The organism is Streptomyces sp. NPDC048461 (genome assembly GCF_055587105.1).
The window spans coordinates 1-56,261 of record NZ_JBVJGW010000017.1; the positions used below are offsets into that span (position 1 = coordinate 1).

At 74.5% G+C, this 56,261-nt stretch carries 50 protein-coding genes (1 of these 50 running past the window's edge); 27 read left to right on the top strand and 23 right to left on the bottom strand.

Annotation, left to right across the window (positions count from 1 at the left end):
- Positions 1-191 precede the first annotated feature (191 nt).
- The 8 genes from ACZ6S8_RS26315 (at position 192) to ACZ6S8_RS26350 (ending at position 6,130) form a co-directional block, all read left to right on the top strand.
- Positions 192-551, top strand: a complete 360-nt coding sequence (locus tag ACZ6S8_RS26315) for an ATP-binding protein (RefSeq protein ID WP_469459737.1) — start codon at positions 192-194, stop codon at positions 549-551.
- Between the two features lie 144 nt (positions 552-695).
- The gene (locus ACZ6S8_RS26320) at positions 696-1,040 is read left to right on the top strand and encodes an STAS domain-containing protein (RefSeq protein WP_469459739.1); all 345 of its coding nucleotides are present in this window, start codon (positions 696-698) and stop codon (positions 1,038-1,040) included.
- Positions 1,041-1,205: 165 nt separating this feature from the next.
- Positions 1,206-2,060, top strand: coding sequence for an STAS domain-containing protein (locus ACZ6S8_RS26325; protein ID WP_469459741.1), 855 nt, complete (start codon positions 1,206-1,208; stop codon positions 2,058-2,060).
- The gene (locus ACZ6S8_RS26330) at positions 2,057-2,485 is read left to right on the top strand and encodes an STAS domain-containing protein (protein ID WP_469459743.1); all 429 of its coding nucleotides are present in this window, start codon (positions 2,057-2,059) and stop codon (positions 2,483-2,485) included. The genes ACZ6S8_RS26325 and ACZ6S8_RS26330 overlap by 4 nt, the downstream gene beginning before the upstream one ends.
- A complete protein-coding gene (locus ACZ6S8_RS26335; protein WP_469459745.1) occupies positions 2,482-2,883 on the top strand; it encodes an anti-sigma regulatory factor in 402 nt (133 codons plus the stop codon). Before ACZ6S8_RS26330 ends, ACZ6S8_RS26335 begins: the two co-directional genes overlap by 4 nt.
- Entirely contained in the window at positions 2,871-4,103 is a 1,233-nt protein-coding gene (locus tag ACZ6S8_RS26340; protein WP_469459747.1) for an ATP-binding protein, read from the top strand. Before ACZ6S8_RS26335 ends, ACZ6S8_RS26340 begins: the two co-directional genes overlap by 13 nt.
- Positions 4,100-5,461 (top strand): PP2C family protein-serine/threonine phosphatase, encoded by a 1,362-nt coding sequence (locus ACZ6S8_RS26345; RefSeq protein WP_469459749.1) that lies wholly within the window; start codon positions 4,100-4,102, stop codon positions 5,459-5,461. The genes ACZ6S8_RS26340 and ACZ6S8_RS26345 overlap by 4 nt, the downstream gene beginning before the upstream one ends.
- A gap of 126 nt (positions 5,462-5,587) precedes the next feature.
- On the top strand, positions 5,588-6,130 hold the full coding sequence (locus ACZ6S8_RS26350; protein WP_469459751.1) for an ATP-binding protein: 543 nt from the start codon (positions 5,588-5,590) through the stop codon (positions 6,128-6,130).
- Here the strand turns inward: ACZ6S8_RS26350 and ACZ6S8_RS26355 are convergent.
- Positions 6,038-6,676, bottom strand: a complete 639-nt coding sequence (locus tag ACZ6S8_RS26355) for a LysE family translocator (RefSeq protein ID WP_469459754.1) — start codon at positions 6,674-6,676, stop codon at positions 6,038-6,040. The two genes, ACZ6S8_RS26350 and ACZ6S8_RS26355, sit on opposite strands and share 93 nt — an antisense overlap.
- A 135-nt stretch (positions 6,677-6,811) precedes the next feature.
- On the opposite strand from ACZ6S8_RS26355, the gene ACZ6S8_RS26360 reads away from it, so the two are divergent.
- The 4 genes from ACZ6S8_RS26360 to ACZ6S8_RS26375 all read left to right on the top strand — a co-directional run bounded on the left by ACZ6S8_RS26360 (position 6,812) and on the right by ACZ6S8_RS26375 (position 13,769).
- Positions 6,812-7,321 carry a hypothetical protein gene (locus ACZ6S8_RS26360; protein WP_469459756.1) on the top strand — a complete coding sequence of 170 codons (510 nt, stop codon included), beginning with the start codon at positions 6,812-6,814 and terminating at the stop codon, positions 7,319-7,321.
- A gap of 54 nt (positions 7,322-7,375) precedes the next feature.
- Positions 7,376-8,863, top strand: a complete 1,488-nt coding sequence (locus tag ACZ6S8_RS26365) for a hypothetical protein (protein WP_469459758.1) — start codon at positions 7,376-7,378, stop codon at positions 8,861-8,863.
- Between the two features lie 137 nt (positions 8,864-9,000).
- Entirely contained in the window at positions 9,001-10,869 is a 1,869-nt protein-coding gene (locus ACZ6S8_RS26370) for an RNA ligase family protein (protein WP_469459759.1), read from the top strand.
- Positions 10,869-13,769: a poly(A) polymerase gene (locus tag ACZ6S8_RS26375; protein ID WP_469459761.1), complete on the top strand. Its 2,901-nt coding sequence runs from the start codon at positions 10,869-10,871 to the stop codon at positions 13,767-13,769. The genes ACZ6S8_RS26370 and ACZ6S8_RS26375 overlap by 1 nt, the downstream gene beginning before the upstream one ends.
- Before the next feature lie 34 nt (positions 13,770-13,803).
- On the opposite strand, the gene ACZ6S8_RS26380 is transcribed toward ACZ6S8_RS26375, so the two are convergent.
- A complete protein-coding gene (locus ACZ6S8_RS26380; RefSeq protein ID WP_469460004.1) occupies positions 13,804-14,202 on the bottom strand; it encodes a hypothetical protein in 399 nt (132 codons plus the stop codon).
- Positions 14,203-14,651: 449 nt separating this feature from the next.
- Between ACZ6S8_RS26380 and ACZ6S8_RS26385 the strand changes: the two genes are divergently transcribed.
- Positions 14,652-16,808 carry a discoidin domain-containing protein gene (locus ACZ6S8_RS26385; RefSeq protein ID WP_469459763.1) on the top strand — a complete coding sequence of 719 codons (2,157 nt, stop codon included), beginning with the start codon at positions 14,652-14,654 and terminating at the stop codon, positions 16,806-16,808.
- A 77-nt stretch (positions 16,809-16,885) separates the two neighbouring features.
- On the opposite strand, the gene ACZ6S8_RS26390 is transcribed toward ACZ6S8_RS26385, so the two are convergent.
- Positions 16,886-17,803 carry an NADP-dependent oxidoreductase gene (locus tag ACZ6S8_RS26390; RefSeq protein ID WP_469460005.1) on the bottom strand — a complete coding sequence of 306 codons (918 nt, stop codon included), beginning with the start codon at positions 17,801-17,803 and terminating at the stop codon, positions 16,886-16,888.
- A gap of 300 nt (positions 17,804-18,103) precedes the next feature.
- On the opposite strand from ACZ6S8_RS26390, the gene ACZ6S8_RS26395 reads away from it, so the two are divergent.
- Positions 18,104-19,417 carry an ROK family transcriptional regulator gene (locus ACZ6S8_RS26395; protein ID WP_469459765.1) on the top strand — a complete coding sequence of 438 codons (1,314 nt, stop codon included), beginning with the start codon at positions 18,104-18,106 and terminating at the stop codon, positions 19,415-19,417.
- A 63-nt stretch (positions 19,418-19,480) separates the two neighbouring features.
- On the opposite strand, the gene ACZ6S8_RS26400 is transcribed toward ACZ6S8_RS26395, so the two are convergent.
- Positions 19,481-20,098, bottom strand: coding sequence for an HD domain-containing protein (locus tag ACZ6S8_RS26400; protein ID WP_469460006.1), 618 nt, complete (start codon positions 20,096-20,098; stop codon positions 19,481-19,483).
- Positions 20,099-20,244: 146 nt separating this feature from the next.
- On the bottom strand, positions 20,245-21,321 hold the full coding sequence (locus tag ACZ6S8_RS26405; RefSeq protein WP_469459767.1) for an RNA ligase (ATP): 1,077 nt from the start codon (positions 21,319-21,321) through the stop codon (positions 20,245-20,247).
- A gap of 193 nt (positions 21,322-21,514) precedes the next feature.
- Here ACZ6S8_RS26405 and ACZ6S8_RS26410 point away from each other — a divergent pair, with 193 nt between their 5' ends.
- Positions 21,515-22,258 carry an SDR family oxidoreductase gene (locus ACZ6S8_RS26410; protein WP_469459769.1) on the top strand — a complete coding sequence of 248 codons (744 nt, stop codon included), beginning with the start codon at positions 21,515-21,517 and terminating at the stop codon, positions 22,256-22,258.
- Between the two features lie 266 nt (positions 22,259-22,524).
- Here the strand turns inward: ACZ6S8_RS26410 and ACZ6S8_RS26415 are convergent, their stop codons facing one another.
- From ACZ6S8_RS26415 to ACZ6S8_RS26425, 3 genes are all read right to left on the bottom strand, one after another.
- Positions 22,525-23,430 carry a peptidoglycan-binding domain-containing protein gene (locus tag ACZ6S8_RS26415; protein ID WP_469459771.1) on the bottom strand — a complete coding sequence of 302 codons (906 nt, stop codon included), beginning with the start codon at positions 23,428-23,430 and terminating at the stop codon, positions 22,525-22,527.
- A 65-nt stretch (positions 23,431-23,495) separates the two neighbouring features.
- A complete protein-coding gene (locus ACZ6S8_RS26420; RefSeq protein ID WP_469459773.1) occupies positions 23,496-24,911 on the bottom strand; it encodes a choice-of-anchor A family protein in 1,416 nt (471 codons plus the stop codon).
- Between the two features lie 146 nt (positions 24,912-25,057).
- The gene (locus ACZ6S8_RS26425) at positions 25,058-26,422 is read right to left on the bottom strand and encodes an MFS transporter (protein WP_469459774.1); all 1,365 of its coding nucleotides are present in this window, start codon (positions 26,420-26,422) and stop codon (positions 25,058-25,060) included.
- Positions 26,423-26,704: 282 nt separating this feature from the next.
- On the opposite strand from ACZ6S8_RS26425, the gene ACZ6S8_RS26430 reads away from it, so the two are divergent.
- Together ACZ6S8_RS26430 and ACZ6S8_RS26435 are read left to right on the top strand one after the other, a co-directional pair.
- Entirely contained in the window at positions 26,705-27,127 is a 423-nt protein-coding gene (locus ACZ6S8_RS26430; protein ID WP_469459776.1) for a hypothetical protein, read from the top strand.
- A 359-nt stretch (positions 27,128-27,486) separates the two neighbouring features.
- Entirely contained in the window at positions 27,487-28,017 is a 531-nt protein-coding gene (locus ACZ6S8_RS26435) for a P-loop NTPase family protein (RefSeq protein ID WP_469459778.1), read from the top strand.
- Between the two features lie 59 nt (positions 28,018-28,076).
- Here the strand turns inward: ACZ6S8_RS26435 and ACZ6S8_RS26440 are convergent, their stop codons facing one another.
- Complete coding sequence (locus ACZ6S8_RS26440; RefSeq protein ID WP_469459780.1) at positions 28,077-28,373, bottom strand: hypothetical protein; 297 nt, start codon at positions 28,371-28,373, stop codon at positions 28,077-28,079.
- A gap of 94 nt (positions 28,374-28,467) precedes the next feature.
- Between ACZ6S8_RS26440 and ACZ6S8_RS26445 the strand changes: the two genes are divergently transcribed.
- Complete coding sequence (locus ACZ6S8_RS26445; protein WP_469460007.1) at positions 28,468-28,926, top strand: hypothetical protein; 459 nt, start codon at positions 28,468-28,470, stop codon at positions 28,924-28,926.
- Between the two features lie 460 nt (positions 28,927-29,386).
- On the opposite strand, the gene ACZ6S8_RS26450 is transcribed toward ACZ6S8_RS26445, so the two are convergent.
- Complete coding sequence (locus ACZ6S8_RS26450) at positions 29,387-30,349, bottom strand: helix-turn-helix transcriptional regulator (RefSeq protein ID WP_469459782.1); 963 nt, start codon at positions 30,347-30,349, stop codon at positions 29,387-29,389.
- A 330-nt stretch (positions 30,350-30,679) separates the two neighbouring features.
- On the opposite strand from ACZ6S8_RS26450, the gene ACZ6S8_RS26455 reads away from it, so the two are divergent.
- On the top strand, positions 30,680-31,132 hold the full coding sequence (locus ACZ6S8_RS26455) for a DUF3224 domain-containing protein (RefSeq protein WP_469459784.1): 453 nt from the start codon (positions 30,680-30,682) through the stop codon (positions 31,130-31,132).
- On the opposite strand, the gene ACZ6S8_RS26460 is transcribed toward ACZ6S8_RS26455, so the two are convergent.
- Entirely contained in the window at positions 31,074-33,113 is a 2,040-nt protein-coding gene (locus ACZ6S8_RS26460) for a heavy metal translocating P-type ATPase (RefSeq protein WP_469459786.1), read from the bottom strand. The genes ACZ6S8_RS26455 and ACZ6S8_RS26460 overlap by 59 nt on opposite strands.
- Positions 33,114-33,186: 73 nt before the next feature.
- Between ACZ6S8_RS26460 and ACZ6S8_RS26465 the strand changes: the two genes are divergently transcribed.
- Entirely contained in the window at positions 33,187-33,510 is a 324-nt protein-coding gene (locus tag ACZ6S8_RS26465) for an ArsR/SmtB family transcription factor (protein WP_469459787.1), read from the top strand.
- 111 nt (positions 33,511-33,621) lie between these two features.
- Here the strand turns inward: ACZ6S8_RS26465 and ACZ6S8_RS26470 are convergent, their stop codons facing one another.
- The 5 genes from ACZ6S8_RS26470 to ACZ6S8_RS26490 all read right to left on the bottom strand — a co-directional run bounded on the left by ACZ6S8_RS26470 (position 33,622) and on the right by ACZ6S8_RS26490 (position 41,373).
- Positions 33,622-34,374, bottom strand: a complete 753-nt coding sequence (locus tag ACZ6S8_RS26470; protein ID WP_469459789.1) for a class F sortase — start codon at positions 34,372-34,374, stop codon at positions 33,622-33,624.
- On the bottom strand, positions 34,371-35,195 hold the full coding sequence (locus ACZ6S8_RS26475; protein ID WP_469459790.1) for a hypothetical protein: 825 nt from the start codon (positions 35,193-35,195) through the stop codon (positions 34,371-34,373). The genes ACZ6S8_RS26470 and ACZ6S8_RS26475 overlap by 4 nt, the downstream gene beginning before the upstream one ends.
- A gap of 383 nt (positions 35,196-35,578) precedes the next feature.
- A complete protein-coding gene (locus ACZ6S8_RS26480) occupies positions 35,579-36,190 on the bottom strand; it encodes a ribosome-inactivating family protein (protein WP_469459792.1) in 612 nt (203 codons plus the stop codon).
- Between the two features lie 307 nt (positions 36,191-36,497).
- Positions 36,498-39,230 (bottom strand): DNRLRE domain-containing protein, encoded by a 2,733-nt coding sequence (locus ACZ6S8_RS26485; RefSeq protein ID WP_469459793.1) that lies wholly within the window; start codon positions 39,228-39,230, stop codon positions 36,498-36,500.
- A 241-nt stretch (positions 39,231-39,471) separates the two neighbouring features.
- Positions 39,472-41,373 carry a glycoside hydrolase family 5 protein gene (locus tag ACZ6S8_RS26490; RefSeq protein ID WP_469459795.1) on the bottom strand — a complete coding sequence of 634 codons (1,902 nt, stop codon included), beginning with the start codon at positions 41,371-41,373 and terminating at the stop codon, positions 39,472-39,474.
- Positions 41,374-41,728: 355 nt separating this feature from the next.
- Between ACZ6S8_RS26490 and ACZ6S8_RS26495 the strand changes: the two genes are divergently transcribed.
- The 3 genes from ACZ6S8_RS26495 (at position 41,729) to ACZ6S8_RS26505 (ending at position 43,482) form a co-directional block, all read left to right on the top strand.
- A complete protein-coding gene (locus ACZ6S8_RS26495) occupies positions 41,729-42,031 on the top strand; it encodes a hypothetical protein (RefSeq protein ID WP_383925254.1) in 303 nt (100 codons plus the stop codon).
- 254 nt (positions 42,032-42,285) lie between these two features.
- Complete coding sequence (locus tag ACZ6S8_RS26500; RefSeq protein ID WP_469459797.1) at positions 42,286-42,744, top strand: Crp/Fnr family transcriptional regulator; 459 nt, start codon at positions 42,286-42,288, stop codon at positions 42,742-42,744.
- A gap of 294 nt (positions 42,745-43,038) precedes the next feature.
- Positions 43,039-43,482, top strand: a complete 444-nt coding sequence (locus ACZ6S8_RS26505) for a subtilase-type protease inhibitor (protein ID WP_469459798.1) — start codon at positions 43,039-43,041, stop codon at positions 43,480-43,482.
- Between the two features lie 112 nt (positions 43,483-43,594).
- On the opposite strand, the gene ACZ6S8_RS26510 is transcribed toward ACZ6S8_RS26505, so the two are convergent.
- From ACZ6S8_RS26510 to ACZ6S8_RS26535, 6 genes are all read right to left on the bottom strand, one after another.
- Complete coding sequence (locus ACZ6S8_RS26510) at positions 43,595-44,044, bottom strand: sel1 repeat family protein (RefSeq protein ID WP_469459800.1); 450 nt, start codon at positions 44,042-44,044, stop codon at positions 43,595-43,597.
- 62 nt (positions 44,045-44,106) lie between these two features.
- Positions 44,107-45,039 carry a GNAT family N-acetyltransferase gene (locus ACZ6S8_RS26515; protein WP_469459801.1) on the bottom strand — a complete coding sequence of 311 codons (933 nt, stop codon included), beginning with the start codon at positions 45,037-45,039 and terminating at the stop codon, positions 44,107-44,109.
- A gap of 183 nt (positions 45,040-45,222) precedes the next feature.
- Complete coding sequence (locus ACZ6S8_RS26520) at positions 45,223-46,005, bottom strand: lysophospholipid acyltransferase family protein (protein WP_469459803.1); 783 nt, start codon at positions 46,003-46,005, stop codon at positions 45,223-45,225.
- A 159-nt stretch (positions 46,006-46,164) separates the two neighbouring features.
- Positions 46,165-47,598, bottom strand: a complete 1,434-nt coding sequence (locus ACZ6S8_RS26525) for a hypothetical protein (protein ID WP_469459805.1) — start codon at positions 47,596-47,598, stop codon at positions 46,165-46,167.
- Positions 47,599-47,625: 27 nt separating this feature from the next.
- Positions 47,626-49,080, bottom strand: a complete 1,455-nt coding sequence (locus ACZ6S8_RS26530) for a lipase family protein (protein WP_469459807.1) — start codon at positions 49,078-49,080, stop codon at positions 47,626-47,628.
- 330 nt (positions 49,081-49,410) lie between these two features.
- Positions 49,411-51,453, bottom strand: a complete 2,043-nt coding sequence (locus ACZ6S8_RS26535; protein WP_469459809.1) for a WD40 repeat domain-containing serine/threonine protein kinase — start codon at positions 51,451-51,453, stop codon at positions 49,411-49,413.
- A gap of 305 nt (positions 51,454-51,758) precedes the next feature.
- Between ACZ6S8_RS26535 and ACZ6S8_RS26540 the strand changes: the two genes are divergently transcribed.
- Positions 51,759-52,967 (top strand): hypothetical protein, encoded by a 1,209-nt coding sequence (locus ACZ6S8_RS26540; protein WP_469459811.1) that lies wholly within the window; start codon positions 51,759-51,761, stop codon positions 52,965-52,967.
- A 47-nt stretch (positions 52,968-53,014) separates the two neighbouring features.
- Positions 53,015-53,572 carry a hypothetical protein gene (locus ACZ6S8_RS26545; protein WP_469459813.1) on the top strand — a complete coding sequence of 186 codons (558 nt, stop codon included), beginning with the start codon at positions 53,015-53,017 and terminating at the stop codon, positions 53,570-53,572.
- Positions 53,573-53,597: 25 nt separating this feature from the next.
- Here ACZ6S8_RS26545 and ACZ6S8_RS26550 read toward each other — a convergent pair whose 3' ends face one another.
- Positions 53,598-54,182, bottom strand: a complete 585-nt coding sequence (locus ACZ6S8_RS26550) for a tetratricopeptide repeat protein (protein ID WP_469459814.1) — start codon at positions 54,180-54,182, stop codon at positions 53,598-53,600.
- Positions 54,183-54,332: 150 nt separating this feature from the next.
- Here ACZ6S8_RS26550 and ACZ6S8_RS26555 point away from each other — a divergent pair, with 150 nt between their 5' ends.
- Both ACZ6S8_RS26555 and ACZ6S8_RS26560 read left to right on the top strand, forming a co-directional pair.
- A complete protein-coding gene (locus tag ACZ6S8_RS26555) occupies positions 54,333-54,776 on the top strand; it encodes a hypothetical protein (protein ID WP_469459816.1) in 444 nt (147 codons plus the stop codon).
- Positions 54,773-56,261, top strand: partial view of a hypothetical protein gene (locus tag ACZ6S8_RS26560; RefSeq protein WP_469459817.1) — the beginning only. Its footprint extends 2,342 nt past the window's final position; 1,489 of the gene's 3,831 nt are visible here — the first part of the coding sequence; it begins with the start codon at positions 54,773-54,775; its stop codon lies off the right edge, out of view. The genes ACZ6S8_RS26555 and ACZ6S8_RS26560 overlap by 4 nt, the downstream gene beginning before the upstream one ends.

A 56,261-nucleotide genomic window follows, 5' to 3' on the forward strand; every position in this document is an offset into this window, starting at 1 on the left:
GCAAACGAGAAAACCCCCCGCTGGGCGGGGCCAAAAACCGCGGGCCCCCCCCGCGGGGGGGGCCCCCCCCCGGGGCCCGGGGGGGGGGGGGGCGCCCCCGGGCCCCCCCCCCCCGCCCGCTGTCATATCCTGCTCCGGCCGGGTGAACGGCGCGGAACAGCGGGGGAAGGCGGCCTGTGGAGGGAGAGGCGATGAGCCGGAGGACGGTCGAGGCCGCTGCTCTGCGATGCGAGGACGCCCGGTGGATCGCCCGGGAGGTCCTGGCGGCGGAGCGCCCCGAGGTGGTGGACGACGTCCTGATGATCGTGTCGGAACTGGTCTCCAACGCGGTGCGCCATGCGGGCGGCGTGACCGGGTTCTCGGTGCGCCGCGAAGGAGAAACGGTGGTCGTCGAGGTCGCCGACGCCTCCCCCGCACACCCCCGCAGCCCGGGCACGGCGCCCGACGTCCCCGGCGGCTTCGGCTGGATGCTGGTCAACCGCCTCGCCGACCGCGTGGACGTCGCCTTCGGCCCCGGTGGCAAGACCATCACCGTGTGCGTCACGGTCTGACCCCTCACGGGGATCGGACCTGCGGCGTCGGGGGTGATCCTCCGCACGGTGGGCCGGGCGCGTAACCGGACTCCGGCCCGCTCGGGCGGTCCCGGTGGGCACCTTCCTGTCATCGTCCGTCCGCAGGCCTCGTAAGCTGGGCAGGTGGCAGATGAGGAGGGGGCGGGGTTCGCCCCGGTGGAGAGCGCGGAGCTGGCCGTCGTCCGTGTCGGCGGCGAGATCGACATCGATCGGGCACCGCTGCTGGGTGACGTCCTGCACAACGTGATCACCCAGGCCGACGGTCCCGACGAGATCGTCGTGGACCTGGACGGCCTCACCTTCTGCGATTCCGCCGGCCTGAACGCGTTCGTCCGTGCCCATCACCTCGCCCGGCAGCACGGGCGTCTGCTGCGCCTGCACGCGCCCCGGCCCCAGGTCGTGCACCTGCTGGAGATGTCCGGCGTGGACCAGCTGTTCCAGATCACCCCGCCCCGGCCGGCCCCCTAGCACCGCGCCCCCCGGCACCAGAGCCGGGACCTGGGACCCGGCATGCCCGCCGGCGAACCGGGGCAGGGCCTGTCTGCGGACTACGCCGTGGGAAGAACCTACGGCGCCCCGCAGCCGAGGGCCATGCCATAGGGTTCCCGGAGACGAATAAAAAGGATGCGCATAGTGACTGATGAAAACGTTTCGGACCGCCTGATCAGCCTTTTGTCGGTCCGGGGTGAAGACCTGGGCGCCGACTGGGCGGACAAGGTGACCGGTTCGCTGGGCGGACGGGTGAGCCGGGCGGAGGTCCAGCGTGAGCTCCAGGAGCTGTACGACGCCCTGGTGGCCGCGCTGGACAGCGGCAGCCTGGACGGGCGGGCAGAGGCGTTCGGTGAGGTTCGTGCGCTGCTGACCGAGCTGTCCCGCACCAGGGCCCGCCAGGGCTTCAGCCCCACCGAGACCGCCGCGAGCGTGTTCGCCCTCAAGGAGGTCCTGGAACCGGCGCTGGACGGCGGGAACAGCGATGTCCAGGCGTACCTGAAGTTCGCCTCCCTGCTGGACTCCCTGGGCCTGTTCACCATCGAGGTCTACACCCGCACCCGCGAGGAGCTGATCTCGGCGCAGGCGGAACAGCTGATGGAGCTGTCCACGCCCGTGGTGAAGCTGTGGGACGGGGTGATCGGCGTACCGCTGGTCGGCACCCTGGACTCGGCGCGCACCATGGTCGTGATGGAGAAGATGCTCCAGGCGCTGATCGACACCGGCTCCGAGCAGGCCATCATCGACATCACCGGCGTGCCGGCCGTGGACACCGAGGTGGCCCAGCACCTGCTCAAGACGGTGGTGGCGGCCCGTCTCATGGGTGCGGAATGCACCATCTCCGGCATCCGGCCGCAGATCGCGCAGACGATCGTGGCCCTCGGCATCGACTTCGGCGACATCGTGACCAAGGCCACCCTGGCCGACGCGCTGCGCCACGCGCTGCGCCGCTCCGGTGTGACCCTCTCCCGTACCGCTCCCCAGGCCGGTGGCCGGTGAGCGAGCAGGTTCCGGTCCTCCGGATCGGACAAGTGCTGCTGGTGTCGATCCAGACCGACCTGGACGACCACTCCGTCATGCAGCTGCAGGACGACCTCGCCGCCGCGGTGGTGGACTCGGGCGCCCACGGCGTGGTGATCGACATCACCGCCGTGGAGATCGTCGACTCCTTCGTCGGGCGGATGCTCTCCACCATCGCCTCCATCTCCCGGCTGCTGGACGCGCAGACCGTCGTGGTCGGCATGCGGCCGGCCGTGGCCATCACCCTGGTCGAGCTCGGCCTGTCGCTCGGCGGGGTCAGGACCGCGCTGACCCTGGACAAGGGACTCCAGGTTCTGGAGCAGGCCCGCGTGCACCGGATGGGGGGAAACAGGTCTGAGTCCTCGATCGGATTCGGTGCCGTGACATCAGATGAGGGTCTGTGACCGCCGCGGTCGTGTTGGAGATCGCTGCCAACGCCGGAGTGGTACAGGCCCGTCAGCTGGTCCGCTCCCTGGCACAGGAGTGCCGGCTCTCCCTGGTCGAGCAGACCAAGCTGATCACCGCGGCCAGTGAGCTGGCCCGCAACACCCTCATCTACGGGGGCGGAGGCACCATGACCGCCGCCCTGATCGAGGAACGGGGCCGGCGCGGGGTGCGCCTGGCGTTCGAGGACCAGGGCCCCGGCATCCCCGACGTGGACCTGGCCCTGACCGACGGCTGGACCTCGGGCAACGGCATGGGCCTCGGCCTCTCCGGTTCCAGGCGCCTCGTCGACGACTTCGTCCTGGACACCGCGCCGGGACAGGGCACCACGGTCACCATCACCAAGTGGGCCCGGTGATCGCCGTGGACGGGCCGCTGCTGCTCGACTGCGAGGACTCCGCCTGGTTCCGCGACCAGCCCGAAGCCGCCCGGGGTGCGGCCGCCGCACTGGGCCGTCGCATCGGGCTCGGAGAGCACCGCACCGCCCAGCTGGTCCTGGCGGTCGCCGAGCTGGCCACGAACGCCAGCAAGCACGCCACCGACGGGTCCGTGGTGCTGCGCGTGCTGCGCAACCGGGACGTCGCCGGCGTCGAAGTGCTGGTCGTCGACAGCGGTCCCGGAATGGCGGACGTGGCGGCGGCCCTGCGCGACGGGGTCTCCACCGCCGGAACCCTGGGCATCGGCCTGGGCGCGATCCAGCGCCTGGCGGACCGCTTCGACATCCACTCGGTACCCGGACTCGGCACCGTACAACTGGCCCGCTTCTGGCCGCACCCCCTGCCCGCCTCGGTGACCGGCGAAGCGGTCGTGGGCGGCATCACGCGGCCCATAGGCGGCGAGGAGGTGTGCGGGGACGCGTGGGCCGCGCGCACCGACACCGGCGAGCGGGCTGAGCGGACGACCGCGGAACACACCGACCGGCCGGGCCGCTCCGGTACGGCGTTCGGCGGCTTCCCGCGCAGCTCGGCCGGGTGGGCCGGCGGACCGGTGCTCGGCGCACCGGCCGGTCACCCCCGGTCGGCGGGTGCACCGGGCAAGGTCCGCTCCGAACTCGTTCACGGGGCCGTCGCGGGACCGGGGCGGGGCGTACTGGTGATGTCCTGCGACGGCCTCGGCCACGGCCCGTTGGCGGCGGCCGCCTCCCAGGCAGCCGTCAAGGCGTTCCACCAGGGGTCCGCGCGCCTGCCCGACCAGGTCGTGCAGGAGGTGCACCGGGCCCTGCGCGGAACCCGCGGCGCCGCGGTCGCCGTGGCCCGGCTGGAGCCGGACGGCCGGGTGCTGTTCTGCGGCATCGGCAACATCTCGGCCTCCGTCGTCACCCCCGATTTCCGCTCGAACCTGCTGTCCCATCCGGGGATCGTCGGCCATCAGATGCGCCAGTTGCGCACCTACGAACAGCAACTGCCCTCCGGCGGAGCCCTGGTGATGCATTCCGACGGGCTCAGCGAGCGGTGGAAGCCCGGTGAACTGGGTTCCCTCCTGCACCACACGCCTGCCCTCATCGCCACAGGGCTGCTGCGTCACGCCGGGACGCGGCGTGACGACGCCAGCGTGGTGATCGCCAAGGGGGGCTGGTGAACGCGCCGGGGTCCCGCACCCACGACCAGACTCCCGTCCTGGTCACGGCGGTCGGCACCGAGAAGGACGTCTTCGCCCTGCGCCGCCGCGCCAAAGCGGTGGCGCAGGCGGTCGGCCTCGACAACCGCGACCAGGTCCGTCTCGCCACCGCCCTGAGCGAACTGGGGCGCGACCTCCTGCGCCCCGCCCCGATGACCGCCGCCTTCGACGTCCTGCGGGAGCCGGCGGCGCTCAAGGCCTCGCTGCGCTGGCGCGACGACCGCGTCCCCAGCAGCGAGTCCCTGGCCGCCGTCACCCGGCTGCTGCCGCAGACGCACTACGCACCGGCCCCGGACGGCGGGACGGCCACGCCCGCCGCCCGCCCGCCCGGCGGCCGCATCGACATCATCTGCCCCCTTCCCGCCGCCTCCGCCCGCCCGGAGGTGCCGGAGATCCTCCGCGTCCTGGCGGCGGACGCCCCCGCCAGTGCGATCGACGACCTCCAGGCGCAGACCCGCGACCTCATCGCCGCGCTGGAGGAGGCGCACGCCCAGCGCGACGAGCTCGAACGCCTCAACGAGGAACTGACCGAGACCAATGCCGGCGTGATGGCCCTGTACGCGGAGCTGACGGTCGAGCACAAGGACGTCGTCGAGCGGTTCAGCCAGGAGCACGAGGTCGCGCTGACCCTCCAGCGGGCCTTCCTGCCCGCCGCCCTGCCCCGGTCCCGGGGGGTAGAGGTCGCCGTGCGCTATCTCGCCTCGGCCACCACCGCCGAGATCGGCGGCGACTTCTACGAAGCCGTCGACACCCCCCACGGACTGCTGCTGGCCGTCGGCGACGTCGTCGGCCATTCGCTCCAGGCGGCCGTCGTCATGGGCCAACTGCGGTTCGCCCTGCGCGCGTACGCCGCCCAGGGTCATCCCCCGCACGTCCTGCTGGAGCACCTCGACCACCTGCTGGGACTGCACGAGCCGGGATGGACCACCAGCCTGTGCATCGTGCTCGTCGAACCCGGCAACACCCGCATCCAGGTCGCGAACGCCGGCCACCTGCCCCCGCTGCTGCTGTCCCCCGGCGGACCTCCGCGCCTCCTGCGCGAGCACGGCCCGCTGCTGGGCATCGGCGTGCCCCATCCGCCCGCCACCAGCCACCCGGTCGAGCCGGGCAGCCGTCTCCTCATGGTCACCGACGGCCTCATCGAAACCCGCGACGGCGACCTCTACGAACGCCTGGACCTGCTCAGCACCACCGCCGCGGCCGGTCCGGACGACCCCGAGGCGCTGTGCACACAGCTCGTGGAGAGGTTCGCCGCCGACCCCGAGGACGACATCGTCGTCCTCGTCGCCCGCCTGCAGCCCGTACCCGCACCGGCCTGACCCGTCCCGCACCCGGCCCGGACCGACTGCGACGGTAATCGCCCCGTACCGCGTGCGGGCCCCGTACAGTCCGGGGACGGGCCCGTCCGCCGGAGGCGCGGCTCCCGGACGCTGGAGTGGGCCCGCATGGACAAGTTGGCAGAGGGAGCCGTACCGCACGCCCCGTCACCCCCTTCCCCCTCCGCGACCGTCGCGTTCGACGGCACCGAACCCGTCTCCGCAGCACGGGACTTCGCCCGCTCGTTCTTGCTGGAGGTGCGGGACGGGCACCGGATCCCGGTGTCCGGCCACGCGATGGGTGCGGTCGAGCTGGTCGTCAGCGAGCTGATCACCAACACCCGCAAGTACGCACCCGGACCCGGTCGGCTGACCCTCCGCGTCCGGAACGGCTGTGCGGAGGTGACCGTCCGCGACGGCAACCCCGAAGCGCCCCGGGTCCTCCCGCCCGACCCCCGCCGAGTGGGCCGGCACGGCCTGGAGATCGTCGCGGCCGTCTCCAGGACCTTCGAGGTCCACCGCGAACCCACCGGGAAGCGGATCACCGCGGCCATCGGCCTGACTGACGCCCCCGGGGGCCTACTCCTTGCGGCCCGTCACGGCGACGGTGACGCCCAGGCCGATCATCGTGAGGCCGCCGATGCCGCCGACGGCGGCGAGCCTGCGCGGTGAGCGGGCGAACCAGCTCCGGCCGGTGGCCGCGACCACGCCCCAGATGCTGTCCGACACCACCGCGATGACGTTGAAGACCAGCCCGAGCAGCAGCATCTGCCCCGCGACGTTCCCTTGGTCCCGGTCGACGAACTGGGGCAGCACCGCCGCGAAGAACACGATGGTCTTGGGGTTGGCCACGCCCACGACGAATCCCTCCCCCAGCGTGCGCAGGCTGCCGTGGGCGGGGCCGCCGCCGCCCTGCGCCGCCATCAGCGAGCCGCGCTCCCGCACCGCCTTGACGCCGAGGTACACGAGGTACGCGGCGCCGACGAGCTTCAGTGCGGTGAAGACCAGGACCGAGCGTTCCACGACGGCTCCGACCCCGAGCGCCACGGCCACGACGAGCACGTAGGCGCCCAGGGTGTTGCCGACCACGGTGGTGAGGGCCGCCCGCCGCCCCTGTGCGAGGGCGCGGCCGATCACGAACAGCACGCTGGGGCCGGGGACGACGATCAGCAGGAAGGACACGGCGGCGAAGGCCGCCAGTCGGTCGGTGGACACCATGCGCGCATGAAAGCACGGGGCGGGGGCGGCCCGCCCGGGAATTCCGGGCGGTCCGGCCACGGCCTCCCGCCGCGCACATCACCCGTCCGCGTGACGGGCACCCTTGCGGGCCCGCGGGTACGGCAGGGTGGGCGCATGCAGCTGCGCCGGGCCCTGCCCCTGACCCTTGCCGCGCTCGTCCTGGCCACGGGGTGCGTGACCGTACGTCCCGCCGTGCCGCCCGGGGAGCCGCGGCCGCTCCCCGGCCCGGCCCGCCCGGAGCCCGCCCGACCGGAGCCCGTCGCCCTGCCGTTGGGCCGGCTCCCGAGCCCCGCGGAGTCCGCGCCCGCGGCTCCGGCCGCCGCTCCCCCGGCCCCGGGCGCGCGGACGGTTCCCGGGTCGGCGGCGGACACGCCCGGTTCCCGGCCCGCGGCCCGGCCCTCCGCCCGGCCCGGTGCCGCCGCGGCCGAGCCGCGTTGGCCCCGCCGGGCCAAGGCCGGGAAACCCGCCCGCCGGACCCCGGCGGCGGCTCCCGCCCGAGCCCGCAAGCAGGCGCCGGCGAAGGCCCGTTCGCGGCCCGCGCCGCGGCGGACGTACGACATGGCGCCGCTGTGCGAGGCCGCCCGGGGGACGGTATCTCCGTCGATCGTGGCCCTGTGCCGGTAGCGGGCGGCGGATATGGTTCGGAAGCGTGAGGCGGACGACTCGGGAGCGGTGGACATGAACGACGCGGGAGTGCGGGCGGCGTCGGCGGCCGTGCGGGCGCTGAAGGAACTGGCGCAGCAGCGGGCGGACGAGGTCGAGCTGTTCGACGGATTCACGGACGCGGAGCTCGACGGCTGGACGGTCCCCGTGCCGGACGACGTGCGGATCGTGCTCCGGGAGATCGGCGGACTGGAGACCGAGGAGCACGAGTACCGCTTCGGGCCGCGCGGACGCGCGGTGTTCGGTGACGGCTACTGGACCCTCGGCGAGACCGACTTCGGCGAGGGCTCGCTGATCGTCGGGGTCGGAGCCGAAGGCTGGGGCCCCGTCGTGGGCGTCAACGCGTCGGGGTACGACCCGGACGTCACCGTCCGGGCGGCGGATTTCGTGGGCTGGCTCGCCGGTGTCACCGACCGGCTGGCCGCCGGGGTGGAGGACCAGCCGCGGGCCGAGCACTCCGCGGCGGCGGTCTCCAGCGTCGAGGTGGCCGAGGGAACCGACGCCGAACTCGCCGCGCTCGTCGGGCGCGGTGATCCGCTGACCGATCTGGTGGACCTGCGCGCCCTGCCCGGGTACCCCTGCTCCGTGGTCTGGGAGCCGTACTTCTCCACGGCGCACAACACCGCCGACACCGGCAGCAGCGAGGTCCAGTTCCGGATCGCGGGCGGCGGGCGCGCGCTCCTGCTGCGCAGCGTGGTGAGCGGGGACTTCCTCGGCCGGGCCGTACGGCGGCACACCGTCCCCGCGGACGCCGCCGGGCGGGCCGTGGCCGAACTGCGGGAGCTGGCCGTACGGCTCCCGGGATTCGTCGGGCTCGAACCGGGCTGCGCCGACGCCGACATGGACGGCTGGGCGGTCCCGGTGCCCGAGGACGTCCGCGGCGTGCTCCGCGAGGTCGGCGGGGTGACCGTGACGGGGCTGCCCGCACTGCGGCTGCTCCCCGGGGGCCCCGGGCACGATGTGGACGCGGAGCTGCACCGGATGCTGGGCGGTGACGGAACGTACTGGCCCGTGGCCCGGATGGACTCCGGCCGCAAGGGCGTCCTCGTCCAGATCCGCCTCGACCGGGAGAGCGGGCGGTGGGGGTACGCCGTCTCGGTGTCGACCAGCCCCAAGGAGCTGCGGGAGTACCCCGAGGTGACGCTGGTCGCCGAGTCGCTGGCGGACCTGCTGCTGACGTACGCCCGGCTGGCCCGGCAGGCCGCGGAGCGCGCCGACCTCGCGGGCCGCGTCGCCTGCGACTCCCGGTGGATGCAGCCCAACACCGGCGAGCCCTGGCCGCGGCCCGCACCCGTGCGCGAGTGGGCCGGCGCGGCCGACCCGCTGCTCGCGTCGGCCGCCGAGCTGCCGGAGGGCACGCACGCCGCCGACCTGAGGGAGGTCCCGATCCCGAGCGACCTCTGCTTCTACCGGGCGGCGGGCTGGCCGTACGCGGCCCGGCTGGACCGGCTGCACTTCGCCGAGGGCGGCCGGCTGGCCGCGGCGGTGCCGGTCGGCGGCTGACGGCGGGGCGGGGCCGGGCGGTGCGTGCGGCGCGCCCGGCACGTGCGACGGGGCGCGTCGGCGGGGTTAATCGGTGGCCGCTCCGGGGCCGGATACCTACAGTGACGGGGCCCCGGATCGTCGAGCAGGAGCGGACCATGCGCACGCACTATCCCCGTACGGCACATCTGCCCTGGTCACCGGGGGCCACCGCCGACGACGTGCGGGCCACCGGACCGGGCGGCATGGCCGGGCGCGAGGTCGTGGTGACGGAGAAACTCGACGGCGAGAACACCACCCTGTACGCCGACGGCCTGCACGCGCGGTCGCTCGACTCCGCGCACCATCCCTCGCGGGCGTGGGTCAAGGGCCTCCAGGGCCGGATCGGCGCCGGGATCCCGGCCGGCTGGCGGGTCTGCGGGGAGAACCTGTACGCGCGGCACTCGCTCGCGTACGAGGACCTGGACAGCTGGTTCTACGGCTTCTCGGTGTGGGACGGCGAGCACTGCCTGGGCTGGGCTCGGACCGTACGGTTCCTGCGCGGTCTCGGGGTGCCCGCCCCGCGCGTCCTGTGGCGCGGCACCTACGACGAGCGCGCGCTGCGCAGGCTCAAGGTCGACACGGCCCGGCAGGAGGGGTACGTCGTACGGACCGTGGACGGCTTCGCGCGCGAGGACTTCGGGCGGTACGTGGCGAAGTGGGTGCGCGGCGGCCATGTACAGACGGACACGCACTGGATGTTCGCGGTGGTGGTGCCCAACGGGCTCGGTCCGGCGGCTCCGTTGTGGGCGGTCCGGTCCGGGGCGGATGCCGACGTGGCGGGGCTGCTGGGGGCGCTGGGGATGACCGCCGACGGGGCGGGGGGTCCGGCGGACTCCTCGGACTCCTCGGTTGCCGGGGGCGGATCGGTTGCGGCAGCCCCTTCGGTTGCCGGCGGCCCCGATCTCGCCGCGGCGGTGGCCGAGGTGGCGGCCCGTGTCGACGGGTGGGGCCGTACGGGCGAGGAGCGGCTGGCCGGGGTGCTGGCCGCCGTACTGCACGGTGCGCCGCGGGCGCGGATCGCCGCCCGGCTCGCGACCGGGCCGCTCGGGATGCCGCTCGCGCGCCGGGTCGCCGACCTCGTGGGGCTGTACCCGTACCTCCAGCGGCCGTTCCCGGACGGGGAGCGGCGGGCGGGGCTGGTGCGGTTGTCCGCGGCGGCCGATCTCGGGGTGCTGCACGCGCTCGCCGGCACGCTGGTCCCCGGCGGGGGCGCCGACGGCGCCGCGGCGCGGGAGTGCGCCGAGTGGTCGGCGCTGTGTGCCGAGGAGGCGGGGCTGCTGGACGCGGACCCGCTCCGGCCCCTGCGGGCGGCCCTGCGGGAGTCCCTCGCCGGGCTCGGGGCGGATGCGGCCGACCGCTGCTGGGCCGAGGCGCGGCGGGCGTTCGCGCAGGGGCGGATCGCGGGCCCCGATGCGGGTGCGGGTGCAGGTGTGGGTGCCGGTACGGGCGCCGAGGAGGCGGTGGCGGCGACCTGGCGGTGGCGCGACGGATCGTTTCCCCGCCTGGTGCAGCTGTCCGGTCCTTCGGGCAGCGGCAAGAGCACCTTCGGCCGGGCACTGACCGGCGTGGACACCTACATCAGTCTCGACGACCTGCGCGGCGCCCGGGGGTCGCGGGCGGACCAGCGGGCCAACGCCGCCGTGCTGAGCGAGGGCCTGGACCGGCTCGACGCGGCCCTGGCCCGCGGCGGCACGGTGGTGTGGGACGCCACGTCGCTCACCGACCAGCAGCGCGGGCTCGCCGGCTCGGTCGCCCGGCGTCGCGACGCCCTGGTCACACACGCCGTGCTGCTCGTCGGCGAGGAGGAGCTGGTGCGCCGCAACGCCGTGCGCCCGCACCCCGTGCCCCCGCAGGTGCTGACCTCGCAACTGCACCGGTTCAGCCCGCCCTACCCCGGCCAGGCGCACCGTACCTGGTACGTCGGCGCGGGCGGGCACGTCGAGGACAGCGCCGGCAGCCTGATCGCGAACGGCGGGGACCTCTGATGCGGACCAGCGAGGAGCTGTACCACCAGGTCCGCTGGGACCCCCGGTTCGACCCGGCGCGGTTCGTGCTCGGGCTGCACCAGCGCGGGGCCCCGCCGAAACGCGTGCCGCTGCCGTCGTTCGTCCCCGGAGGCGACATCCCCTGGCACCGCGTGCTGTTCGTCGAGGCGGACGGAGAGCTGGTGTGGGACCGGGCCACCGGCACGGACCGGATCGACGCGACGCCGGCGGGGCGGGTCCGCGACCCCCGGCTGCTGCGGGCGCCGTTCTTCACCGCCCGCACCCCGTACGCGTGGGATCCGGCGGGCGGCGGCGCGTGGCGGCCGGCGGAGGCTCCGCCGCGCCGCGGGGCGGGCGCCCCCGACCGGGTGCGGCTCCTGACGTGGAACACGCTCTGGGACCGGTACGACGCGCCCCGCATCGCCACCGCCCGGCGCAGGCCGCTGCTGCTCGCCGATCTCGCGGCCGCGGACGCCGACGTCATCGCGCTCCAGGAGGTCGAGCCCGCACTGCTCGGCATGCTCCTGGCCGCGCCGTGGGTGCGGGCCGGCTACACCGTGGGCACGGATCCGGCCGGCCGCGACGTCGCCGAGCACGGGCTGCTGCTGCTCAGCCGGCTGCCCGTACGGGAGGCGGCGGCGCACGCGCTGGGCCCGCACAAGGCGGTCACCGCCGTGACGGTGGAGACCTCGGCGGGCGTGCTGGTCGTCGCCGCCACGCACCTGACCAGCGACCACACCCAGGACGGGCACGCCCGTCGGGCGGTCGAACTCGCCCTCCTCGCGGAGGGGTTCGGCGGGGTGACGGCCGAGGCCGGAGCGGGGGTCGCGCTGCTGGGCGACTTCAACGACGGCCGGGCCGGGCGGGACGGGCCGGCGGCGGCGCTCGGCATGCGGGACGCCTGGAACGAGGTGCACGGGGCGGGCGACGCAACTCCGACGTTCGACCCTGCGGCCAATCCGCTCGCGGCGGTCGGATCCCTGTCGGGCCGGGCCGCACGGCTGGACCGGATCCTGCTGGGGGCGGCCGGAGCCCGTGTGGAGCGGGCCGGGCTGCGCGGGGACGAGCCCGGTCCGGAGGGGCTCTTCGTCTCCGACCACTACGGGGTGGAGGCCACCGTGGAGTTCGGGGCGCGGGAGGCCGCAGGTCCCGCGCGGCTCGGCGTACCGGCGACGGCGCGGACCGCGGTGGCCTGGCTGCCGCCGGAGGATCCGCGGGTGGCGGACCTCCGGCGCAGGCACGATCCGGGGGCCGGCCGGTGGCCGGCGCACGTGAACCTGCTGTTCGGCTTCGTACCGGAGCACTGTTTCGAGGAGGCCCTGCCCCTGCTGGCCGAAGCGGCCGCGGCGGTACCGGAGTTCACCGCGCGCACAGAGGGCGTGCACAGCTTCGGACACCGCGAGGACGCCACGGTGTGGCTCGACCCGGCGGCGGCCGGCGCCGCGCCGTGGCAGGAGCTGCGGCGGACGCTGGTCGAGCGGTTCCCGGGGTGCAGGGGGCACGCCGACGCGGAGCGGGGCTACACGGCGCACCTGACCCTGGGACGGAGCCGGGACCCGCAGCGCCTGCTGGCCGAGTGCGCGGCGCGGCTCGCCGGCGGAACCTCCGCGCGGGTCGGGGAGCTGGCGGTGCTCTCGCGGCGCGGAGACGGACCGATGCGGGTGCGGGCGACGGTGGCGCTGGGCACGGGCGAGGTGCGGTGGACCGCCGAACCGGCGGACCGGGGCGGGCCCGAGGGGGCCACCGGCGACGGGGCCGCGGTCGAGGAGGCGGCGGCCGAGGAGCACGCCCGGGCGGTGGCCGGCCGGGTGGCGACGGCGCTCGGCGACGGGCCGGTCCGGGTCGCCGGGTCGCGGCGCATGCGCTGCGCGCTCTCCCGGGCGGATCTCGACCTGGTGGCGGTCCTCCCCGGAACTCCCGAACCGGACGACGTACGGCGCAGGGTGACGGCGGGGCTTCCGAAGGCGGAGCGGATGCGGGAGGTGACCGGAGCCCGGGTACCGGGGTTGCGCTTCCGCGTGGGGCGGCTGGAGGTGGACCTGGCCGTGGTGGGCTGCGGCTCCCTGGAGCCGGGGCGGGCACTCGCGCGTCGGGCGGAGCTGGGCGAGGCGGCGGCCGTCGCGCTGAGCGCGCTGAGCGACGCCGAAGCCGTACGGGACGCCACGGGGACGGAGCACACCGCCGCGTTCTCCCGGCTGGCCCGGGAGGTCAAGGCGTGGGCGCGCGCCCGGGGGCTGGACTCGGCGCCGTTCGGCGGGCTGCCCGGCATCGCCTGGGCGGTGCTCGCGGCGCGCACGGTGCGGGAGGCCGGGCCGATGGATCCCGCTTCCCTGCGGCGGGAGTTCTTCGCCCGGTGGGCGGCCTGGGACTGGCGCGACCCGGTGGCCCTGCTCCCGCAGTGGGACCGGCCTCCGGTCGGCGCGGCTGCGGTGACCGTGCTGACGCCGTCGGAGCCGGTGCGCAGCTGTACCGCCCAGGTGGGGCCCGGCATGCGGGATCTGCTGGTACGGGAGCTGTACCGGGCCTGGGAAGCGCTGGAGGCGGACCCCGGCGCCTTCGACGCGGTCCTGGCGGCGCCCCCGCTGCACCGCCGGCACGCGGCGTGGGCGGTGGTGACCGTACGGACACCGGCCGCCGGGGGGTTCGAGGACGCCCTCGGCCGCGCGCGGGGCCGGTTGCGGTCGCTGCTCGGCGCCCTGGAGGAGGCGGGCCTCGCGGACGCGCACGCCTGGCCCCGGCCCTTCGAGGCGGGGCCGGGCCTGGTCCGGTACGCGGTGGGCCTGGGTTCGGCCCCGCCGGACGCCGCGTGGCTGGCCCGGCGGGCGGCGCCCTGGTCGTCCGGCCTGCCGGGGGTCGAGGTCACGTGGGCCCCGGGCGGCGACGTGCCGGACCTGCGCTGAACCCCGCCGGTCGGCGCGGCACCGGCGCGACCGCTCAGGCCGGGCCCGTCGGGCCCCGCCTGTCCTCGACGTGGACGACGTGGAGTTCCGTACCGTCCCGGTGACGCTTGGCCCGCCCGAACAGTCCGACGGCGATCTGCGACCCGTCCGCGGGCTCGTCGGGGCCGACATAGGTCAGGACGTCGTTGTGGTCCCCGGTGACGACCCATCCTTCCGCGTCCTCGAGGTCGATCACCCCGAAGTCTCCTGCCGGAGATCCGGCATGCGCCGGCCCGAACTGCCGCAGTATTCCGATGGCTTGATCGGCCGGCTCCCCGTCCGGGGCCATCAGCACGACACACGTGCCGTGCTCGAACAGCACCCACGACTTGTGCGGGTCGGCGAGAAGCCGCTGCCAGATGTCCACATAGGTCTCGGTGTTCACGGCGGACATCATGCCTCAGGGCGCTGACACCGGGTGCAGACGGCCAAGGGCATCGTGCACGCGGAGCTCCTGGACGCGAGGGCGCCCGCCGGCCCGAGGAGGTACCTGTGGGGCATGGGGCCGCAGCCCTTGGCGGGCGTCCGTTGCGACGACCAACGAACGCACGCCGCCGGAGCGGCCCATGACTCGGACACTTCCCGAACGCTTCCCCCGGGCTCCACCACGCCCGGCGGGCGCGGCGGGACGGAGCGGTCAGGAGCCTCAGTACAGCGCTGCCGGGTTTTTTCGTCAACACTTTTCACAAGGATTGAAGAAACCCCAAGTTCACGGGCTTGATGCGCAGTTGACACACCGTTTGATGTTCAGTTCATGAACGCTCAAACCCTTGACGGCCTCCTCTGCGGGCAGTTCACTCACGCTTCGATCCCCCCGGATCCCCGACGTCAGGAGCCCCCCGCATGCCCCTCCTCTCCGACCGTCCGCCGCGACTCGCCGTCGCGGCGCTCGCCGCGGCGCTGGTCGCCGCCCTCCTCGTCCTGCTGCCCGGCACCGCCGCCCATGCGGCGCCCGTCCTGCTGTCACAGGGCAAGCCCGCCACCGCCTCCAGCGTGGAGGGCGCCGGCACCGCCGCCGGAGCGGCCGTCGACGGCAACAACGGCACGCGCTGGTCGAGCCAGTTCGCCGACCCGCAGTGGATACAGGTCGACCTCGGCGCACCGGCCCAGCTGAGCCAGGTCGTACTGCGCTGGGAGGCGGCCGCCGCCAAGGCGTACCGCGTCGAGCTGTCCACCGACGGCTCCAACTGGTCCACCGCCTACTCGACCACGGCCGGCGCGGGCGGCAACGTCACCCACGACGTCACCGGCACCGCCCGGTACGTGCGGGTGTACGGGACCCAGCGCACCACCGGATACGGCTACTCCCTCTGGGAGTTCCAGGTCTACGGCACCACCGGCACCGGACCGGTCATCCCCGGCGGCGGCGACCTCGGGCCGAACGTGATCGTCTTCGATCCGTCGACGCCGAACATCCAGGCCAGGCTGGACCAGGTCTTCGCCCAGCAGGAGGCGGCGCAGTTCGGCTCGGGCCGCTACCAGTTCCTGTTCAAGCCCGGCACGTACAACGGGCTCAACGCGCAGATCGGCTTCTACACCTCCATCTCGGGCCTCGGCCTGAACCCCGACGACACCACCATCAACGGCGACGTGACCGTCGACGCGGGCTGGTTCGGTGGCAACGCCACCCAGAACTTCTGGCGTTCGGCGGAGAACCTCGCCCTGAACCCGGTCAACGGCACCAACCGGTGGGCGGTCTCGCAGGCCGCGCCGTTCCGCCGGATGCACGTCAAGGGCGGGCTGAACCTCGCTCCGAACGGCTACGGCTGGGCCTCCGGCGGCTACATCGCCGACTCCAAGATCGATGGTCAGGTGGGCAACTACTCGCAGCAGCAGTGGTACACGCGTGACAGCTCGATCGGCGGCTGGTCCAACGCTGTGTGGAACCAGGTGTTCTCCGGCACCCAGGGCGCACCCGCGCAGTCGTACCCGAACCCGCCCTACACCACGCTGGACACGACCCCCGTCTCCCGCGAGAAGCCGTTCCTGTACCTGGACGGCGCCGACTACAAGGTCTTCGTCCCGGCCAAGCGCACCAACGCGCGCGGCACCTCCTGGGGCAACGGCGCACCGCAGGGCTCCTCGATCCCGCTGAGCCAGTTCTACGTCGTGAAGCCGGGCGCGAGCGCGGCGACGATCAACGCGGCGCTGACGCAGGGCCTGCACCTGCTGTTCACGCCCGGGGTCTACCACGTCGACCGGACCATCCAGGTCAACCGTCCGGACACCGTCGTGCTGGGCCTCGGCCTCGCCACGATCGTCCCGGACAACGGGGTCACGGCCATGAAGGTCGCCGACGTGGACGGCGTGAAGCTCGCCGGCTTCCTGATCGACGCCGGCACCGTCAATTCGCCCACCCTGCTGGAGGTCGGCCCGGCCGGCGCCACCACGGACCACGCGGCGAACCCCACCACCGTGCAGGACGTCTTCATCCGGGTCGGCGGCGCCGGCGCGGGCAAGGCGACGCTCGGCATGGTGGTCAACAGCCACGACACGATCGTCGACCACACCTGGATCTGGCGGGCCGACCACGGCGACGGGGTGGGCTGGGAGACCAACCGCTCCGACTACGGGTTCCGCGTGAACGGCGACGACGTGCTCGCCACCGGGCTGTTCGTCGAGCACTTCAACAAGTACGACGTGGAGTGGAACGGCGAGCGCGGCCGCACGATCTTCTTCCAGAACGAGAAGGCGTACGACGCACCGAACCAGGCCGCGATCCAGAACGGCTCCATCAAGGGCTACGCGGCGTACAAGGTGGCCGACTCGGTCAACACCCACGAGGGCTGGGGCCTGGGCAGCTACTGCTACTACAACGTGGACCCGACGATCCGTCAGGAACACGGCTTCCAGGCGCCGGTGAAGCCGGGCGTGAAGTTCCACGACCTCCTGGTCGTCTCGCTCGGCGGCAACGGCCAGTACGAGCACGTCATCAACGGCATCGGCGCCCCCACCTCGGGCACCTCGACCGTCCCCTCGACCGTCCTCTCCTTCCCCTGACCCACCCCCGACCCCCGGAAGACGCGGGGCGGCCCGGCGGCCGCCCCGCGTCTTGCGGGCCATCCGAGAGCACGCCCTCAGACCTCGATCACGATCTTCCCGGCGGTGTGGCCGTCCTGGCTGAGCGCGAAGGCGGCCGCCGTCTCGGCGAGCGGGAAGGTCTCGGCGACGGTGACCTTCAGCCGGCCCGCGTCGGCCAGCCGGGCCAGTTCGGCCAGGTCGGTGCCGACCGGGCGGACCCACATCCACTCGCCGCCGGAGCCGGTGACGGTGGGGTCGGCGATCGAGGCGTGCCGGCCGTCGTCGTGGAGCACCTCGCGGGTGACGGAGAGGACGCCGCCGACGAAGTCCGCGACGACGGTGGCACCTTCGGGGGCGAGCGCGCGCACCCGCTCCGCGAGGCCGTCCCCGTACGCGACGGGTTCCGCGCCGAGGGCGCGCACCCGGTCGTGGTTGCGCGGCGAGGCGGTGCCGATCACGCGGGCGCCGAGCGCGCGGGCGATCTGGACGCCGAGGGAACCCACGCCGCCCGCGGCGCCGTGGATGAGGACGGTGTCGCCCGCGCCGGTGCCGAGCCGGGTGAGCACCTGGTAGGCGGTGAGCCCCGCGAGCGGGAGTCCGGCCGCCTCGGCCCAGCCGAGGGACGCGGGCTTGTGCGCCAGGGCGCGTACGGGGACGGTGACGAACTCGGCGAAGGTCCCGCCGTGCACGTAGTCCTTGCGGGCGTACGCCATGACCTCGTCGCCCTCGGCGTACTCGGGGGTGTCGATCCCGACGCGTTCGACGGTGCCGGCGACGTCCCAGCCGGGGACGACCGGGTACACGACGTCCATCAGGGCGTCGAGCCCGCCCGACATGATCTTCCAGTCGACGGGGTTGACGCCCGCGTACTTGACCCGGACCAGGACCTCGCCCGGACCCACCTTCGGCAGCGGCAGCCGGGTCTCGGCGAGCACCTCCGTGCCGCCGTACGTCTCGTACGCAATCGCCCTCATGGTGGCCTCGGCCATGTTCCGACCTCTCCGTGTGGTGGTGGACCCCGCCCCGGGCCCATCCCACCACGCACGCCGCGCCCGTCCGCCGAGGCGGGGCGGGCGCGGCGCGGCGGTGGCGCGGACCTCCCGTGCGGCGAGGCCGTGGCCGAGTCGGTTGTCTGCGGCGTCTCTCCTGCGCCCGCTTTCGTGCATATCTTAAATTAAGACGTACTTTAAGCCGCGCCAGAGGGTCGCGCCAAGGGGTCGGGCAAGGGTATGTTGCGGACGCGGTGACGCCGACGTCACTGCGGAAGGGGCCAGATGACCACGGGGCGTAGCGGACGAACGATACGGGACCTGCGGCGCGGCAACCGGAGCGCCGTACTCCAGCGGCTGTACTTCGGCGGGCCGATGAGCCGGCAGGAACTGGGGCCGGCCACCGGGCTGAGCTCGGGATCCGTCAGCAATGTCGTGGGCGAGCTCGTCGCGGACGGACTGCTGGAGGAAGCGGGCGTCGTCGACTCCGACGGCGGCCGGCCCCGCACCCTGCTCCGCGTGGCGCCCGGCAGCGCCCACATGATCGGGGTGGACGTCGGCGAGACCCGGGTCCGCGTCGAGCTGTTCGACCTGACCCTGACGGAACTCGCCCGCACCGAGATGCCGTTGCTGCCGCGCGGCTGCTACGACGTCGGCCCCATCGTCGACCACATCCGGACCGGCATCGCCACCGTCCTCGCCGAGGCCGGGGTCGGTACGGAACGGCTGCTGGGCGTGGGGGTCGGCGTGCCGGGCATCGTGGACCGCGCGGCGCCCGGCGGAACGGTGGTGCACGGGCAGACCATCGGCTGGGACGCGGTGCCCCTGGAGGAACTGCTGCGCGCGACGGGGGCCCTGCCGGAGGAGGTCCCGTACCTCATCGACAACGGCGCCCGCACGCTCGGCCAGGCGGAGATGTGGTTCGGCGCGGGACGCGGGGCCCGCGAAGCGGTGGTCGTGCTGTTCGGGTCCGGCGTCGGCGCGAGCCTGATCACGGACGGTTCCCCGGAGGGCGGCACGACGGAGGGAATCCCCCTGGAGTGGGGCCACTTGACGGTGTCGGTACGGGGTCGGCGGTGCCGGTGCGGGGCCCTGGGCTGCCTGGAGGCGTACACGGGGGCGGAGTCCCTGCTGGCGCGGTGGACCGAGCGGGGCGGGCGCCCCGGGGACTCGGCCGACGAGGAGGAGGCGGTGGCCGCCCTCCTCGCGGCGGCGGGCGGGGCGGACCCGGTCGCGCTGGAGGTGCTGGAGGAGACGGCGGAGTACCTGGGCGCCGGCCTGTCGGACCTGATCAACCTGTTCCGGCCCGAGCGGATCCTGATCGGCGGCTGGGCGGGCCTGATGCTGGGGCCGCACATCCTCCCCGCGGTACGGGAGCACGCGACCCGGTACTCCCTGCGCCACCCGGCCGGCCGGGTGGCCATCGGCATGGGCTCCCTGGGGCCGGACGCGGTCACGGTGGGCGCGGCCACCCTCCCCCTGGCGGCGTTCTTCACGACGGGCGGCCGCCGCGCGACCCCCGAACCGCGGACGGAACCCCCGGGCTGGCGCAGGTCCCTGGACGTCCGCGACGAGGCGGCGGCGACCCGCCGGGCGTGAGGTGCGGCCGGGGCGCACGTCCGCTCATGCCCGGGCCTCCGGGGACATCCATGTGCCCGGCGGTCAGCTCACCGGAAAGGACGCCTGGAACGCGAGCCTCGCGTCCGCGCCGTCGGCGATCCCCCCGAGCACCTCGTCGAGAGCGAGGAAGGCGGCCCAGGGCTCCTCACCGGCCGCCCGGGCGAGGTGGCCGGTGAGGAGGTCCTCCAGCTCGGGCACCCGCTTCCCCTTCCACACCTTGTCGGCGACGCTCACCAGCAACTCCTCGACGCTGACGCCTGGTTCGCCCCACATGGCGTGGCTTGCGGCGAACCTGGCCCGCTCCGGGCCGAACCCGTGGGCGAGGAGCAGGTCCCGGCCCGCGGGCTCGTGCGCGGAGCCCGGCCCGCTGAGCTCCACGACGTGCACCACCTTGCCGATGTCGTGCGTCGCCGCCCCGAAGAGGACCTCCGCACGGTCGAAGACCAGTTCGGGGCAGTACCCGGCCAGCCGGTCCGACAGGTCGTACGCGACGTCATGCACCAGCCGCAGGTGCGCCGCCAGCCGCGGCGGCGCGGCGAGCGTCCGGAGCAGCGCCGCCACCTCGGGTGGCAGCAGGCGCACCGGTGGCTCGCCCGGCGCGGTGAGCGCCCGGGCGAGGAGGCCGCCCCGGCGGTCCGCGGCGGCGGGAGTGGCGGTCATCTGTACGGGTTCCGGTTCCCTCATCAGAGCAGTGTGCACGAGAGGTACGGACGGGCAGGGCCCGGACGCCCGCGGCTCCGGCGGGAGGGGCCGGGGCCGGGGCCTACGGGAGTCGCGGCCGGTCCCGGCGCCCGGTCCGGTCCCGCTCACTCGTACTCCGTACCGCCCTTGCGGGTCAGGTAGGCCGGGCTGACGGCCTTCGCGATGGCACGGCCGCCCACGATCGGGCTGTACCGCTCGGTCGCCGGCCTGATGACGACCCCCTCGCGGAAGTGGAGCTCCCGTCCGGACACGGTCTCCCGGCCGCTCGCCAGCTCCAGCACCGTGGCGAGCTCGTACGGCCCCTCGTACAGGCGTGGAACCAGCGGGAGTTCGCCGGCGTTCAGCACGTCCTCGGGGTCCAGCCAGCGGACGTGGCCGTCGATCTCGGCCGAGACGTCGAAGACGGCGTACCCGGGCGGCGCTTCGGCGGTGCGCACGTTGGTTCCGTACGCCAAGTCCTGGACGCCCGCGCCGTACACCTCCCCGAAGATCCCGATCCGGGTCGCGCCGAGCCGGGCGGCGAGGGCCGCCGCGACCCCGGGAACGCCGTGGCCGCGTACGGCCCGCCAGTACAGGTTGCGCTCGTCCTCCTTGAGCGCCAGGTTCTTCGAGCCGAACCCCTTGGAGGAGACCAGGGAGCGCTCGCCGTCGACGACATAGGTGAACAGCGAGGCGGTGCCGTGCAGTTTCTCGGTGAGCACCACCGGCTCGCCGTCCTCGAACATCTGCGGATAGCGCTGGAGGTTCTCGATGTCGACCCACGGCATGAGGTCGGGGGCGGACTCGACGTCACCGTTCATCGTGGTGGGTATGGGCGGCGACCACTTGGTGATGCCGAGCAGCTCAGCGAAGTCCGTACCCTCCTCGGCGGCGCGCGCCAGGTCGACGCCGGCGAGAGCCTGCGGCCGGCACACCAGTCCCTGGGAGAGTTCGCCGCGCAGCCGGACGGCCTTGACCCGGTCGGCGGAACCTCCGGCGAGCTTCCCGGTCAGGCCGAGCTCCTCGATCAGAGCCGCAGGCAGGACGGCCTGCTCGGGGATGTAGAGCGCGAACTCACCGCTCTTGTAGGCGCTCTTGGCGACGACGGCGCGGTAGAGGCCGACTTGGGCCAGCTCCAGCGCGTCGGCGTTCGGGTGCTCGTGGACGGTCAGCTCTTCGGCGGTGACCCGCAAGGTCGACATGGGGAGGCTCCTCGTACGTGACGGTCTGGCCGGCCGCGTGTCCGGTCGGGACCCGCGGCGACGCCCCCACTCTCGCCGACCGCTTTCCCCTGGTCCACCGCATATCGCGGTGCCGGTCCCCGCAGTCAGCGATCACGACCTGGCAGCATGGGCGCCCCCGGCAGCCGCCCGGACCGTCGCACAGGAGGCCCTCATGACACGTCGCCCGGTCACCGTCGTCACCGGCGGCAGCAGGGGGATCGGCGCCGCCGTCTGTCTGCGGCTCGCCACCGACGGGCACGACCTGGCCCTGGGGTACCTGCGCGACGAGGAGGCGGCGGCGGCCGTCGCCGCAGGGGTACGCGCGCTCGGCGCCCGGTGCGTGACGGTGCGCGGGGACACGTCGCAGGAGTGCGGCGCCGAGCGGCTCTTCGACATCGCGGGGGCCGAACTCGGGGCGGTGAGCGGCCTGGTGAACAACGCGGGGGTGACCGGTCCGCTGGGCCGCCTCGCCGACACCGCGACGGCGGACCTGCGGCGCGTGGTCGACGTGAACCTCGTCGGCTATTTGTTGTGCTGCCGGCGCGCCGCCCGGGACATGGCGGGATCCGGCGGCGGGTCGATCGTGAACGTCTCCCCGGCGGCGGCCACCCTCGGCAGCCCCGGGGACTATGTGCACTACGCGGCGACGAAGGCCGCGACGGACGCCCTGACCGTGGGACTCTCGAAGGAGCTCGGCCCGGACGGCATCAGGGATAACGCCGTGGCTCCCGGGATCATCGAGACCGACATGCACGCGGCAATGGGCGACCCCGACCGCCCCGCCCGGGCCGCGGCGGGCATCCCGCTCGGGCGGGCGGGCCGGCCCGACGAGGTCGCCGGTGCGATCGCATGGCTGCTGTCCCCGGACGCCTCCTACACGACGGGCGCCGTCCTGCGCGTAGCGGGAGGCCGCTGACCCCGGGCCGACCGCCGAGCGCAAGCCCGCGCCGACAACGGGTGCCACGAGCCTGAGCCCCGCACCGGCAGGGACGGCGACCTTCCCCACCGGAGCCCCCCTTCCCCGGGATGCCGCGGGCCCATATCCCCACTCGGCCGCTTCACGCACAGAGCGGGAGACGGCCTCGCAGAGTGCCCACCCGTGGGTGTTGAAGTTCCATACGTTCAAGGCGATGGTTCCGCTTCCGGTCGCGGCACAAGTCCTCGGTCCGTGCCCGGGCCGCGTCAGCCGAAGGCCGAGCGGGTGGCCGGGCCGTAGGTGCCCTTGGGGTCGCCCTTGATGCTTCGGTCGCTCTGGAGTTGGGCCACACCGCGTCGGGTCCGGTCGTCGTAGACGCCGTTGACGGTGACGTACGTGAACCCCTGCCCGTGGAGCCGTTCCTGCAGGGCGCGCACCTCCGGCCCGCGGTCGCCCGGGCGCAGCGTGCCGTCGTCGGCCGGCGGTTGCGCGGGCGAGGCGCTCGGCGGGGGCTTCCGGTCGCGGCTGCCCGTCGGACCGGGCGGCTCGGACTCGGGCGCGGGGGGCGATGCCGCCCCGGTGGGAGTCGGGGTGGCGGGTACCGGGGAGGTGTCCGGTGCGGGCGCGGCGGAGTCGTCGGCGGTGGCGTCCGGGTCGCGCTGCGGAAGGACCGGCACGCGGAGCCCGCGCGGCGGTTCGGCCCGCGCCGGTTCGGGGTCGGGTCCGCTGAGCAGGAGCACCAGGCCCCCCGCCGCGGTGAGCACGAACAGGGCGAGGAGGGCGAGGAGGGACGCGGGCAGCCTGCCGTCGCGCTCCGCTTCGGAGCCGCGGCCCCTGCCCGAGCCGGGGCCACCGCCCCAGCCGTGGCCGTGGCCGTACGACGTGCCCGTCGCCGGGGCGGTCGCCGTTCCGGAAGCGGGATCCGGGGAGCCGGTCCGGCCCGGGGCGGGGCGGACGCCGGGGATCGGGCCGGGGAAGGTGACGGTCCCGGTCCGCGGCCAGGCCGGACCGGTCGCGCCGACCGGGCCGACCGGGCCGACGGGCTCCGGCAGGTCGGCCGGCTCCGGCGGGTCGGCCGGGCGGCCCGAGGGGGCCACGTAACGGCGTACGAGGAGGTGGTCGTCGGGCACGGTCCGGCTCTCGTGGAAGGCGTGGGGCATCTGGGACGTCATTGTCTCCCGGCGGCGGAGGGGCTCGCACGGCAGTGCGGTACGGCCGTCCCCCCGCGCCCGTCCGGTCAGGTCCTGCGGCGCCGCGCGACGAGGACCATGGCCGTTCCGGTGGCCAGTACGGAGGCGCCGCCGACGGCCAGGTCCCCCGCCACCACGCCACCGCCCGTACGGGCCAGACCCCCGGCCGGAGCCCCGCCCCGGCCCTCGATCCGGGGCCCTGTCTCGGCACCCGACGCGGACGGCGGCGGGGCAGAACCGTCCGGTGCGGCCGTCGGCGCCGGATCCGGATCCGGCGCCGCGCTCGTTACCGGAGCCGCCCCGGAAGCGGACGCGGCCGGAGCGGGGCCCGGGGCCGTACCCGCGGGGCCGGGCTGTCCGGGCTGCGCCCCTCCCGTCTCGGCAGGCACGGGTACGCGGGGCAGGCAGCCGGTGAAGGGGTGGTGACGGGTTTCGGCGCTGCCCGCACCGGCCAACGAACCGGCGATGACCGAGCCGTTGACGGCGCCGGCCGCGCCCAGGTCGACGTCCGCGTCGGGCGCGAGGATGCTGCCGGGCCAGGCCGCGGCGTCGTCCTTCGCCACCCGCGCGGCGCCGGGGAAGTTCCACAGCAGCTTCGAGCGGATCGCACCGCCCGCCGCGCTGCCGGACGGGCCCTCCGGCACCTCGCGCCCCGCCTCTTCGTCCCACAGGAGGAAACGGACGGCCTCCGGGGCCCCCCGCCGGTATCCGGCGCCCTCCACGGTGACGACCGTGGTCGCCCCGACCGGGACCGCGATCCGGATCTCCGCGGCCTTCTCCAGCACGGCCGCGGGGAGGACGAAGCTGTTGTACCGGAGGTCCGTACCGGTGAGCCGCAGTCTCCCGCCCGTCGGCTCCACCGCCCCCGTCGGCCCCGACGCCCGCCACTGCGCGGTGGCGGACTGGCCCGCCGCGGCAAGGCCCGCCGACACCCTGCGCAGTGCGGCGAACTCGGCCGCGAAGTCGATGGGTGAGGGGCCGTTGACCACCGTTCCCGACGGCGCCTCGGCACGGCCGGTGAGGGTGCCTCCGTAGACGCCGTTCCCGTGCACCACCCGTACGACGCCGGTGACATCGCCCGCGACGACCAGGGCGTTGCCTCCGGGGAGCGCCCCCGGCTCCCCGGTACCGAGGTCACGGCCGACCGTGGCCCCGCCCCGGAAGACGGCGTTCCCGCCGACCGCGACGGCTCCCGCGGCGCCCCGGCCGCCGGGGCCGCGCCGGTTGTCCCCGGAGGTGAACTCGCCGTAGCGGCCCGCGATGCCGAGCCCGTCCGCACAGCCGTCCGCGGCAGGGGCGGAGACGGCAGGGGCGGCGGCGGCAGGGGCGGAGACGTAGGTGGAGACGCGGCTGGAGGCGTGGACGGAGGCGGACGCGGCGGCGGACGCGCCGGAGGCGACCGCTCCGAGCAGGCCGGCGATCGTGGCCGCGGCGGCCAGCGAGGCGCGGGCGGGTATCCCCATGTGAGGTGTCTCCGAGGTACGGCGCGGGCGGTGCTGCCCGGTCGGCGCACTCTTTCCCTCCGGGATGCCCCGGGTCAAGCCGGATGCCCGTTCCACCCGGATCCACCCGGTCTGTCGCTCCGGCGCCTCCCGCCGCGCCCCACCGGTCAGTTGGGGATCCCCTCGGGTCGGCGGGCCGACGCGCCCCAGACCGTCGCCGCGGCGAGGAGCATCAGAGCGGCACCGCCGAGCGGCGCGGCGGACGCGGAGATCCCGTCCACGGCGAGCCCGCCGAGCAGCGCGCCCGCGGCGATGGCCAGGTTGAACACGGCCACCATGAGCGAGGAGGCCGCCTCGGTGGCCTCCGGCGCCGACGCGATCATCCAGCTCTGCAGGCTCACCGACACCCCTCCGTACGCCAGCCCCCAGGCGAGCAGCAGTGCGGTCCCGGCGACCGTGCCGGGAAGGACGGCCATCAGCGCGAGGATCACCGCGAGGGACGCGCTGACCGTGAGCAGCGTGCGGCGCGCATCGCGCGGCCCGGCCAGGAAGTTGCCCGCGACGCCGGCCACGCCGTAGCCGAGCAGGAGCGTGCTCACGTGGTGGGCTTCGATTCCGGAGACGTCCTGGAGGATCGGCCGGACGAACGTGTAGGCGGCGAACTGCCCGGTGACGACGAGGAAGGTGACGACGACGCCGGCGCGGACACCGCGGTTCCCCCGGAGCAGGCCGAGGAGTTCGGGGAAGGCGATGGGCCGGGTCGGCGGAAGCGGGGGCAGCAGCAGGACCAGGGCGAGCAGCGTGAGGAGGCCGAGGACGCCTACCGCGGCGAAGGCGGTGCGCCAGCCGCCGGCTTCGCCGAGCAGCGTTCCGGCGGGGACGCCGAGCACGGAGGCGGTGGGGACGCCGCCGAACACGACCGCGGTCGCGGAGCCGACGTGCCGCTCCGGGACGAGCCGTACGGCGAGCCCTCCCGCGATGGCCCAGAAGCCGCCGACGCTGACGCCGACGAGGAGCCGGGTCGCCAGCACGACCGTGAAGTTCGGGGCGAGGGCGGCGGCGAGGTTCGCGGCGGCCATCAGGGCGATCAGCACGCACAGGACGAGCCGCCGGTCGAGGCGGCCGGAGCCGACGGTGACGAGGGGGGCGCAGAGCCCGGCGACGAGCCCGGGCACCGTGACCATCAGCCCGGCGGTTCCGTCGGAGACGCCGAGGGCGGCGCCGACGGGGGTGAGCAGGCCGACGGGCAGCAGCTCGGAGGTGATCAGGCCGAAGATCCCGAGTGCGACGGCGCAGACGGCGGCCCAGCCCGTCCACGGGGCGCGCCCGGATCCGCCCACGCCACCGGCCGTGACGGAACCACCGGCCCCGTGGGCAGCGTCGGCACCACCGGCTGCGTCGTCTGCGTCGGCCCCGCCGGCCCGGGCCGGAGCACCGGGCACGGCCTCGGGCGCGAGCGCCTCACGGGGTGGAAGGGAGTCGTGGGGCTCGTGGGAAGACGGCGGGGTGCCGGGCGCGGCGGCTGAGGTCATGGATCGGTACTCCGTACGGGCACAGTGACGGGCAGGACACGGCGGGCAGGACAGGGCGGTGCGGGGCGAGCGGGGGTCGCGCCTCCCCCGTCACCCGTACGGTCCTACCAATCCCCCGTCCGCCCCGGTAATTCCCGCCGGTGCCGCCGGGCCGGTCACGGGGCCCGCTCGCGGGCACCCGCGAACACCGCCGTGGAGGATCGATTCCGCAGCCGGGCCCGCGTCACCCGGACGCGTGAGCCGCCGGATCCGGTCGGCCGGGCCGTACGGCAAGGTGGTCGGATGCAGTTGCGCCGGGCCGTGCCCCTCTCCCTCGTCGCGCTCCTCGCGAGCGCCGGCTGTGTCTCCGTCGGCCCCGACTCCGCGGCTCCGGTGCCCGGTTCCCTCCCGCCCGTCGGCGCCCCGGACCGGCCGGCCGCGCCCTCGGCCCTGCCCCTCGGGAAACTGCCCGCCCCCGCGGCGGACGACCCGCGCCCGGTCCCGGACGCCTCCGCCGGGCGGCCGCCCGCCAAGGCCGCCCGGCCCCTCTCGGGCCGGCCCGCGAAGCCGGCGGCGCCCCGACGGGCCCACCCGCCCGGGCCGGCGAGCCCCCACCCGCGCCGGGGTCCGGCCGCGGCGCCCGCGATGGACGAACTGTGCGCGGCGGCGGACGGGACCGTGCCCCCCTCGATCGTCGACCTGTGCCTGCGGGAGTACGGTCGCTGACCGGGGCACGGCCGGCACCGGCGGGATCGGTCCGCATGCTGCGTCACTACGGCGCCCTCGGACGTCTGGGCCCGGCCCGCGTCGCCCTCCCTCACCGGCTACCGCTTCCACGGGGCCGGGCAGTTGGCCCGGCTCCACCGTGTGTCATCGCGCTCAAGGAACTGCACCGGGGGTCGATAGAGGGCGTACTGCCGACCTCGCAGGTGCTGGCGCGGTGGATCGACGCCCATGGCCACCGCTCGGCCGGGTACGCCCGTGAGCCGGCCCTCGCCTGCCCGGAGGACCGGGACCGGTGGGTCACGAGCTCCAGGAACCCCCGGCCGACACGCCCTGACGGGCCGGGCCCGTAAGGTGCCGGGATGCGACGCGTACTGGTGGTGGGGATCAGCGGGGCCGGCAAGTCCACGATGGCCCGGGCCCTGGGGGTGCGGCACGGGCTGCCGTTCCACGAGCTGGACGCCCTGCACTTCACCGGGCCCGGGTGGGCGGTGAACCCCGCCTTCGCCGAGGACACCGCGCGGCTGGCGGCCGCCGAGCGGTGGGTCTTCGACTCGCTCGGCTACCCGGCCGTCCGGGACCTGCTGTGGGAACGGGCCGACACCGTCGTCTGGCTCGACCACCCCCGGTACGTGGTCATGCGGCGGGTGCTGCTGCGTTCGCTGCGCCGGAGCCTGACGCGGGAGCGGCTGTTCGGCGGGAACCGGGAGTCCTGGCGGGAGTGGCTGCGGGCCGACCACCCCGCGTGGTGGGCCTGGCGGCAGTACGGGCCCCGCCGCGCCGAGATCCTGCGCCGGGCCGGCGACCCGCTGTTCGCCCCGCTGGAGCTGGTCCACCTCCGGTCGCCCCGCGCGGCCGAGGCCTGGCTGCGGGAGCAGACCGGGCCCGCGTAGGGCGCCGCCACGACGACGTACGGCCCCGGCGCCGGGACCGGGCAGCGCGCGGTGGCGGCTCAGGGACGGCGGCCGCAGACCCGGGCGCAGCGCACGGCCGTGTCGCGGCGGGCGGTGCGCAGGCGGCGCACGGTGTCGTGGCCGCGGCGCCGCCACTCGGCCCGGGGCAGGCCGGCCCGCTGACCGCCGCCCGTGATCAGGGCGTTGACAGGGGTCATCGGGTCGGCGGCCAGGCCCTTGGCGAGCAGGACGCCGACCACGAGCGGTACCAGCGCCACGGCCAGCGCGGAACCGGCGGTGGTCACGTGCCGCAGGTGCGGGCGGGGCGTCGTGCCGTGCGGGGCCTCGGAAGTCATGGCCCCATTCGACCAGCGCGGGCGCGGCGGGGAATCGGGGCGGATACTCAGGCCGTTGGGCACGAGGTACTCAGACGGCGGGGCGGGGTGGTGGGTGGTGGCGGTACCCGGGCAGGGATTCGAGCCCTCGACCGGCGACGGGCCGGAGCCGGAGCCGTCTCCCGGCAGGGAGCGGGAGCTCCGCACGGCGCACGAGGGGTTGCTGCAGATCCGCCGCCTGGTCAACGGCCCGGCGGGGCCGGAGGTTCCGGCGCCCTGGGAGGTACGGCAGCCCGCGCGCGCGGTGGCGCTCGCACTGGAGGCGGCGGGGTTCCCCCCGTCGGCGGTGGACGCGGGGGGCCGGCGGACGCGCACGGGATACCGGGTGGCCGACGGCGCCGAACCGGGCCGGGCGCAGGTGACCTGGTCCGGCCCGCCGGGCGGGGGCGCCGCCGAGGAGGAGCAGGAGCGGCTCACGGCCTGCGCGGGGGTGCTGGAGGGCCTCGGGTGGGTCTGCCTGCTGTACCGGGGCCCGCGGCGGCGCCGGTTCCTGGAGGTGGAACCCCCGCGCTGACCGCGGCACGGCGTCGGTCCAGGGTCAGCAGGACCTGTTGTCGGCGGCCGTCCCGGCGGGCAGCGGGCGCGTCGCCTGCAGCCCCGTCAGGGCGGCCGGCGCCCGGGTGGCGGTGCCCCTCCCCCAGGGGGTGTCGTCGAAGTCGTTTCGTACGCCCGGAGGGCGGGCCGTGCGGTGTCCGGTGCGTGCGCTCGCAAGGCGGAGGGTCGCCCGTGTACCGGATGTACACGGGCGATCCCGACAACGCGGCGAGCGTGCGTGCCGGGCACCGCACGGCAGGAACGAGTTCGACGACACCCCCTAGTGCGCGGGCCCGCTCGCGTACGTCACCTCACCGTGGCCGGTCGGCCCGAACACGGCGGTGTGCCCGACCAGTTCGCCGTCGGCCGGTACGGTGCGCGGCGGCCCTCCCTCGGGCCGTCTCGTCACGTGGGGTCGCCGGGCCCCGGCAGGGGCGGGCTCAGCGGTAGCGGGCGGCGACGGCCGATGCCGTCTCGGCGACCGCGCGGCGCAGGTCGGGCGGACCCAGGACCTCGGCCTCGACCCCCAGCCGGAGCAGGTCGCCGACCGCAACCGCCCGGGACTCGACGGCGAGCCGGAGTCGTACCCAGCCCTGCGCGTCGGGCGGTTCGGCCTCGGCGAGCGCCCGTACGCCGGCGGACCCGAACCACATCGGCAGCAGCTTCCGGCCCCGGGGGGAGAGCCGCAGTTCGGCGGTCTCCTGGTGCAGGGCCTCGGCGAGGCGGCCGGTGGATTCCCGCCAGTACGCGGCGAGGTCGAAGCCGGGCGGCCGTTCGAAGGTGTCGTCCGTGGTGTCCACCGCCAGGAACCGGGCGACCCGGTAGGACCGCACGGTGCCGTCGGCCTCGGCCGCGAGGTACCAGATGCCGCCCTTGACGACGAGGCCGAGCGGGTGCAGTTCGCGGTGGACCTCGCCGCTCCAGCGGCGGTAGTCGGCCCGGAGGACCCGCTGGTCCCAGACGGCCTGGGCGATCCGTGCGAGGTGCGGGACGGGGTCGGCGTCGCGGAACCAGGCGGGTGCGTCGAGGTGGAAGCGGTCCTGGAGGTGGCGGACCCGCCCGGCGAGGGCTGCCGGGAGCGCCGCCTGGAGCTTCAGCTGGGCGGCTGCCAGGTCGGCGCCGAGGCCGAGTTCCCGCGCGGGCCCGGGTGCTCCGGCGAGGAAGAGCGAGCCCGCCTCGGCGTCGGTGAGTCCGGTGAGGCGGGTGCGGTAGCCGTCCGCCAGCCGGTAGCCGCCGTCGGGGCCTCGGTCCGCGTGGACGGGGACGCCGGAGGCGCCGAGGGCCTCGATGTCCCGGTAGACGGTGCGGACGGACACCTCCAGCTCGGCGGCGAGCTGCGGCGCGGTCATCCGGCCGCGGTTCTGCAGCAGCAGGAGGAGGGTGAGGAGCCGGTCGGCGCGCATGCGGTCATTCTCGCCGCACCGTCCCGTCCGCCGTACGTTCCCGTCCCGTCCCGTCCGCCGCACCGTCCCGACCCGTCCGCCGCACTCCCCGCCCCACCCGCCCGGCGACCCCACCCGCGGGCGCCACCCGCCGGCGCCACCCGCGAACCCTCCCCCGCGGCCCCGCAGCCGGTCGTATCCGCGTCCCGTACCTGACAGGAGGTGTCAGGTACGGCTGACAGCCTGTGGGCACCGCCGGAGCGATCTCCGGCGGGACGTCGGCCGGTTCCCGGCCGGCCCCCTGTTCACCCGCCGGGCGGAACTGCCGTCCGGCCCGCCGAGAGGATCACCATGTCCACCTTCACCCCCGACCGTGCCCGGGGCCCGGAGCCCTCGACCGCCTCCGTGGAGACCTCCGGGCACTTCACGTACGCGGGTTGGGAGGAGCTTCCCGTCGGCTCCCCCGACGGGACCCCCCGGCTCGCCCGGGCCCTCGTCACGAACACGTTCACCGGCGGAGTGGAGGCGGCCGCCACCGACTGCGCGTACACGATCGCCTACACCGGGGAGAACGTCGGCACCTACACCGGCATGGAGCTGGTGTCCGGCAGCGTCGACGGCCGTGCGGGGTCCTTCGTGCTGGAGGAGTCCGGCACCTTCGACCCCGGCGGCACCACCTGCCGTTTCGCGGTGGTCCCCGGCTCCGGCACCGGGGAACTCGCCGGACTGAGCGGGTCCGGCGGGTTCACCTACCGCCACGGGGAGACCTCGGTCGCATACGCGTTCGGCTACCGGCTGGGCTGAGCGTGCCCCGGTCGTCCGGGTGGCGCAGCAGCCGCAGCGCGTTGCCCACCACCAGCAGGGTGGATCCCTCGTGGACGAGGACCGCGGGGCCGATCCCCAGGCCGAGCGCGGTGGCCGGGACGAGGACGGCGACGATGCCGAGGCTGAGCCAGAGGTTCTGCCGGATGATCCGGCTCGCCCGACGGCTGAGGCCGGTGACGAAGGGCAGGCGGCTCAGGTCGTCGGACATCAGCGCGATGTCCGCCGTCTCCAGGGCCACCGCGGATCCGGCCCCGCCCATCGCCACGGCGACGGTCGCGCCGGCCATGGCGGGTGCGTCGTTGACGCCGTCGCCGATCATCGCGGTCCGGCCGGTGCGGCGCAGCCGGGTGACCTCGTCGGCCTTGTCCTGCGGCATCAGACCGCCGCGGACCTCGTCCATGCCGACCTCGCGGCCGACCGCGTCGGCGACCCGCTGGTCGTCGCCGGACAGCATCACGGTGCGGGCGATCCCGAGCCGGCGCAGTGCGGCGACCGTGTCGGCGGCCCCGGGGCGCGGCGCGTCCATCAGGCCGAGGGTGCCGAGCCACCGGTCACCGCTGCGGACGAGCATGGTGGTGCGGCCGGTGCGCGCGAGTTCCTCCGTACGGTCGCGCAGGGCGGCCGGGACGGGCGGGCCGGTGAGGGTGTCGGCGTAGGCGAGGCTGCCGATGTGGACCGGCCGGCCGTCGAACTCGGCGGTGACGCCGCGGCCGATGACCGCGCGGAGGTTCCCGGCCCGGGGCAGCGGGCCACCGGTGACGAGGGGCGTCCCGTCCCGCACGACGGCACGGGCGAGCGGGTGGTCGCTGAGGCTCTGCGCGGCGACCGCCGTCCGCAGCAGTTCCTCGCGCCCCGCTCCGGCGGCCGGCTCGATCTCGGTGAGGCGGGGGCGGCCCTCGGTGAGGGTGCCCGTCTTGTCGAAGGCGAGGGTGCGCAGCCGGCCGAACTCCTCCAGCGGCGCACCGCCCTTGACCAGGACGCCGCCGCGGGCGGCGCGGCCCACGGCGCTCAGCACGGCGGCCGGGGTGGCGATGGCCAGGGCGCAGGGGCTGGCGGCGACGAGGACGGCCATGGCGCGGTAGAAGGTGTCGGTGAAGGGTTCGCCGGTGGCGGCGCCGACGGCCAGGAGGACGGCGACGAGCACGAGCACGCCCGGTACGAAGACCTTCTGGAAGCGGTCGGTGAAGCGCTGGGTCGGCGAGGTCCGCCGGTCGGCGTCCCGTACGAGGCGGACGACCCGTGCCAGGGTGGTGTCGCCGGCGAGCCGGGTGACGACCACGTCGAGGGTGCCGGGGCCGTTGACGGTACCCGCGTGGACCGTGCTGTCGGGGCCGGCAGCGGCCGGGTCGGCGAGTGCGGCGGCCGGGTCGGCCACGGGGGTCTTGTCCGCGGGGACGCTCTCGCCGGTGACGGGCGACTGGTCGACGCTGCTGGTGCCCGAGGCGACGAACCCGTCGGCCGGGACGCGGGTGTGCGGGCGCACCAGCACGGTGTCGCCGAGGGCCAACTCCGTCACGGGCACCTCGTACGGCGCCCCGGCGCCGCGCCGGACGAGGGCGGTGCGCGGGGCGAGGTCGGCGAGGGCCTCGATCGAACGCCGGGTGCGGCCCATCGCGTGGCCCTCCAGGGCGTGGCCGAGGCTGAAGAGGACGAGGAGGACGGCACCCTCCTCCCAGCGGCCGATGGCGGCGGCTCCCGCTGCGGCGACGAGCATGAGGAAGTCGACCTGGAACCGTCCCCGGCGCAGGGTGGCGAGGGCTTCGCGGAAGGTGAAGAAGCCGCCGAAGACGTAGGCCGCGACGAACAGGGCCAGGGACGCCGGGCCACCGTCACCGGTGAGGCGGAGGGCGAGGCCGGCGAGGTAGACGACGAGGGCGAGGAGGGCGCTGACCAGCTCGGCACGCTCGCCCGGGGCGCCGTGGCGGTGGGTCCGCTCCTGGTTCTTCACTTCTTCGCTCATAACATCAATATATCAGCACTTTTGAATATGTACACCTGTGCAGATCCTGATCATCTGCCTTAGGGTGACCGCCATGGAACCCTCGGCCGCCACCCCGCCCCTGCTCTCCGAGCCGGACGCGGCCGCCGTCGCGGAGATCATGCAGGGCCTCGCCTCCCCCGCCCGCGTGCGCATCCTGGCCCGCCTGCTGGACTCCCCCTGCTCGGTCGGCGACCTCGCGGAGGACCTCGGCCTCGGCCAGCCCACGGTCTCCAACCACCTGCGCCTGCTGCGCCACCTCGACCTCGTCACCGGCCGCCGCGACGGCCGCAACGTGGTCTACGAGCTGCACGACGCGCACGTCGAAGCCCTGCTCCGGCAGGTGTTGGCCCACGTGCACCACGAGGACCGGGCCTGACCGTCGCGGCGCCCGCGGCTCCGCCCGCGGAATCCGGCGACCGCTCCGGGGGCCGTCGGCCGCAGGACCGCACTGCGGCCGACGGACGCCCCTCCCGGTCCCGGCGCCGGACTACGCGGTGCCCGTCATCTGGGCGAACACGACCACGTTGCTGTTGTAGTAGTGCTTCTTCGGGTCGAAGTCACCGCCGCAGGTGACCAGCCGAAGGCCCGCGTGGTCGAGGTTCTTGTAGACCTCCAGCGTCGGGAACTCGGCCTTCGGGTACTCGGCGACCCGGTTCACCGTGAAGGTGACCGTCTTGTTGTCCCGCCGGGTCACCTTGATCGTGTCGCCGGCCTTCATCGTCTTCAGCTTCTCGAACACGGCGGCCGAGCCGTTCCAGGTGACGTGGCCGGCGATCACGGCCGGCCCCTGGGAACCGGGGGTCGGTCCCGGTTCGTACCAGCCCGCGAGGCCCGGGTCCTTCGGGGTCTGCATGGTTCCGTCCGCGTTCTGCTGCAGCGTCTCCAGCGAGCTGGAGACGCCGAGCGACGGGATCGAGATCTTCTGCGGCTCCGACCGCGCCAGCGCGGGCTTGGCCTGGGCCCCCGCGCCCGCTCCGCTGTGCGCCCCGGCTCCGGGCGACGCGCTGTGCCCGCCCGGGGACGCCTCCCCGGCGGGGACGTCCGCGCCGGCGGCCGGCGCCCCGCCCGGTTGGGACTGCCCCTGCGGGGCCTGGCCCTGCGGGGTGGAGGGCGCCGCCGGATCCTGGCCGGAGCACCCCGCGAGGAAGAGGGTGGCGAGCGCGGCGGCGGCCAGGGGGCCCGAAACCCGGCGGCGGCGGCGCACGGCGGGCGGGCGGACCCGGGGGGCGGCGGGCTTCACGCGGCGCCGCCCGTGGTGTTCTTGCGTACGGGGACGGCGGTCACCCGCCGGCGTGCGGCGGTCACCGCGCCGAACGCCGCGACGGACAGGGCGATGGCGGCTCCGGCCATCGTCGCCGTCGGCGCCGACGCACCCTGCGGGGCGCTGCCGCCGGTCTCGATGCCGCCGACCGGAATGGAGCCCACGGCCGCTCCCTTGACCTCTCCGCAGTTGGTGGGGGCCGTGGCCTCCTGCGGCAGCTTCGGGTCGAGCTCGCTCTTGCCGGCGCCCTCGAAGTCGTACTTGTCGTTGTTGTTGCGGTCGATCCCGTGCTGCACGACGTGCAGGTCCTTGATGCTGTCGACGACGTCCTGGCCGACGGGGATCGTGCGCTTGTAGGAGATCTTGCCCTGCTTGTCGGCGACGGGCATGCGGTCGACGGCGAGACCGCTGGCCGCCTCGGTGCTCCCGGACGTGGTGAGGGAGATGTTGATGTCGCCGTAGTCGACCGTGGCCTCGGTGTTGCTGAGGATGCCGTCGCCGTCGGTGTCGTCGCTGGCGTCCGGGCAGTGGAAGTCGTGGGCCTTGGTGGAGCCGTGCAGGTGCTGGGCCGACGGCTGTCCGGGCACCATGCCCTCGGACTCGATCTGCACGGTGAGCTGCCGGCCCTTGAGGCTGAGCATGACGGTCCCCTTGGCCCCGGACCCGTTCAGCTGGGCCAGGTCGATCTGATAGGCCTTCCCCGCGTCGGCGAGGGCCGGGCCGGCGAGGCCGACGGTCAGGAACACGGCGGCGGGTACGGCGGCGAGCACCACGAGGCGGCCGGTGCGCTTGACTATCACATTCGCTCCTGTTCCATGGATTCCCGGACGGGGAATCACAGATCGTGCGGGGTGGAAATGAGTCCTCGGAGAGGTTCTCGCTACTTCTTCGGGGTGCCAACGCCCTTGGATTGGTGCTTCTTTGAAGAATCTTTCGACTGTCCGGAAACCTGCGACCGGGCCCGTCGAACCATGTGGCCATCGAGGGTCCGAAACGCGCCGGACAGGCACATGGAATCCGCGCGGCGGTCTCCGCGCAGGCATGTGAGGACACGACACATAAAACGGCAGGGAAATACTTCCGCGCGTCCGGCAATTCCGCGGACGTCATACGGTGCCGTCACCCGGACGGCCGCCCGTGCGGCCGCTGCGGGAAATGCGGCGGGTCGGTCGGACGCACCCTGTCAGGCGGCCGCCCGCATCGCGGACGACAGGGGTCCGCCGGTCATCCAGACGCGTGACATCTCGTCCGCCAGGACGGGCGAGCGGGCTGCTTCGCAGAGCATTTCCGAGAGCACGAGGATGGCCCGTGCGGTGCACTTCGGGTCGGTGTTGCGGTGCAGCCAGATGACCGCGTTGACCATGGAGCGGCGCCCCAGGGGCAGGTTCGTCCGTCCCGCGCCGGCCGCTGCCTCCAGGGAGCGGCCCCCGCCGAACGGCAGGGCCTCCGCCCGGGGGACGCCCGGTGGGGCGACCGAGTCCCGCACGTGGCGGAAATGGGCTTCCGGCGGGGCCTGCCCGTCCTCGAAGGTGTTGCGGAACCCCACGATGCGAATCCCGGGATTGTGCACCCGGAGTTCGATGTAGAGCTCGACGAAAAGGCCTCTCTGCTGCATGCGCACGGGGAGGTAGCGAACGCGCGCCTCCCCGCCCCCCGCATTTCTCGAGAAGGCCCGCGCCTCCGCAGCTCTGGAGCGGATGGTCGACGCGAGGAGTCGGTAGTCCTCCGCGGAGGCGCACTCCACGGAAAACGAGACGGGATTCAGCGTGACGGGATTCAGCGTGACGGCGCGCATCAGGTGGCAGCGCCGGAACTCGTACTTCCCGGAGGGAAATCGACCGCAATCGGTTCGGTCCTGCCGCACTCACGCACGGAACATCCACCGCCTTCCGCAGGGACCCGGTCGTCGACGGCTGGCGCCGTTCGCTTCGCCGGGATTGGCTCGCTGCGGTCCTTTGTAGTCGTCGACGCGGCGGCGGAACGAATACTTGGCCTCTCATGCCAAAAACTCATCACGGTTCGGCAACGAAGGGGGCCCGGAACAGCGCGAGGGGGCGCGAGCCGTTCCCCGGCCCGCACCCCCTCGCCCGTCGGGCCGTCGGCTACGGCGCGCCGAAGGTCAGCGTCAGCCGCGGGGTCCCCTCGTTGGCCTGGGCCTCCGAGGACCACAGCCACAGCGCGTCCGTACCGGTGCTGGTCAGCGCCAGCCCGTAGCCGGTGCCGAGCGCGGCCGCCACGGTCGCGGTGTTCAGCCCGGTGGAGTGCACCGCCGAGCCGTCCGGGATGCCCGCGAAGGCGCCGAGCGCCGTACCGCCCAGGGCCGGGCGGTTGGTGTAGGTGGTGCCCGCCTCGGTCCACGCCCCGGTGACCGGGACCACCGACACGGTGTCCGTGGTGCCGGCGCCGCTCATCGTGCTCGTCTTCACGCCGAGGACGGCCGACTTGAGCACCGTGCCCGCGGGCGCCGCGGGCAGGTCGAAGCGCAGGTAGCTCGCGTAGAACGAGCTGCCGCGCACCGCCAGGGAGCCGGAGGTCCCGTAGTTGGTACCGGGCGCGCCGGCGTTGGCGTAGGTGTCCTCGGAGGCGGTCACCTCCACGACCGAGTCGGCCGGGGCGGAGGCGAGGGTGAAGTGGTTCTGCACCTGCGCCGCGCTCAGGACGGTCGGGTACACGGCGGTCTCGTCGAGCCTGCCCGCCCAGAAGTCGCTGGTCGGCCGGTCCGGCCAGCCGTTGAGGTTGTCACCGCCGGCGTGCCAGTAGCCCGAGTAGTTCTCGTGCGTGGTGACGTTGAGGGTGCCCTTCTGGACGCCGTCCACGTACAGGGTCATCCCGCCCGGCCCCTGGGTCGCGACGACGTGGTGCCAGGCGTTGTCGTTGTAGGCGGCGCTGGTGGTGACGGTGCGGGTGGCCCCGGTGTAGACGCCGAAGACCAGCCGGCCGTCGTTGGTCATGTAGACGTGCTTGTCGTACTGGCTGCTCGTCCGGTCCTGGTTGTTGCCGAAGCCGACGAGCTTGCCGCCGCGGGTGGTGTTCGTGCGGAACCAGGTCTCGACGGAGTACGTGCCGCCCACCGTCTGGCGCTTGTCGCCGTACACCTGGGTGTCCGTGCCGTCGAAGCCGATCGCCGTGCTGGCGCCGGTGACGGCCCCGGGCGTCTGGCGCAGGGCCGGGCCGTTCAGGTGCACGCCCGCCTGGTTGCCGCCCGCCGAGGAGTCGGCGGCGAAGGGCAGCGCGGACTCGTCGTAGCGCCAGAACTGCTGCGCGCCGTCGGCCCGGACCTGGTTCGGGTAGCCGTCCACCGAGGTGGGCACCGTCACGCTCGCCGTCCCCGACAGGGCGCTGGCGTTGCCGGCCGCGTCGGTGGCCGTGACGCGGTACGTGTACGACTGTCCCGGCGAGACGGTGGTGTCGGTCCACGAGGCCTGCGGGCGCCGGAAGAACAGCGAGTCGGCGTTGACCGTGGCGATCGGGGTGGCCGCGCCGTTGCGGTAGATCTTGTACGTCAGGGCGCTGTCGTCCAGGTCGAGGCTGGTCCGCCAGCGGACCTGGGCCTCGCCGGGCGCGAAGCTGACCGCACTGGCCACCGGCACGGTGGGCGCTCCGGTGTCCCCGGTGGAGGCGAAGCGGGTCAGGCTCTGCTGGGCGGAGCCGTTGACGGTGGTGAACTCGCCGCCGACCCAGAGGTACTCGACGCCGCTCTTGGAACCGACCGCCATGACGCGCGGGCCGATGCCCTCGCCGATGCCGTCGTTGGTGTCGGGCGCCCAGCCCAGCTTGCCGGTGCCGGTGGTCGGCTGCGCGAGGAGGTGGTGGCGCTGGCCGTCGGGGAACTCCCCGACGCTGGAGCAGTCGTGGGCGTGCGAGGCGCTGTAGAGCACGTCCTGGTACGGGAGGACCGCCTGGGTCGCGCCGAGGCAGGTGTCGCGCCAGCGCTGGCCCAGGTCGCCGAGGTTGAGGGCGATGCGGCCGTCGAAGACGCCGCCGCCGGTGCCCTCGTTGGCGGTGTAGAAGCCGGTCGCGTCGGTGGCGACGTCCTTGACCACCGAGTTGTTCTCGATGAAGCCGGGGTAGGACCGGGCGAGCGCGCCGGTGGCGGAGTCGACGACGGCCAGCGCGTGCGTGTTCACGCCGTTGACGGTGAAGAAGTCCCCGCCGAGGATGACCTTGCTGCCGTCGGGGGTGACCTCGACGGCCCGGCCGGGCTCGTCGGCGTCGGCCGTGAAGGGGCGCAGCGCCCCGTCGTCCGCGTCGACCGCGGCGAAGCGCTCGCGCTGCTGGCCGGCGACGGTGAGGAAGTCTCCGCCCGCGTAGACGGTGTCGCCGGTGACGGCGAGGGCGCGGACGGTGGCGGCGAACGCCGGGCGGAAGCCGGTCTTCACGGTGCAGGTCGCCACGTCGATCGCGGCGAGGCTGGAGACGGGGGTGCCGTTCACGGCCCCGAAGTAGCCGCCCGCGTAGAGGGTCTGCCGGTCGGGCGAGAGGGTGAGCGCGCGGACGGTTGCGGTGCCGCCGCCGACGGTGAAGGACAGGGTGCAGGCGGTGGGAGCGCCGGTCGCCGCGTCGAGCGCGGCGAAGTTCACGGCGGACTGCTCGCTGCCGGCGCCGCCCGCGGGCGGGCGGATGACGGAGAAGGTGCCGCCGACGAAGACCTTGCCGCCGGCTTCGGCGAGGGCCCAGACGACTCCGTTGGGCTGCCAGGTCGGCAGGGCGTCGGCGGTGAAGGCGACGGGCGGGGTGATCGCCGCCGCCTGCGGCACGAGGCCGAGGCCGATGCTCGCGCCGGTGGCGGCAACGGACAGGGCGAGGGCGGCCGCGAGGCCTCTGGATCTACGCATGAACCCCCCAGTTCGGTGGTGCGGTGCGGCCGTGTCACGCGCGGCCGGGTGAGTCATGGCCGAAAACAGCCGTCAGCTGTCCACAACCATGCGTACGGCCGCACCCTAGGGCGGATCGCGGCTCGGTTCACCCCACTTGGCACATCAGATGCCGAATCGCTCCGGGAACGCCCCCGACACCGCCCGCACACCGGTTCGGCGGCGAACGCACGTACGGCAAGGGGGCCGCCCGGGGCGCGGGTCAGGCCGGGGGCAGGGGGCGGCAGAGCAGGGCCGCCGGGGAGGGGCGGGCCGCCGCGCGGGTGGTGAAGGCGATGCCCGCCGCGTACTCGGTCGGCAGGCACTGCCCCTTGTAGTGCCCGGCGGCGAAGTCGGCTCCGGGACCGCCCGGCGGGCGGTTGTCGCCGCGGTCGAACCACAGCGTGCGCCCGCCCGCGGGGAGAGCCGTACGGGCCGGGGCGCACAGGGCCGCCGACACCCGGTCGCCCCGGCGGCTGTAGCCCGTCAGGAACTGGCCGGGCGGGCACTGGAACTTCGTGTAGCCGGTGGCCCAGTCGCCACCCGGCGGTACGTACGCCTCGTCGCGGACCACCGTGTGCCCGCCGGCCGCGGCACGCAGGTCGGAGGTGGAGCACAGGCCGCGCCCGCCGGTGTGGGCGAGCCCGGCCAGCCGGGATCCGTCGGGGCACACCGCCTTGCGGGCCCCGGCGTCCCAGTCGCCGCCGGCCCGGGTCCGCAGGGAGGCGTTGTGGTCGCGGTGGTCGGTGGTGAGCTGGTACCAGGCGGGGGTGACGGGGACCGGCCCGGTACGGCCGGGGGCGGAGGCCAGGGCCGTCCAGGGGCCGGTGCGCCAGTCGGCGGGGTCGAGCACCCCGGAGCGGCGGCCCGCGGCGTCGTACCGGAGCACGGCCCAGGTGTCGCCGCCCGGGGCGCCCTGCGCGGTCGTGCTCCAGCCGACGAGGGGCCAGTACGCGAAGTCGGCGTCGGAGCGGATCAGCCGGTCGGTGAGGCGCGCGAACCAGGTGCGGGAGGCGGCGCCGTTCTCGTCGGCCCCGATGCCGAACTCGCTGATCCAGACGGGCGCGGTGAAGTGCGCGCCGGTCTCCGCGGAGACGAAGAAGGCCTGCTCGGTGAGGGTCTGTTCGAGCTGCTCGGCGGTCAGGTCCTGATAGCGGGGGTCGCTGGTCTCCCCGATCCCGGTGGCGCCGCTGTGCCGCGGGCCGGTGTAGCCGTAGAAGTGGGCCGAGTAGACCAGTTTGCCGGAGACGGCCAAGGTGTGGGAGAGGGTGCGGACGGGCGTGAGGGTCGGGCGGCCGTGCGGGAAGCCGTCGACGGGCAGGCCGGTCCAGTTGATGCCCTCGACCACGACGAGCAGGTCGGGATTGGCCTCGGTGAGAATGCGGTCGGCGGCTTCCTGGGCGGCGGCGTGCCAGTCGTGCTGGTCGCCGAGGCCCCAGTTCGGGTCGTCGAGGAGGTCCCGGCGGACCTCGTTGTACAGGTCGGCGCCGACCACGCGCGGGTTGTCGCGGTAGCGGCGGGCGAGGAACACCCAGTCGTCGGCCCACTGCGCGGTGGAACGGCCGCTGTTCCAGCGTTCGTTGCCGTCGAGGCCGCAGCACCAGCGCGTGGTGACGGTGTGGTTGTTGAGGATGACGGCGAACCCGCCGTCGGTCAGGGCGCCGACCACGGCGTCGAAGACCTGGAGCGGGGTCCGGCCGCGCAGGCCGGGATTGGCGGCGACGGCCGCGTCGGGGACCGGAGCCGTGGTGCGGAGCATCTCGTTGGAGAACGGCAGCCGGATGCTGTTGAGCCCGAGGGAGCGGAAGTCGGCGAGCAGGGCGGACATCGGCACGCGGTCCAGGCCGAGCGGGATGCCGTGCGCGTTCTGCCCGCTGTGGTGCGCGGCCGGGTCGTCGCGGTCGCCGGAACCGTTCCAGGAGCCCTGGGCGCCGTCCCAGTTCCCGGAGCGCAGGCGCATCCGCTCGCCCCGGGCGTCGACGATGTGGCGGCCGCGGGTGGACAGCGGCGGGGTCCAGGCCTCCACGGCGGCGGGTGCCGGCTCCGGTGGCGCGGCGGCCAGGGCGGGCGGCCCCCCGGCCACCAGCAGCAGGGCACAGAGGACGGCGCGCATGAGGCTCTTCATCTCGCTCCTGCCGGGGTCGGCCGCCCGGGGCGGGCCGCGCCGCGGGCAGGTTACCGGCCGGTCGTCGAGCTGGGAAGCCAACGGACGTGCGGACGGGGGGAATCGGCGGACGGTGCGGCACCACGGGGTCGCGACACCACGGCATCGCGACACCTCAGCAGGAGGGACGGCCCGTGCGGGCAAGGTCGAGAACGGAAAGGTGTGATTCGTCGCGGCATGATCCGGATCGCGTCAACCGGAACCCGCCGCCGCCACCCGTTCGTCCCCGGCCACCCTGGCGAAAGCGCCACGCACCGGGCCCGGGCCCCTCTACCGTGCCCCTGGGGGAACGGGCACGGCACCGGAGGTGGGGCTGATGGACGACGAAGAAGACATGCGGCTGGCGAGGATGACGCCGGAGATCTCCCGCCGCACCCTGACGATGCTGCGCGGCCTCGCGGGCCTGGAGCCGCCGGAGCAGGTGCCCGAGGACGCCATGATCGTCGCCGATGCGATCCTGGCGGAACACGGCACGGACGGCCTGCGCGTGCTGGTGATGACGCTCGCGGCCTGGGCGACGGCGCAGATCGAGAACGTCGCGGAGCTGAGCGGGCGCAGCCACGAGGCGGTGCTGGACGCGGTCGAGCTGGCCTGCCTGGAGGCGAGCGCCGAGGACTAGGCCGTCCCGACGGATCTCGCCGGACCCCGGGGACCGGCCGCCGGGGAGGCCGCCGGGGACGGGTCGCCGAGGACCGGGCCGCCGAGGACCGGGGCGGGCCCGTACGACGTCCCGCGCCGTGCCCGCATCGGCCCGCGCGCGGGCGCCGGGAGAGTACCCCGGGAAGAAGCCGTGCGCGACCGCTCACGATCGCCCGGGTGTCGGCGACACTGGGATGAGCAGGAGCCACCGGGGGGTCGTGATCGGAGGCCGTCGTGAGCACACCTTCTCCCATCCGGATCGCCGCCGTCCTGTCCACCGAGCACCGCGGACGGCTGATGTCGCAGGCTCGGGAGGTCCACTTCCGGGAGGGCGCACGGATCTTCGACGAGGGCTCCCGCGCGGAGTCCTTCTGGATCGTGCGCTCCGGGACCGTGACCCTGGAGATCCCGGTGCCCGGCCGCCGGCCCGCCTCCGTGGAGAACCTCGGTCCCGGTGAGCTGGTGGGATGGTCGTGGCTGTTCCCTCCGTACGTGTGGCAGCTGGGCGCCGAGGCGATGACGCCGGTGCGCGCGTACGAGTTCGACGGGCCCCGCATGCGGATGCTGATGGACGCCGATCCGGCCTTCGGGTCGGCGGTGGGGCACTGGGTCGGGCGCGTGCTCGCCCTGCGGCTGCACCAGACCCGCACCCGCCTCCTCGACCTGTACGCACCCCACACCGCGGCCCGCTGAGCACCCGGGCCCCGCCCCCGCGGCGGGCCCGGCCCCGAAGCCGCCGGACGGTCCGCAGTCGGCCTCCCGGCGGCTTCCGGCATGTTGCGGGAAGGTTTCGGGAGGGTCTACGCGTCGGTCTTCGGCCGATTCGGAGGGCTGTTCCCGTACTGGTCAGTCGACCTGCACCGCTGCGGTCTGCGGTCATCCGTACACGATCAGTGACGGGAATTGGGGGTGCGAACGGGCGTTCGCGCGGCGCGTGGGCAAGACTCTGTCCGCTATCCGAAACACCAACCCAAGGGAGTGTTCGAAATGCGGTCCATCGCAAGGGGTCTCGGGCTCGGTTCCGCCGCCATGGCGCTCACCGCGCTCACCGCGCTGGCCTGGCCGGGAGCGGCCGACGCCGCCCCGGCCGGCACGGCGAGCCTGTACGCCCCGTCCGCGCTCGTGCTCAGCGTGACGGCCGGGGAGGACGCCGACGCCGGTACGGTACTGCGGGCGGTGACCCTCGTCTGCGCGCCGACGCCCGGCGGGACGCACCCGGACCCGATCGCCGCGTGTGCCGAATTACGCGCCAACAGCCCGGAGTTGGACGTGCTCGCCGCGCCCGCGCCGGACACCGCGTGTACCAGGGAGTGGAATCCGATGACGGTCAGGGCCGAAGGGGTGTGGGAGGGCCGCCGGATGAGCTACGCGTACACCTTCGGCAACCCGTGCGGCCTGGAGAACGCCACCGGCGCGCTGTTCGGCTTCTGAGCCGGCCACCCGTCCCGCGGTCCTGATCCCGCGGCCGGAGTGCCGGTCCCGTGTCACCTCGCAGCCGGGCGGCGCCGTGCGACCGCCGTCCGGCTCACCGGGGACACGGGGCTCACAGGGGCGTTCCGCCGTCCATGTTGAAGGCGTGGCCCGGCCGGAACAGCCGCTTGGCGAAGAAGTGACCGTGCTCGGCGGCCATCCGGAACCACGGCTCGGACGCGGGCATCCCGTCCCGCTGTTCGACGAGCCGGGCCATCTCCCACATCGACTCCACGTCCCCCTGGTCGACGGCGGACCGCAACAGCCGCTCCGCCTCGGTGAAGTCACCGCCGATCTTCCGCAGCAGCGCGACCGCGCGCATCGCCCGGGGGTCACCGTCGGCCGCCGCGGCCTCCGCCTCCTCGACGGTGGCGAACTTGTTCCGGTTGCGCCGCCATCCCAGGAGCAGGAGGGCGATGCCCACGGCCCACACCGCCCAGCTCGCGTCGGTCAGTCCCGGACTGTCGTTCACCCAGCCGAGCACGCTCAGGAGTGCGGCGACGAGCAGTAACACGTACGACATGGGTTCCCCCCGGAACGCCGACGACGAGGCACCGCGCAGACTAGGGCAACCACCCTGCGCTGTCAGCCCAGTTCGAGGCTCGTGACGCCGTAGATCCCGGCGAGGTCGGCGTCCGGCGCGGGGCCCGTGTACATCCGCGCCGTCTCGAAGACCGGTACGAGCCCGAGGCCCGCCAGGAGTCCGGCGGCGCCCGGGTTCGCGTCCGGAACGTCCACGGAGATCCGACCGCCGGGGGCGTGCCGGGCGAGCCCCCGCAGTAGCGCGGCCGCGACGTCGGGACCGTCGGCGTACAGGGGGCCGACCCGGGAGGGCCCGGCGGACGGACGGACCACGCCGAGACCCGCGATCCGCCCGTCGCGGACGGCGGCCAGCGCGGTCCTGCCGGGCAACGCGGTCCAGAGCGACAGGAAGGCGTCGCGGGACGCGGGGAAGAAGCGCCGGTCGTAGGCGGCGAGCTGCGCGAAGGGGAGCGACCCGGCGTCGACGAGCTCGACGCCGGCGGGGACGCGGGGAACCCCGGCCCCGCCCGATACCCCGGATCCGCCGGACACCCCGGCCCCGCCCGACAGCAGCGCTCCCCCGGGCTCCACCACCCCCCAGGGCACCCCTTCCAGCCGGGTGTTGTTCCACGCCGGACGGAACCCGGACCTGCGGTAGTTGTCCTGCTGGGCCACGACCCCGTCGAGGCCGACGAGTCGGCCGCGGAGCCGTTCCATGCCGGCGCGCCACAACCGCATCCCGTACCCCTGCCCGCGGAAGGCGGGGCGCGCGATGTAGAAGCCGATGAAGCCGAAGTCCCGTCCGTAGCGCACCGCGGAGATGCAGGCCACCGGTTCGCCGTGGACACGGCCGACGAGGAAGCCCTCCGGGTCGGCGGCCGCGAACGCGAACCGGTCCGAGTCCCCCGGATTCCAGCCCTCCTCCTCGGCCCAGGCCCGCATCCGTTCCATGTCGGCGGCGCCGGCGCCGGCGATCTCGCATCCCGTTCCCGTCATGTCCGGTGTTGTACCAGATGCCGGAAGGGCGCGCAGCGGGGCCCAACCGGCCGTCAACAGGCGTACGAAGAACGTCCGTCGGCGTCCCGATGCCGTCCCGGACGCACCGGCCGGGAGGCACGGGTGCGCCGGCGTACCGGGCACCGGGCGGGTGCGGGCCGGCATCCGGCGCCCGCGGTGAGGTCAGTCGAACAGGTCTTCCCGATCGGCCAGTTCGCGGTCGACCAGCTCCTGAACGGCGCTGCGCGTGGTCTCGCTGAGGCGTCGGGCGGCCTCCCGGCGGGCGACCAGACCCTCGGGCCGCGCCGGCGCCGGGATCGGCTCCCCGACGGTGATGGTCCAGTTGGACGGCAGCGGGAACGGGGTGGTGAGCGGGAAGTACGGCACGCCGAGGAGCCGGGCGAGGGTCGGCACCTCGCCGAGCTTGGGGCACGCCTCCTCCGCTCCGACGATCCCGACCGGTACCACGGGGGCTCCCGAGCGGATGGCGGCGACCGCGAAGCCGGGGTTGAAGGGCCGCAGGCGGTACCGCTCGGTGAACGGTTTCTCCAGACCGGCGACGCCTTCCGGGTACATCCCGACGAGCCGTCCCGCGTTGAGGTGGTCGACGCCGGCCGTCGGGCCGATCGGGAGCGCGCCGTTGCGGCGCGCGTGCCGCCCCAGGATGGGTGTGCGGAAGACGAAGGGGGCCGCGAGGAAGCGCACGCGCCGGTCCAGGGCCCTGCCCAGGACCTTGTCCAGTACGAACGCGTCCAGGCCCCAGGCACCGGAGTGGTTGACCGCGATCACGGCGGGGCCCTCGGCCGGGATGTTCTCCAGGCCGAGCGCGACCACCCGGAAGTAGTCGTCGACCAGCCAGTCGAGGAGGCGGTCCCACGCCACCTCGCCGGCTTGGCCGAGCAGCTTCTTGGCGGAGTCGAGTTCCGCCCCGGCCGCCCTGATCATCTCGGCCACACTGTCCCTCATGGGGGACCTCACTCTCGCATCGCGCGTCACCGACGGGGGGTCGACGGGACGGGTTGTGCCGGTTCAACGTCCGTGAGCGCTGCCGATCACGGGGTGATCGGGTCGGCGCGGCGGAAGTCGTCCGTTCGAGGGCGGACGGACCCGCCCACCCGGGTGAGGTCAGCCCGAGAACCACCTCGCGGCCCGCCGTACGTCGGCGGCCGCGTTCGCGCACCGGTCGGCGTGCGCGAGGAGGGCCGTCCGGAACCGTTCGCCGGTTTCGCTCCCGTTCCAGCCGGTGTCGGCGGCGCAGGCGGAGAGCCGCTCCGCGTGGCGGTCCAGCCGGTCCGCTCCGACGCGTCCCCGCGCCCCGTACGCCGGGAGCCCGCCTCCGTACGCTTCCGCCGTCACGGTGGGACCGTCGGCCCCGACGAGGGCGACGGCAACGGACCCCGGACCGAGGCTGCCCGGCAGGCCGTCCGGGCCGAACCGCGGTGCGAGGAGGACGGGCCGCGCCCCCGCGGTGGCGCCGCGGACGACTTCCCGGCCCACGAGCACGGCGAAGCGCGCGGTGGCGCAGCCGGACGGGCTGCCGCACAGGGCCCACGCCGGATCGGCGGACTCCCCCGATGCCGGCGGCCCCAACAGCGCACGGTCGTAGAGGATTTCGTCCCCCGGGACGATCGCCGGTGCGTCCGCGTCCAGCGGCGCACGGACCGGGTACACCGTGGCGGGCAGCGGAGGATAGGTCTCCAGGGCCAGGTCCACCGCGGACTCCGGCGGGGTCACGTCGCCCGTGGCCGCGCCCGCGGCGAGCAGGGCCAGCGCCTGGAGAGCGCAGACGCTGGTGGCCGTCGACACCAGGGACAGTGCGTGCGCGACGGCCAGGTCCGTTTCCTGCGCGTCCTGGGACCGGGCCGCCAGCCGGCCGGCCAGGGAGCCCGGCTCGGGGTCGGCGAGGTACGGGGCGAGCCGCCGCCGCAGGGCCGCCGCCCGCTCCTCGTACGCACGGCTGCCCACGGCGCTCGTCGCGGCCCTGACCATCTCGCTCAGCAGGGTGTCCGCGGCCGCGCCGGCCCCCAGGACGACGTGCCGGCTCAGCCGCAGCATGCCGGTGCGCCAGGCGTCCTCGTCCAGGGCGCCGTCCTCGCTCCGGGCACGGAGCACCGCGTGCAGGTGCCCGGCAACCCGGACGGTCAGCCCGGCGAGTTCCTCCTGCGTCAGCGCATCCCACGCCCCGGCCGGAGCCACGTGCGGCGAGAGGCCGCAGCGGCGCCCGTCGGTGGCGAGACCGGACGCGGTTCCCAGCGCACCGGATCCGTCGGCACGGGCCAGCAGGCTCTCCGCGTCCGCGCGGGTCAGCGGCACGACGAAGGTGCCGAAGGGCGTACGGAGCCGCACCCACTTCCCGTCCCGGCGGCCCTGCAAATGCGTCATCAGCCGGCGTGCGAGCCCGGCGCCGGTGAGCGCGTCCAGACCCAGCGTCCGCGCGGGCAGGTCGGCCCACGGCAGACCGCGGGCCACCAGAGCGGCGCTGAACAGGACGTTTTCCAGGGGTCGGGCCGTCCCGGGTCGCGGGGCGGCAGTGGCCGGGACGTCGTACGGGGTGGTCATCGGTCGGTCTCCCTCGTGGTCACGCGGTCACTTGTCGCGGAGCATGTACGGCTGGTTCCCCACGACTTCGCCGTCGTAGGCCGTGATCAGTCCGTTCACCCGGTCCCGGTGGTGCGCCATCTCCCCGCGCAGGGTGTCGGAGTACGCCTGGGGGGCGTGCGACAGCGGGTAGTCGTACGACTCGTCCAGCCAGGTCAGTTCGACCCAGTCGGCAGGGACGTCGTGGGGGGAGGCGGGGCCCCGTCCGTCGAGCATGGGGATCACGTCGTGCTTGTTGACCAGGCTGATCACCTGCGTGGTGTGGTCGGCCGGGCGCTTGTTGTCGATGGGAGAGCCCAGCGTGACCACGTGCGTGATCCGGTAGGCCGACGCCAGTTCCACGTCCATCGCCAGGTTCATGGCCGTCAGCCCGCCCAGGCTGTGTCCGACGAACATCACCTCGGACCCGGCCGGCACTCCCGCCCGGCGCAGCAGCTTCCGCGCGGCGCGCGTGTAGGTCGTGTCGGAGCGCAGGCACCCGTCGAAGGCGCCGATCAGGTCCTGGGGGGTGCTGTTGCTCGGCAGCCCGAAGCTGGTACCGGGCAGCAGGAGCACGTATCTGACGTGGCCGTCGGTACATGCGACGCGCCGCAGCAGCACCAGACCGTGATTGCCGAGCGTGCCGATGTCGTTGATGTAGCTGACGATGTCGTTGCGGGACGTGCGCAGGGCCTTCGCCAGGATGGAGTCGGGCTCGATCCGCTCCGCGCGTCCGGGACCGGGGTTGAGGAACCCGAGCACCGAACTGGGCAGTCCGAAGAAGGGATCCGTGGTCGGGACGCCGCCGGCGAGGGTCACCCACGAGAAGTCGTCGTTGACCGGGTTCTCGTCGAGCAGTCCCAGCAACCCCAGGAGCTCCATGATGACGGGGCTGACGGTCGTCAGGGCGCGCGTCACGCCCAGCCGCTCGACGAGCGCGTGCAGGGCCCGCAGTGCCTCCCACCGGCTCCCCCTCACCATGGCGTCGGTGAGCCGCCTCGCCAGGGCGGAGTCGAGGTTCGGGTGCTCGACCACCGCCGCCTCGATCCTCAGCGCGAAGGCGCCCACGGCCATGGCCACCGCGGCCGGGCGGCGGTGGGTCACGCTCCCCGCCATCCGGGCCAGCTCGCCGACGACTCCGCCGTTCGGACCGAACCCGAGCCCCGAAGGGCTGGTCAGCGCCTTGGCGCACGACACCGCCGTACCGACCGCCCACGCGGGGCGGCGCAGGCAGGCCAGGCCGAACCGCCAGCTGCTCAGCGCGCCCGTCAGATCCGCTCCGGCCCGCTTCGCGGTGAGGGCCGCGTCCGCCAGCAGCAGGGAGGCGGCGATCAGGAGCTCCGCCTCGGGCCGCCCCGCCGCGGAAGGGGCCCGGCCGGGCCCGGCGTCCAGCGTGTCCGCGGGCGGACCGGACTGCTCCGGAATGGGCTGAGCTGCTTCATCGACCACCTGATGAGGCGTCACGGTCTTCCCTCTCGTCGCTTTGCGGCAACTTCGCCGCGATGCCCGGTTTCTGCCAGGCATCGTGGCATCGGCGCCGATCCGCTGCGCGCACCCGAGGGGGCGACGGACGAGGGGCGTGCGCCTGCCCGCCACCACCGGCGCACGCCCTGCGGCGGTGGACCCCCGATCCCACCGGGTGCCGGACGGACACGGCCGGGCCTGGCCGGCCGCGCATCTCCGTGCGACCAGCGGGATGAGAGGGGGGTCGCCGTGTTGACGCGTACCGCCCCTGCCCCTGCCGGGCACACGCCGGCTCTGCGACCCTGATGGCGGCGGCGAGACTCCCGACGCTCAAGGCCGCCGGGAGGCCGGCGGTTGCGACGGAGCCCACGGATCCCGCATGGGGAGCGGCCAGAGCCGGACGGTGTTGTCCTCACTGGCGGTGGCCAGCGTCCGTCCATCGGGGCTGAAGACCGGCTGCACCGGGATTCCGCCCACGAAGGTGCTGCTGAGGTCTGTGGTGGTGGTACGGGTGCGTGTTGCGAGGGACCACAACGCGAGTGTGAGGGTGCGGTCGGAGAACAGGACGGCGGCGATGGTGCTGCCGTCCGGGCTGATGGCCGCCCGCTGGACGGCCTCCTGGTCCAGGACGGTGGTCGAGATGCCGGCCGGGTCGGCCAGGTCCGTCAGGCGCAGCCCGTTCTTCCCCTTGCTGGCGGTGATGACGCCCCGTCCGTCGGGTGTGAACGCCACCGACTCCACTGCTCCGTCGAGGGTTTCGATCACGGCCGGATCCTTGCCGGAGCCGGGGGTCCACAGCCGCAGCGCATGCCCCCGGCCTCGTTCTCCGCCGATGGCGAGGGTCTTCCCGTCGGGGCTGTGGGCCAGGACGTTCAGCCAGCCCCGGTCACCGGTCTGCGTGGCGGTGAGCGTACCGGCGGCCGTGTCCCACATCAGGAGGTCGTCGTCACCGGATACGGCGAGGGTTCTGCCGTCCGGGCTGAACGCGAGCACGGTGCCGACGGGGCCGTGGCGGTCGAGGGTGGAGCGGCTGGTGCGGGTCGCCACGTCCCAGAGTTCGGCCTTGGACGTACCGAGCGCCGTCCCGGTGGCGAGGGTCCTGCCGTCGGGGCTGAACAGGAGGTGCCGCACCTCCTCGGTCTTCGTGGCGAGGGTGGCGGCAAGCGTTCGGGTGGTGGTGTCGCAGAGCCGGACGGTGCCGTCCTGACAGCCCACGGCCAGGAGCCGTCCGTCGGGGCTGTAGGCGAGCGACATCACGGTGCTGTCGGCCACGGTGAGTGCGCTCCACAGGGCGCCGGCCCGGTTCTTGGCGGACGGAGCGTCGTGGTCGGCGAACTCGCGCACGGCGATGACCGTCCCCGATGCCGCGGCCACGGCCACGGCGGCCACCGCGCCCAGCAGGACATGACGGCGACACGGCCCGGACGGCGCGGGGGCGGGGGCGGCCGGCGCCGCCGCGGTGGGCGCGCTCGCGAGAGCGGCCACGTCCGCGGGAACCGCCGGGGCCCGCACCCTCACGGTGGGGACGTGCCGCGCGGCCACCGCGCCCGGCGCCGCCGACCGGGCGGCGCCCAGCCGCGCCCGCGTGCGCACGGCGTCAGGGCGCCGTTCCGGGTCCTTGGACAGCAGCTCACCGAGCAGGTCCGCCAAGGCACCCGCGCGCACCGCCGGCGGCGCGGGCCGGGTCAACACGGCCGTGATGACCGCCGTCAGGGTCGCCCCCTCGAACGGAGGGCGTCCCTCGACCGCGGTGTACAAGGTCGCACCGAGCGCCCACATGTCCGCCGACGCCCCCACGCGCCGGCCTTCCAACTGCTCCGGCGGCATGTACTGCGGCGTGCCGATGACGGCGTTCGTCCCTGTCAGATGCTGGGTGGCGTCCAGGATCCGGGCGATGCCGAAATCGGTGATGACGGGGCTCTCACCGGCGAGCAGCACGTTGTCGGGCTTCAGATCGCGGTGGACCACCCCGGCGGCGTGCGCGTGGGCCAAGGCGTCGGCGATCGTCTCCCCGAGGGCGGCGACCCGCTCCCAGCCGAGGCTTCCTTCGGCCCTGACGAGGCCGGCCAGCGAGGGCCCGGTGATGAACTCCATCACGATCCACGGAACCCCCTGGTGGTGCACCACGTCGTGCACCGTCACGATGCCCGGATGCCGCAGCCGGGCTGCCGCCCGTGCCTCCCGCTCGGTGCGCGCGATCAGCTCCGACCGGACGTGCGGCGGCGTTTCGGGCGGCAGCAGCACTTCCTTGACCGCCACCTCGCGGTCGAGCATCGAGTCGTGGCCGCGCCATACGCGCCCCATCCCTCCGCGCCCGACCATCTCCACCAGGAGATACCGCCCACCCACCAGGTCGCCCGCTGCCCCCATCATGTCGATCACCCTAACGGCCGCCGAAAACAGCCGACCACCGTCGGTCTTCGGGGTACAGCGCTCCACTGCCGTGCCCATCCGGCCGACAGGGGACAGGGACGCCGGGGATGGAACAGCGGGACGGACGGCCCTCTGGTTCGGCCCCTGTTCTGTGATCCTCGTCTCTGGCTGCCCACGCCGGGGGCGGTCCAACACCGGTGTGCGGTACAAACGTTCGGCGAGCCGACCCTGGTTCGCGGCGGCAGGTGCGCGCCTGGAAGGTGCCGCGTTCCGTGTTCGCTTCGTGCACACCGGGGGACAGCAGCATGAACCGTCCGCGACCCGCTCCCGTACCGCCGACAGGGACTGCGCGCCGCCGCACTCGCTGGGACCGCTACCGGGTCACCGGGCCGTTCTCCCCGTCCGATCTCGCGAAGCTCTGGGGTCTCATCGGCGCCCTCGTGGGTGTCGCGCTGGTTCTCGGCTGGGCCTTGGACATGAAGGGCGGCACGGTCATCGTGCTGCTGGCGCCCTACGTGTTCCTGTGGTTCGACGCGCGGCGCGTCCTCTTCCAGTTCGACTCCTCCGGCGTGCGCATCGGGAACGTCCGGTTGCCGTGGACCGATGTCACCGCCTTCGTCGTAGCCGAGTCGGCCGCGCTCGGGCCGCAGGTACTGATCGGTACGCGGCTGCGCGAGGGTGTGGCCGTACCTGCCGGGGCCGAGGTGCTACCACCCGATGTGTCGATGCCCGCACCGCTCCATGTGGCCGTCGAGCGAGGGAAGTTCGACCTGGGCAAGCTGACCGCCAAGACCCGGCGGTACGCGCCCGCACACGTGCGGATCCTCGAGGTGGGGACCTCGGCGGGCCACTCGCCCTCGGACGGGGATCCGTACGCGGACTCCGTTCGTCCATACGCGGACTCCGTTCCTCCGTACACGGACCCCGTTCGTCCATACGCGGACCCCGTTCCTCCGTACGCGGACCCCGATCGTCCGTACGCACCCGTGCGGCAGCCGGACCCGGACGTCGGCGCCCTCCGGCCCGCCCTGCCGGACGCCCACGGGCCGCGCTGGAGCCTCGTCACGGGAGCGGTGCTGACATGTGTCGCGGTGTGGGCGGTGCTCGCCGGCGCGATGCCGTTGCCGGCCATGCTCTTCGCGTACGAGGGCGGGAGCTCACAGGGTGGTGTCTTCCTGCTGACGGAGGACGTCCTGGGGCTGGACCTCCTTCCGGCCGAGGACCCGTGGAGCGGGCTGCTGACCTGGCCTTGGTTGCTCTCGTTCCTCGGCATGCTCACCCTCGCCTGCCGCGCCGTCCGGCCGCACGCACGGTTTCGCGCCCTCAGGGTCGTGGGTCTTCTGTGCACCGTCGCCTTTCCACTGGTGCTGCTCGGGAACGACGTGGTCTCGGCGGGACGCGTCAGCAGCTTCGAAAGCGGTTGGTGGCTGCTGCACCTCGCCGCGCTCCTGGGGCTGGGGGCGTTCGCCGCCATCGACCTGACGCTCACCCGGGGCCGTGTCGGCAGGTCCTGACCGCCGACCGCCCCGCAATCATTTCGATCAGCGACACAGGGGGAACCTTGAACACCCGCACCGCATGCGCCGTCCTCACCGCCACCGCCGCCGCACTCGTCCTCACCGGATGCTCCGACACCAAGGAGCTCTCCTACGGCGCCAAGGCGAAGAAGGACAATCTGGAGGTCAGTGTGGAGCGCGTGGTCGCCGGCACCGCCGACGACCTGTCCGTGCTCAAGGATGCCGCCCAGTATCAGGGCCGTACGCCGTACTACGTCCACTACCGCGTGACCAAAACCGACGCCGGGGACGTGAGCGGCCCCTCCTTCGACGTCACGGCGGACGGCGACCTGCTGACCCGGTTGAACATCATGAGTTCCTTCCCGCAACCCGTCGTGGGCGCGGACGGCAAGCTCAGCTACAAGGACGCCCCCAAGTTCGACAAGTGCCTCGACCGGCACGACTCCGGCACGTTCAAGCAGGCCCCGGCCGGCGAGAGCTACGAGGCCTGCTCCGTCTACCTCTCCGCATCGGGCTCCGGCGCGGCGCCCGAGAAGGTCGAGTGGGTCAAGGGCGGCCTGCTGCGGCGCAGCGACGACGAGGCGTTCGCCGTCTGGAAATGAGCCCGTCACGTCGGGGCGCCGCCGGTCAGCCGCCCGCGTTCCGTTCCGCGATCCGCAGGTTCTCGGCGATGTCCTCCCGCACCGGATGCCCGGCCGGCAGGTCCGTGCTCTGGGCGTGGGCGCGGCGCAGGACGGTCAGTCCGTCGCGGTGGAGGCCTGCGGCGAAGAGGGTCGCGCCGAGGGTGTTGGCGGTGGTGAGGGTGGATTCGTGGCCGGCTCCGAGGCGGCGGGCGCGGCGCTGCCAGGTGTCGTCGAGGACCGCGACGGACGCGGAGACGTCGCCCTGGATGGCCAGGGCCGCGCCGAGGTTGTGGGCGCAGTCGAGGGTCGCGGGGTCGTCGGGGCCCCAGGCGCGGGCCGCACGGTCGGTGGCCTCGCGGGCGAACTGCGCGGACGCGGCCGCCTTGCGCTGCTGGTAGAGGGTGGAGCCGAGCAGGTTGAGCAGGCCGACGGTCTCCCCGTCATCCGCTCCCAGCTCCTCCTCGCAGTCGGGCAGCAGGCGGCGCAGCAGCGCCTCCGCCGCGGCGAAGTCGCCTGTGTCGAACAGAGCGCGCGCCGTGCGGAGCTGCCGGCGCAGGCTGGTGCGGTTCGGTCCTTTGCGACGCCACATGCCGTCCCCTCGCCCACGGCGTCGTCGCCGTGTCGTTGTTCCGGGTGTGACCGACCACCTTATAACCGCGGCAGGTTGACCCGGGAGGGCGCGGGCGCGGGGCGCACGGCGGTGGCACGATGGAGCGGGCACGGCAACGGGAGGACACTCATGATCGAATCCCTGGCGGCGGTCGCGACGGCCGCTTCGACGACGCTCGTCGCCGCGATGGCGACGGACGCCTGGGGCGCCGCGCGCTCCGGGTTGCTGCGACTGTTCGGGCGGAACGAGGACGGATTCGAACAGGGTTCGCTGGCAACGCTGTTGGAGAGCGAGGCCGCGCTGGTGTCAGAGGCGCGGGATCCGGAGGCGGCACGCCGGCAGTTGGCACCGGCGTGGCAGTTGCGGCTTGAGCAGTTCCTTCGCGCGCACCCGGAGGTGGCCGACGACGTGCGGGAGCTGACCCGGCGGCTGCAGGACGAACTGCCCGCCCGGCAGGGTCACTGGGTGCAGCACGTCGAGGCACGCGACCACGGACAGGCGTTCGGCGCGCAGGGCGGGAACGTGATCGTTCATCAGGAGCCCGGCGCCGGCCGCGGTGACCGCGCGACGTGAGCGAGCAGTACGTCAGCGCGACGGGCGGGTTCGCCTACGGTGTCGTCGGCGCGGACATCCACGTGTTCGGCGACGGCTCTCCGCTGTACGTGCTGAGGCGGTGGACGCCGGCCCCCGAGGCGGATCCGCAGTGGCTGCGCCGGCAGCCCAGCCGGATGCTCCACGCGCGGTTCGCCGTGGCGCCGTTCACCGGGCGGGAGGACGAACTGGGGTCGCTGCACGCCTGGTGCGACGGCGCTCCGCAGCGGGCGGCGCGGTGGCTGCACGCGCCGGGCGGGCAGGGCAAGACCCGGCTGGCCCAGCAGCTGGCCGCCGAGTTGTCCGGGCAGGGCTGGAAGGTGGTCACCGCGGTCGAGGGGCCCGGGACGGTGCTGCCTCCGCCCGGCAGCCAGGACCTGACGCCGGACGGTGCGGCCGGGCTTCTGCTCCTGGTCGACTACGCGGACCGCTGGCCGCTGACCAGCCTCACCTGGCTGTTCAGCAACGCCCTGCTGCACCGGCCGGACGTGCGCGCCCGCGTCCTGCTGCTGGCGCGCGGCACCGATCCGTGGCCGGCCCTGCGCGGGGCGCTCGCCGGTGAGCAGATCGACGTGTCGACACAGGCCCTCGGGCCGCTGGACGAGCCGAGCGGCCCGGCGGCCGGGCAGGGCGAGCGGGGCGCGATGTTCCGTGCAGCGCGCGCCGCCTTCGCCGAGCGGTACGGGATCGCGGTGGCGGCGGGCGAGCCCGAACTCGCCGACGACGACTTCGGGCTGGTGCTCGCCGTGCACATGGCCGCCCTGGTCGCCGTCGACGCCGCGGCCTCGGGCCGGCGCACCCCGGCCGACCTGGCGGGGCTCACCCTCTACCTCCTCGACCGCGAGCACCTGGGCTGGGCGCTGCTGCACGACCGGCGGGGCGCGGGACGGATCACTCTCTCCCCCGCGGTCATGAACCGGGTGGTCTTCGCCGCCTCCCTCAGCGGCGCCCAGCCGCGAGAGCAGGGAGCATTGCTCGTGGACGCGCTGGAGGCCGGTCCGCCGACGCCCACCGTGCTGGCGGACCACGGCACCTGTTATCCGCCGCCCGAGGGCGTGCACGGCACGGTCCTGGAACCGCTCTGTCCGGACCGGTTGGCGGAGGACTTCGTCGCGCTGACGGTGCCGGGCCACGCGGCCGACTACCCGGCGCAGGTGTGGGCGGCGGACACCGCGGGCCTCGTGCTGCGGCACGGCTGCGGTCCCGCCCGGGGGGTGTCGACGCTGATCGCGGCGGCGGGCCGCTGGCCGCACCTCGGGCCCGCCTGCCTGCATCCGCTGCTGGCCGCCGATCCCGGCCTCGGCGTGGCCGCCGGGGGCGCCGCCCTCTCCGCGCTGGCCGAGCTGCCCGACATCACGGCGGCGCTCCTGGAGGACGTGGTGGACGCCGTGCCGCACCCGGTTCCCGCGAACCTCGTGGTGGGACGGGCCGCCGTCAGCGTCCGGCTGTTCGCATCCCGGATCGCGG

Coding starts and splice junctions, on each gene's coding strand:
- ACZ6S8_RS26540 (WP_469459811.1), top strand. CDS start 51,759: ATGAACCGTCCGCGACCCGCTCCCGTACCGCCGACAGGGACTGCGCGC.
- ACZ6S8_RS26480 (WP_469459792.1), bottom strand. CDS start 36,190: ATGCGCGCCGTCACGCTGAATCCCGTCACGCTGAATCCCGTCTCGTTT.
- ACZ6S8_RS26400 (WP_469460006.1), bottom strand. CDS start 20,098: ATGACCGCCACTCCCGCCGCCGCGGACCGCCGGGGCGGCCTCCTCGCC.
- ACZ6S8_RS26485 (WP_469459793.1), bottom strand. CDS start 39,230: ATGCGTAGATCCAGAGGCCTCGCGGCCGCCCTCGCCCTGTCCGTTGCC.
- ACZ6S8_RS26390 (WP_469460005.1), bottom strand. CDS start 17,803: ATGAGGGCGATTGCGTACGAGACGTACGGCGGCACGGAGGTGCTCGCC.
- ACZ6S8_RS26555 (WP_469459816.1), top strand. CDS start 54,333: ATGATCGAATCCCTGGCGGCGGTCGCGACGGCCGCTTCGACGACGCTC.
- ACZ6S8_RS26370 (WP_469459759.1), top strand. CDS start 9,001: ATGCGCACGCACTATCCCCGTACGGCACATCTGCCCTGGTCACCGGGG.
- ACZ6S8_RS26365 (WP_469459758.1), top strand. CDS start 7,376: ATGAACGACGCGGGAGTGCGGGCGGCGTCGGCGGCCGTGCGGGCGCTG.
- ACZ6S8_RS26520 (WP_469459803.1), bottom strand. CDS start 46,005: ATGAGGGACAGTGTGGCCGAGATGATCAGGGCGGCCGGGGCGGAACTC.
- ACZ6S8_RS26355 (WP_469459754.1), bottom strand. CDS start 6,676: ATGGTGTCCACCGACCGACTGGCGGCCTTCGCCGCCGTGTCCTTCCTG.
- ACZ6S8_RS26450 (WP_469459782.1), bottom strand. CDS start 30,349: ATGCGCGCCGACCGGCTCCTCACCCTCCTCCTGCTGCTGCAGAACCGC.
- ACZ6S8_RS26490 (WP_469459795.1), bottom strand. CDS start 41,373: ATGAAGAGCCTCATGCGCGCCGTCCTCTGTGCCCTGCTGCTGGTGGCC.
- ACZ6S8_RS26425 (WP_469459774.1), bottom strand. CDS start 26,422: ATGACCTCAGCCGCCGCGCCCGGCACCCCGCCGTCTTCCCACGAGCCC.
- ACZ6S8_RS26405 (WP_469459767.1), bottom strand. CDS start 21,321: ATGTCGACCTTGCGGGTCACCGCCGAAGAGCTGACCGTCCACGAGCAC.
- ACZ6S8_RS26550 (WP_469459814.1), bottom strand. CDS start 54,182: ATGTGGCGTCGCAAAGGACCGAACCGCACCAGCCTGCGCCGGCAGCTC.
- ACZ6S8_RS26510 (WP_469459800.1), bottom strand. CDS start 44,044: ATGTCGTACGTGTTACTGCTCGTCGCCGCACTCCTGAGCGTGCTCGGC.
- ACZ6S8_RS26315 (WP_469459737.1), top strand. CDS start 192: ATGAGCCGGAGGACGGTCGAGGCCGCTGCTCTGCGATGCGAGGACGCC.
- ACZ6S8_RS26435 (WP_469459778.1), top strand. CDS start 27,487: ATGCGACGCGTACTGGTGGTGGGGATCAGCGGGGCCGGCAAGTCCACG.
- ACZ6S8_RS26380 (WP_469460004.1), bottom strand. CDS start 14,202: ATGTCCGCCGTGAACACCGAGACCTATGTGGACATCTGGCAGCGGCTT.
- ACZ6S8_RS26455 (WP_469459784.1), top strand. CDS start 30,680: ATGTCCACCTTCACCCCCGACCGTGCCCGGGGCCCGGAGCCCTCGACC.
- ACZ6S8_RS26410 (WP_469459769.1), top strand. CDS start 21,515: ATGACACGTCGCCCGGTCACCGTCGTCACCGGCGGCAGCAGGGGGATC.
- ACZ6S8_RS26505 (WP_469459798.1), top strand. CDS start 43,039: ATGCGGTCCATCGCAAGGGGTCTCGGGCTCGGTTCCGCCGCCATGGCG.
- ACZ6S8_RS26460 (WP_469459786.1), bottom strand. CDS start 33,113: ATGAGCGAAGAAGTGAAGAACCAGGAGCGGACCCACCGCCACGGCGCC.
- ACZ6S8_RS26525 (WP_469459805.1), bottom strand. CDS start 47,598: ATGACCACCCCGTACGACGTCCCGGCCACTGCCGCCCCGCGACCCGGG.
- ACZ6S8_RS26385 (WP_469459763.1), top strand. CDS start 14,652: ATGCCCCTCCTCTCCGACCGTCCGCCGCGACTCGCCGTCGCGGCGCTC.
- ACZ6S8_RS26535 (WP_469459809.1), bottom strand. CDS start 51,453: ATGATGGGGGCAGCGGGCGACCTGGTGGGTGGGCGGTATCTCCTGGTG.
- ACZ6S8_RS26375 (WP_469459761.1), top strand. CDS start 10,869: ATGCGGACCAGCGAGGAGCTGTACCACCAGGTCCGCTGGGACCCCCGG.
- ACZ6S8_RS26350 (WP_469459751.1), top strand. CDS start 5,588: ATGGACAAGTTGGCAGAGGGAGCCGTACCGCACGCCCCGTCACCCCCT.
- ACZ6S8_RS26360 (WP_469459756.1), top strand. CDS start 6,812: ATGCAGCTGCGCCGGGCCCTGCCCCTGACCCTTGCCGCGCTCGTCCTG.
- ACZ6S8_RS26395 (WP_469459765.1), top strand. CDS start 18,104: ATGACCACGGGGCGTAGCGGACGAACGATACGGGACCTGCGGCGCGGC.
- ACZ6S8_RS26515 (WP_469459801.1), bottom strand. CDS start 45,039: ATGACGGGAACGGGATGCGAGATCGCCGGCGCCGGCGCCGCCGACATG.
- ACZ6S8_RS26430 (WP_469459776.1), top strand. CDS start 26,705: ATGCAGTTGCGCCGGGCCGTGCCCCTCTCCCTCGTCGCGCTCCTCGCG.
- ACZ6S8_RS26465 (WP_469459787.1), top strand. CDS start 33,187: ATGGAACCCTCGGCCGCCACCCCGCCCCTGCTCTCCGAGCCGGACGCG.
- ACZ6S8_RS26415 (WP_469459771.1), bottom strand. CDS start 23,430: ATGACGTCCCAGATGCCCCACGCCTTCCACGAGAGCCGGACCGTGCCC.
- ACZ6S8_RS26495 (WP_383925254.1), top strand. CDS start 41,729: ATGGACGACGAAGAAGACATGCGGCTGGCGAGGATGACGCCGGAGATC.
- ACZ6S8_RS26420 (WP_469459773.1), bottom strand. CDS start 24,911: ATGGGGATACCCGCCCGCGCCTCGCTGGCCGCCGCGGCCACGATCGCC.
- ACZ6S8_RS26440 (WP_469459780.1), bottom strand. CDS start 28,373: ATGACTTCCGAGGCCCCGCACGGCACGACGCCCCGCCCGCACCTGCGG.